At 48.7% G+C, this 57,671-nt stretch carries 54 protein-coding genes and 1 tRNA gene (1 of these 55 running past the window's edge); 11 read left to right on the top strand and 44 right to left on the bottom strand.

What is annotated here, in order from left to right; translation table 11 throughout:
- From fliI to BZG75_RS07100, 14 genes are all read right to left on the bottom strand, one after another.
- A protein-coding gene (gene fliI, locus BZG75_RS07170) for a flagellar protein export ATPase FliI (protein ID WP_077576580.1) crosses the window boundary here: on the bottom strand, positions 1–855 show its 5' portion. The gene continues 465 nt to the left of window position 1, outside the view; 855 of the gene's 1,320 nt are visible here — the first part of the coding sequence; its start codon is at positions 853–855; its stop codon lies beyond the left edge, outside the window.
- On the bottom strand, positions 852–1,832 hold the full coding sequence (locus BZG75_RS07165; protein WP_077576579.1) for a flagellar assembly protein FliH: 981 nt from the start codon (positions 1,830–1,832) through the stop codon (positions 852–854). The genes fliI and BZG75_RS07165 overlap by 4 nt, the downstream gene beginning before the upstream one ends.
- Before the next feature lie 29 nt (positions 1,833–1,861).
- Positions 1,862–2,914, bottom strand: coding sequence for a flagellar motor switch protein FliG (fliG, locus tag BZG75_RS07160; RefSeq protein WP_021023058.1), 1,053 nt, complete (start codon positions 2,912–2,914; stop codon positions 1,862–1,864).
- Entirely contained in the window at positions 2,904–4,679 is a 1,776-nt protein-coding gene (fliF, locus tag BZG75_RS07155; protein WP_077460305.1) for a flagellar basal-body MS-ring/collar protein FliF, read from the bottom strand. The genes fliG and fliF overlap by 11 nt, the downstream gene beginning before the upstream one ends.
- Positions 4,680–4,694: 15 nt before the next feature.
- The gene (fliE, locus tag BZG75_RS07150) at positions 4,695–5,006 is read right to left on the bottom strand and encodes a flagellar hook-basal body complex protein FliE (RefSeq protein WP_021023056.1); all 312 of its coding nucleotides are present in this window, start codon (positions 5,004–5,006) and stop codon (positions 4,695–4,697) included.
- Between the two features lie 110 nt (positions 5,007–5,116).
- Complete coding sequence (locus tag BZG75_RS07145) at positions 5,117–6,529, bottom strand: sigma-54-dependent transcriptional regulator (RefSeq protein ID WP_077576578.1); 1,413 nt, start codon at positions 6,527–6,529, stop codon at positions 5,117–5,119.
- Positions 6,526–7,575 (bottom strand): sensor histidine kinase, encoded by a 1,050-nt coding sequence (locus BZG75_RS07140; RefSeq protein ID WP_021023054.1) that lies wholly within the window; start codon positions 7,573–7,575, stop codon positions 6,526–6,528. The genes BZG75_RS07145 and BZG75_RS07140 overlap by 4 nt, the downstream gene beginning before the upstream one ends.
- A gap of 138 nt (positions 7,576–7,713) precedes the next feature.
- On the bottom strand, positions 7,714–9,198 hold the full coding sequence (locus BZG75_RS07135) for a sigma-54 dependent transcriptional regulator (RefSeq protein ID WP_077460303.1): 1,485 nt from the start codon (positions 9,196–9,198) through the stop codon (positions 7,714–7,716).
- A 163-nt stretch (positions 9,199–9,361) separates the two neighbouring features.
- A complete protein-coding gene (fliS, locus tag BZG75_RS07130; protein ID WP_021023052.1) occupies positions 9,362–9,766 on the bottom strand; it encodes a flagellar export chaperone FliS in 405 nt (134 codons plus the stop codon).
- Positions 9,767–9,778: 12 nt separating this feature from the next.
- A complete protein-coding gene (locus BZG75_RS07125) occupies positions 9,779–10,081 on the bottom strand; it encodes a hypothetical protein (protein ID WP_021023051.1) in 303 nt (100 codons plus the stop codon).
- 2 nt (positions 10,082–10,083) lie between these two features.
- Positions 10,084–11,442, bottom strand: coding sequence for a flagellar filament capping protein FliD (fliD, locus tag BZG75_RS07120; RefSeq protein WP_077576577.1), 1,359 nt, complete (start codon positions 11,440–11,442; stop codon positions 10,084–10,086).
- 18 nt (positions 11,443–11,460) lie between these two features.
- A complete protein-coding gene (locus tag BZG75_RS07115) occupies positions 11,461–11,889 on the bottom strand; it encodes a flagellar protein FlaG (protein WP_021023049.1) in 429 nt (142 codons plus the stop codon).
- A gap of 55 nt (positions 11,890–11,944) precedes the next feature.
- On the bottom strand, positions 11,945–13,069 hold the full coding sequence (locus tag BZG75_RS07110) for a flagellin (protein ID WP_077460301.1): 1,125 nt from the start codon (positions 13,067–13,069) through the stop codon (positions 11,945–11,947).
- 263 nt (positions 13,070–13,332) lie between these two features.
- On the bottom strand, positions 13,333–14,475 hold the full coding sequence (locus BZG75_RS07100; protein ID WP_077460300.1) for a flagellin: 1,143 nt from the start codon (positions 14,473–14,475) through the stop codon (positions 13,333–13,335).
- A 470-nt stretch (positions 14,476–14,945) separates the two neighbouring features.
- Between BZG75_RS07100 and BZG75_RS07095 the strand changes: the two genes are divergently transcribed.
- A complete protein-coding gene (locus BZG75_RS07095) occupies positions 14,946–17,048 on the top strand; it encodes a tetratricopeptide repeat protein (protein ID WP_077576576.1) in 2,103 nt (700 codons plus the stop codon).
- Between the two features lie 102 nt (positions 17,049–17,150).
- Here BZG75_RS07095 and flgL read toward each other — a convergent pair whose 3' ends face one another.
- From flgL to BZG75_RS07030, 13 genes are all read right to left on the bottom strand, one after another.
- The gene (gene flgL, locus BZG75_RS07090; RefSeq protein WP_021023043.1) at positions 17,151–18,344 is read right to left on the bottom strand and encodes a flagellar hook-associated protein FlgL; all 1,194 of its coding nucleotides are present in this window, start codon (positions 18,342–18,344) and stop codon (positions 17,151–17,153) included.
- Positions 18,345–18,356: 12 nt separating this feature from the next.
- Entirely contained in the window at positions 18,357–20,234 is a 1,878-nt protein-coding gene (gene flgK, locus BZG75_RS07085; RefSeq protein ID WP_077576575.1) for a flagellar hook-associated protein FlgK, read from the bottom strand.
- Positions 20,235–20,404: 170 nt separating this feature from the next.
- Positions 20,405–21,355, bottom strand: a complete 951-nt coding sequence (gene flgJ, locus BZG75_RS07080) for a flagellar assembly peptidoglycan hydrolase FlgJ (protein WP_077576574.1) — start codon at positions 21,353–21,355, stop codon at positions 20,405–20,407.
- A gap of 9 nt (positions 21,356–21,364) precedes the next feature.
- Positions 21,365–22,453 carry a flagellar basal body P-ring protein FlgI gene (locus BZG75_RS07075; protein WP_077576573.1) on the bottom strand — a complete coding sequence of 363 codons (1,089 nt, stop codon included), beginning with the start codon at positions 22,451–22,453 and terminating at the stop codon, positions 21,365–21,367.
- A 25-nt stretch (positions 22,454–22,478) separates the two neighbouring features.
- The gene (locus tag BZG75_RS07070) at positions 22,479–23,276 is read right to left on the bottom strand and encodes a flagellar basal body L-ring protein FlgH (protein ID WP_443216187.1); all 798 of its coding nucleotides are present in this window, start codon (positions 23,274–23,276) and stop codon (positions 22,479–22,481) included.
- A 24-nt stretch (positions 23,277–23,300) separates the two neighbouring features.
- Positions 23,301–24,089 carry a flagellar basal-body rod protein FlgG gene (flgG, locus tag BZG75_RS07065; protein ID WP_021023038.1) on the bottom strand — a complete coding sequence of 263 codons (789 nt, stop codon included), beginning with the start codon at positions 24,087–24,089 and terminating at the stop codon, positions 23,301–23,303.
- Between the two features lie 22 nt (positions 24,090–24,111).
- Positions 24,112–24,861, bottom strand: coding sequence for a flagellar basal-body rod protein FlgF (flgF, locus tag BZG75_RS07060; RefSeq protein WP_077576572.1), 750 nt, complete (start codon positions 24,859–24,861; stop codon positions 24,112–24,114).
- 170 nt (positions 24,862–25,031) lie between these two features.
- Entirely contained in the window at positions 25,032–26,345 is a 1,314-nt protein-coding gene (gene flgE, locus BZG75_RS07055) for a flagellar hook protein FlgE (RefSeq protein WP_077576571.1), read from the bottom strand.
- Between the two features lie 24 nt (positions 26,346–26,369).
- On the bottom strand, positions 26,370–27,113 hold the full coding sequence (gene flgD / locus BZG75_RS07050) for a flagellar hook assembly protein FlgD (protein ID WP_077460294.1): 744 nt from the start codon (positions 27,111–27,113) through the stop codon (positions 26,370–26,372).
- Positions 27,114–27,127: 14 nt separating this feature from the next.
- Entirely contained in the window at positions 27,128–27,541 is a 414-nt protein-coding gene (gene flgC, locus BZG75_RS07045) for a flagellar basal body rod protein FlgC (RefSeq protein ID WP_021023034.1), read from the bottom strand.
- 3 nt (positions 27,542–27,544) lie between these two features.
- The gene (gene flgB, locus BZG75_RS07040; RefSeq protein ID WP_021023033.1) at positions 27,545–27,940 is read right to left on the bottom strand and encodes a flagellar basal body rod protein FlgB; all 396 of its coding nucleotides are present in this window, start codon (positions 27,938–27,940) and stop codon (positions 27,545–27,547) included.
- Between the two features lie 186 nt (positions 27,941–28,126).
- Complete coding sequence (locus tag BZG75_RS07035; protein ID WP_077460293.1) at positions 28,127–28,954, bottom strand: CheR family methyltransferase; 828 nt, start codon at positions 28,952–28,954, stop codon at positions 28,127–28,129.
- Positions 28,955–28,980: 26 nt separating this feature from the next.
- Positions 28,981–29,904, bottom strand: a complete 924-nt coding sequence (locus BZG75_RS07030; protein ID WP_077460292.1) for a chemotaxis protein CheV — start codon at positions 29,902–29,904, stop codon at positions 28,981–28,983.
- A gap of 123 nt (positions 29,905–30,027) precedes the next feature.
- Here BZG75_RS07030 and flgA point away from each other — a divergent pair, with 123 nt between their 5' ends.
- The 3 genes from flgA to BZG75_RS07015 all read left to right on the top strand — a co-directional run bounded on the left by flgA (position 30,028) and on the right by BZG75_RS07015 (position 31,582).
- Entirely contained in the window at positions 30,028–30,720 is a 693-nt protein-coding gene (flgA, locus tag BZG75_RS07025) for a flagellar basal body P-ring formation chaperone FlgA (RefSeq protein ID WP_077460291.1), read from the top strand.
- Positions 30,721–30,808: 88 nt separating this feature from the next.
- On the top strand, positions 30,809–31,132 hold the full coding sequence (flgM, locus tag BZG75_RS07020; protein WP_021023029.1) for a flagellar biosynthesis anti-sigma factor FlgM: 324 nt from the start codon (positions 30,809–30,811) through the stop codon (positions 31,130–31,132).
- 15 nt (positions 31,133–31,147) lie between these two features.
- On the top strand, positions 31,148–31,582 hold the full coding sequence (locus BZG75_RS07015; RefSeq protein ID WP_077576570.1) for a flagella synthesis protein FlgN: 435 nt from the start codon (positions 31,148–31,150) through the stop codon (positions 31,580–31,582).
- A gap of 210 nt (positions 31,583–31,792) precedes the next feature.
- Here BZG75_RS07015 and BZG75_RS07010 read toward each other — a convergent pair whose 3' ends face one another.
- The gene (locus BZG75_RS07010) at positions 31,793–32,227 is read right to left on the bottom strand and encodes an LPP20 family lipoprotein (RefSeq protein ID WP_021023027.1); all 435 of its coding nucleotides are present in this window, start codon (positions 32,225–32,227) and stop codon (positions 31,793–31,795) included.
- Positions 32,228–32,252: 25 nt separating this feature from the next.
- Positions 32,253–32,888 carry a FlgO family outer membrane protein gene (locus BZG75_RS07005; RefSeq protein ID WP_077460288.1) on the bottom strand — a complete coding sequence of 212 codons (636 nt, stop codon included), beginning with the start codon at positions 32,886–32,888 and terminating at the stop codon, positions 32,253–32,255.
- A gap of 211 nt (positions 32,889–33,099) precedes the next feature.
- On the opposite strand from BZG75_RS07005, the gene BZG75_RS07000 reads away from it, so the two are divergent.
- The gene (locus BZG75_RS07000) at positions 33,100–34,233 is read left to right on the top strand and encodes a flagella assembly protein FlgT (RefSeq protein WP_077576569.1); all 1,134 of its coding nucleotides are present in this window, start codon (positions 33,100–33,102) and stop codon (positions 34,231–34,233) included.
- A 50-nt stretch (positions 34,234–34,283) separates the two neighbouring features.
- Positions 34,284–34,359, top strand: a tRNA-Arg gene (locus BZG75_RS06995).
- A 34-nt stretch (positions 34,360–34,393) separates the two neighbouring features.
- On the opposite strand, the gene BZG75_RS06990 is transcribed toward BZG75_RS06995, so the two are convergent.
- From BZG75_RS06990 to glyA, 9 genes are all read right to left on the bottom strand, one after another.
- Complete coding sequence (locus BZG75_RS06990; RefSeq protein WP_077576568.1) at positions 34,394–34,888, bottom strand: phosphatidylglycerophosphatase A; 495 nt, start codon at positions 34,886–34,888, stop codon at positions 34,394–34,396.
- On the bottom strand, positions 34,875–35,864 hold the full coding sequence (gene thiL, locus BZG75_RS06985) for a thiamine-phosphate kinase (RefSeq protein ID WP_021023023.1): 990 nt from the start codon (positions 35,862–35,864) through the stop codon (positions 34,875–34,877). The genes BZG75_RS06990 and thiL overlap by 14 nt, the downstream gene beginning before the upstream one ends.
- 62 nt (positions 35,865–35,926) lie before the next feature.
- Entirely contained in the window at positions 35,927–36,391 is a 465-nt protein-coding gene (gene nusB / locus BZG75_RS06980; protein WP_021023022.1) for a transcription antitermination factor NusB, read from the bottom strand.
- On the bottom strand, positions 36,391–36,861 hold the full coding sequence (gene ribH, locus BZG75_RS06975) for a 6,7-dimethyl-8-ribityllumazine synthase (RefSeq protein WP_021023021.1): 471 nt from the start codon (positions 36,859–36,861) through the stop codon (positions 36,391–36,393). The genes nusB and ribH overlap by 1 nt, the downstream gene beginning before the upstream one ends.
- Before the next feature lie 122 nt (positions 36,862–36,983).
- Entirely contained in the window at positions 36,984–38,093 is a 1,110-nt protein-coding gene (gene ribBA, locus BZG75_RS06970; RefSeq protein WP_077460285.1) for a bifunctional 3,4-dihydroxy-2-butanone-4-phosphate synthase/GTP cyclohydrolase II, read from the bottom strand.
- Between the two features lie 10 nt (positions 38,094–38,103).
- A complete protein-coding gene (locus tag BZG75_RS06965) occupies positions 38,104–38,766 on the bottom strand; it encodes a riboflavin synthase (RefSeq protein ID WP_077576567.1) in 663 nt (220 codons plus the stop codon).
- 4 nt (positions 38,767–38,770) lie between these two features.
- Positions 38,771–39,901 carry a bifunctional diaminohydroxyphosphoribosylaminopyrimidine deaminase/5-amino-6-(5-phosphoribosylamino)uracil reductase RibD gene (ribD, locus tag BZG75_RS06960; RefSeq protein WP_077576566.1) on the bottom strand — a complete coding sequence of 377 codons (1,131 nt, stop codon included), beginning with the start codon at positions 39,899–39,901 and terminating at the stop codon, positions 38,771–38,773.
- Positions 39,898–40,347, bottom strand: coding sequence for a transcriptional regulator NrdR (gene nrdR, locus BZG75_RS06955; RefSeq protein WP_021023017.1), 450 nt, complete (start codon positions 40,345–40,347; stop codon positions 39,898–39,900). Before nrdR ends, ribD begins: the two co-directional genes overlap by 4 nt.
- 172 nt (positions 40,348–40,519) lie before the next feature.
- Positions 40,520–41,770: a serine hydroxymethyltransferase gene (gene glyA / locus BZG75_RS06950; protein WP_077460282.1), complete on the bottom strand. Its 1,251-nt coding sequence runs from the start codon at positions 41,768–41,770 to the stop codon at positions 40,520–40,522.
- A 552-nt stretch (positions 41,771–42,322) separates the two neighbouring features.
- Here glyA and BZG75_RS06945 point away from each other — a divergent pair.
- Positions 42,323–42,940, top strand: coding sequence for a YitT family protein (locus tag BZG75_RS06945; RefSeq protein WP_077576565.1), 618 nt, complete (start codon positions 42,323–42,325; stop codon positions 42,938–42,940).
- A gap of 123 nt (positions 42,941–43,063) precedes the next feature.
- On the opposite strand, the gene glnB is transcribed toward BZG75_RS06945, so the two are convergent.
- Positions 43,064–43,402: a nitrogen regulatory protein P-II gene (gene glnB / locus BZG75_RS06940; protein ID WP_021023014.1), complete on the bottom strand. Its 339-nt coding sequence runs from the start codon at positions 43,400–43,402 to the stop codon at positions 43,064–43,066.
- Positions 43,403–43,549: 147 nt separating this feature from the next.
- Positions 43,550–47,440 (bottom strand): phosphoribosylformylglycinamidine synthase, encoded by a 3,891-nt coding sequence (purL, locus tag BZG75_RS06935; RefSeq protein ID WP_077576564.1) that lies wholly within the window; start codon positions 47,438–47,440, stop codon positions 43,550–43,552.
- 339 nt (positions 47,441–47,779) lie between these two features.
- Between purL and mltF the strand changes: the two genes are divergently transcribed.
- Complete coding sequence (gene mltF, locus BZG75_RS06930; protein WP_077576563.1) at positions 47,780–49,288, top strand: membrane-bound lytic murein transglycosylase MltF; 1,509 nt, start codon at positions 47,780–47,782, stop codon at positions 49,286–49,288.
- Between the two features lie 7 nt (positions 49,289–49,295).
- Complete coding sequence (locus BZG75_RS15395; protein ID WP_021023011.1) at positions 49,296–49,457, top strand: hypothetical protein; 162 nt, start codon at positions 49,296–49,298, stop codon at positions 49,455–49,457.
- Here the strand turns inward: BZG75_RS15395 and tadA are convergent.
- Positions 49,454–49,999, bottom strand: coding sequence for a tRNA adenosine(34) deaminase TadA (tadA, locus tag BZG75_RS06925; protein WP_077576562.1), 546 nt, complete (start codon positions 49,997–49,999; stop codon positions 49,454–49,456). The genes BZG75_RS15395 and tadA overlap by 4 nt on opposite strands.
- A 118-nt stretch (positions 50,000–50,117) precedes the next feature.
- Positions 50,118–51,632 (bottom strand): AbgT family transporter, encoded by a 1,515-nt coding sequence (locus BZG75_RS06920; RefSeq protein ID WP_242413587.1) that lies wholly within the window; start codon positions 51,630–51,632, stop codon positions 50,118–50,120.
- A gap of 406 nt (positions 51,633–52,038) precedes the next feature.
- On the opposite strand from BZG75_RS06920, the gene BZG75_RS06915 reads away from it, so the two are divergent.
- The gene (locus BZG75_RS06915; RefSeq protein WP_077576560.1) at positions 52,039–52,317 is read left to right on the top strand and encodes a type II toxin-antitoxin system RelE/ParE family toxin; all 279 of its coding nucleotides are present in this window, start codon (positions 52,039–52,041) and stop codon (positions 52,315–52,317) included.
- Positions 52,318–52,335: 18 nt separating this feature from the next.
- The gene (locus tag BZG75_RS06910) at positions 52,336–52,614 is read left to right on the top strand and encodes a HigA family addiction module antitoxin (RefSeq protein ID WP_242413586.1); all 279 of its coding nucleotides are present in this window, start codon (positions 52,336–52,338) and stop codon (positions 52,612–52,614) included.
- 65 nt (positions 52,615–52,679) lie between these two features.
- Here the strand turns inward: BZG75_RS06910 and BZG75_RS06905 are convergent, their stop codons facing one another.
- Positions 52,680–52,865, bottom strand: coding sequence for a hypothetical protein (locus BZG75_RS06905; protein WP_077576558.1), 186 nt, complete (start codon positions 52,863–52,865; stop codon positions 52,680–52,682).
- A 626-nt stretch (positions 52,866–53,491) separates the two neighbouring features.
- Positions 53,492–57,619: an AVAST type 2 anti-phage system protein Avs2 gene (gene avs2 / locus BZG75_RS06900; RefSeq protein WP_206779524.1), complete on the bottom strand. Its 4,128-nt coding sequence runs from the start codon at positions 57,617–57,619 to the stop codon at positions 53,492–53,494.
- Positions 57,620–57,671 lie beyond the last annotated feature (52 nt).

Here is a 57,671-nt window from a genome sequence, read left to right as displayed (position 1 = left end):
TACCGAGGGTGGGTAGCCTTTGGTCGCGGGAGGTTCACCCACGGATAATGCGATCTCACGTTGTGCCTGAGCAAAACGTGTTAATGAGTCCATCAGCAAAAGCACATCCAACCCAAGATCGCGAAAATACTCAGCGATCGTTAGTGCCGTTTGGCAGCCTTTTAAGCGCACAAGCGGCGATGAATCAGCAGGGGCGGCGATAACGACGGCACGGGCCCGGCCCTCCTCCCCTAAGATATCATCGATAAATTCTTTTACTTCTCGGCCACGTTCGCCAATCAGCCCCACAACCACAACTTGTGCCGTGGTGCCACGTGTCATCATCCCAAGCGTTACGGATTTACCCACACCAGAGCCGGCAAACAACCCAATTCGCTGCCCTTTACCGACAGTAAGCAGACCGTTAATCGCTTTAATCCCCACATCGAGGGGTTCTCTAATTGGCTGTCTCGCTAATGGGTTGATGGGAGTACCTTCTAAACTGGCCTGCTTATCAGTGTAGATATCCCCTTTGCCATCCAGTGGGTTTCCCATACCGTCGATAACACGGCCAAGCAGCTCCATGCCTACGGAAAGTTGGCTACGTTCAGATAAAGGCGTCACGCGTGCACCCGGGAGTACCCCAGAGACTTGTTCATTTGGCATCAAGTACAACAACTCTCCGGCAAACCCCACCACTTCCGCTTCGATGGTTCCATTTAAGGTCTCGACCGCACAAACAGAACCGATGGGCGCCCGGCAGCCGATCGCTTCGAGCGTTAAGCCGACCATTCGTACCAATTTTCCGGATGCCACGGGTTTTGGCGCAAGGTTATCTAATTGACACAGCTTTAAGCGCTCAGCCAGCTGACTCATGACGACACGCCGTCATCATCGCTGGATGAGGAGGATGAAGCATGAGGTTTTGCTTGCGCTTGCGCTTGTGCCGCTGCGTCTGACGACGGTTGCGCCGACGACTTGAGCGTATCGGCTTCAGTATTGGACGTATTAACACTGGGATCGTCAGCGCCAGACGTGGAAGACTGGGATGGCACTGATTGCCGTGACTGGTTTTTCCCTTGAAACTCGCGGAGCAACGCGTCCACCCGTTCACTGTATTGATAATCAACCACAGAATCTTTCGATTTCACATGTACATCACCACGCGCTAACGCGGGCTCTGATTGTAACGTCCAATCCCGTGAGGCTAACATGGCGTCGTCGTAGGCTTCGGTGACCACGGCATAATCATCAGGATGTAACGCGGCTATGACGGGATGATCCGCCACGGGGAGTGCAGCTATCGATGCGCGTAATGTCTGTAAAATGACCTGCGGATTGGTTTCTAACTCCACGCCGGTCAGCGACTTAGTCAATGCTTGGACCATTACCAAAAGTTGCTGTTCGACGTCTATATCAAGCTTCTCCAATGGATGACTGAGCTGATTAAGAATGGTGTCAAGATGCTGACAGCGCGTCTCAATTAATGCTTTTCCCTCTTCAACACCCTGCTCATACCCTGCCTTTTTGCCTTCTTCGAACCCTTTTTCGTGCCCTTCTTCTAGGCCACCCTCTAGCCCTTCTTGATGCCCGAGTTGTTTGCCTTCTTCATAGCCTTCGTCATAACCTTGTTGCCGAATCGCTTCTAGGGCATCGGCCGTTAATGGCTCTGGGGCCGGCTCACTTTCTTCAACGTCAGTATCCGCTTCTGGCTCCCAGCTCGGATCATAATTGAGCGCAGTATCTTTGGGCAGATTATCTCGATCGCCATAAGGCGGCAGTGTCCAACGATCGATCGTTTCGGCGTCAGCTTCATTGGCACGAATATAGCCACGGCGTTTATCTAAACTCATCGACAACCTCTACGCGAAAGAAAAGCAACTTATACAAACTCATCACCGCCGCCACCAGTGAGCATCAGCTCACCGGCATCGGCAAGGCGACGCGCAACGGAAAGGATTTCTTTTTGTGCCCCTTCAACATCGGAGACACGAATTGGCCCCATGGCTTCAATATCATCTTGCAGCATTTCGGCCGCACGTTTAGACATGTTGCGATAGATTTTCTCGCGTAAATTATCTTCCGCTCCCTTAAGTGCTTTTTGCAGCACTTCTTGCGGCACATCGCGCAATAGGGTCTGTATACCGCGGTCATCCACATCAATTAAGTTGTCAAAGACAAACATCAAGTCTTGGATTTGTGATGCCATCTCTTCGTCCTGATCACGAATGGAGTCCATTAAGACACCTTCTACACTGTTGTCCATGTAGTTCATGATTTCGGCAGCCGCTTTTAAGCCACCAATTTTGGCGGCTTGAGCACCCGCTTGGCCAGCAAACTGCTTCTCCATGATTTCGTTTAGTTCGTGTAATGCCGCTGGCTGGACTTCTTCTAAGTTGGCGATCCGCATCATCAGATCGAGCCGGTCACGCTCAACAAACTGGGAGAGAATTTCTGCTGAATGTTCAGGATCTAAGTATGACAGCACGATAGTTTGAATCTGCGGGTGCTCGTTGATGATGATGCTGGCGACTTGACGCGGATCCATCCATTTGAGTGAGTCTAAGCCTTTGGAGCCACTGCCAAGCAAGATTTGGTCAACCAAGTTATTAGCTTTGTCTTCACCCAGCGCCGCCACCAGTGCGTTACGCACAAAGTCTTCGCTTCCCATCCCAATCGATGTGTATTTTTGGATTTCTTCCAAAAACGCACGATGCACCGCCGCGACCTTGTCCGAGTTAAGATCGGTCATTGATGTCATCGCCGAACCGACTCGCTGCACTTGTTTAGGTTCGAGGTGTCGAATGATGCTTGCTGCATCTTGCTCACTTAAACTTAACAGTAAGATGGCGGCTTTCTCAATCCCACTTAAAGAGCTGATATCGAAACTTGAGCCGGCTTGCTCTTCACCCGTGTTTGCGACTTCATTTGCCATCTTCGGTCACCCAGTTTTTTACCGCTTGTGCGGCCAAGTCTGGCTCATTGGCGACCAGCGCTCGGACCGCTTTTAGCAAGTCTTCGTCTTTATGTAAGTTTGGCAGCTCAACATCTGACGCTGACATGGCAAAATTACTCGAGCCATCGAGCTCTGAACCAATCAAGCCAACGTCATCGCCATCTGGGGTAATGGGTAGGCCATCCGGACCCAAGATTTCGCCATTAGGCCCGACAGTATTGCCATCTTCGTCGATATTGGGGTACAACAGCTTTTTCATCGCTGGGCGGACCAACACCACAATAATCACGATAATGACTAAAGCAGCCGCCAACCAGCGTACCCAATCATTAAAGTTTGGATGATCCCAGATAGCAACATCTTGTTCGGCAGCTTGCTCAGGTTCGACAAATGGTACGGCGATCACTTCAAGCACATCACCGCGCTGCTCACTAAATCCTACCCCGCCCATTAATAAGCGGCGGATTTTTGCCAGTTCATCATCCGTTAAAGGCTCTTTAACCACATCACCGGTGTCCGGATCGACACTTTGCTTAAAATTCACCGCCACTGAAACAGTTTGGCGGTCGATCACGCCTGATTGCGCGCGCCGATGACGAATTGTCGTATCTAATTCAAAATTACGCGTCGCTTCTCGACTGACCGAACCATTTCCGCCTGCGCCATTTTTTAAATCTCGCACATCCTCTGGAATAGAGGCGTCCGCTGGTGGTTGATTGCTTAATGCCCCAGGGATACCAGCCACACGGTCGGAGCCGTTATAATCTTCACGTGTGTATTCACTGCGCGTCGCTGGCGTATTGGGGTTATATTGCCGTTGCGTTTCTTCCAACGAGCTAAAATCCAGGGCAACATCGACTTGAGAGGTATAATTCCCTAAGCCCAAAACAGGGATGAGAATGGAATCAATTTTTTCCCGTAACTGGCGCTCTTGTTTACGTTCTAATTCGTACTCTTTTCGCCGCGCCGCCGACGCTGGATCTTCACTGCCTGAGTTGAGCAAACGTCCGTGCTGATCGGTGACGGTTACGCGCGTAGGTTTCAGAGAAGGCACTGCGGAGGCCACCATATCAACAATCGAGTCGACTTCTTCCTGGCCTAGGGTATTACGCCCGCCAAGGGTCAAAAAGACCGTTGCGGATGCTTCTTGGTTGTGACGCACAAAAACACTCTGTTTGGGCAGCGCCAACAGTACTCTCGCGTTTCGCACTTGACGCACTTCTTCGATCGCTGCCGCCAGTTGACGTTCACGACTCAGTTTTAAGCGTTCTGTTTCAAGCTTTTGCGATACACCAAAGCCCATATCATTGAGCAAAATATCGTCGCCCTCTGCCGTGGCTGTATTTAAGCCCGCTCGGGTGAGCCCAAGACGAATGGACGAGTAATCGCTAGAGGGAACGCGGATGGTGTTTCCATCGAGTTGATAATCGACTTTGCTTTGATCTAGGTGATCGAGAACCGGAATAAGCTCTTCCGTTTCGTACGTACCCAGTGGCCGCATCTCTGGCTCTTGTACCCAGAAAAAAAGCATCATGATCAGGGCCACGCAGATCGCGACCGCGAGCACCAAGATCAGTTGACGCACCATGTCGAGATCGCCAAATATCGAATTTGACGACGCCGATTGTTCGAGTGCATCCGGATCTTGCGCGCTTTGCTCCGCGTCTAGCGTTGCATCGGTCGATGGTAATGCTGCTGCACCATCTGACACCGCGAGATCGGTATTTTGATTCTCTTCAGCCACTGATTAATTCCTACATTAAACAGGCATGTTCATTAATTCTTTATACGCTTCAACCAGTTTGTTGCGCGTTTGCACTGTTGCGTCAAAGGCCACACTGGATTTGTTCCGAGCGATCATGACATCCGATAAGCTCACATTACGATCGCCTTCATCAAACCGGGTGGCGAGTTCACCGGATGTTTTTTGCAGTCCATTGACATGATTAATGGCACTGGAGAGCATATCGCCAAACTCTTGGCTAACTTGCTGTCCCGTGGCAGGCTGAGACACATTTTTCGCGGCTACCGCCATGGCTTGCATTTCTTGCGTCAGGGCATTGGCTTTCATCGTCGATCCTTCCTGTGTCAATTTTTTGTCAAATGAGTCAGATTTCTATCAGATATCTGTGTGTTTGCAACTTTGAGACCACTTTAGCAAAAAGCCGCAACACCGCGCGATTATTGGGGAATATCGATGCCAGCATCACGCATTTTGGCTAATTTGTAGCGTAAGGTTCTCGGGCTAATCCCAAGGCGTTCTGCAACATCTTTGCGGCGTCCTTCACAAGCGCGGATCGTTTCTAAAATAATAGAAAATTCCTGATCGCGTAACTCATTGCCCAATCCTACGCCATTGGGGGGCTGCTCAACATGCTCAGTGGCCGTTGGAGGAGAAGCCGGCGCTTGTTCTTGGTGGTTAAAGCGCGTATTCATTACTTGATTTTGTAAGCTAGACGCATCTTGCCAATCTTGCCCCTCCAGTAGAATATCAGAGGCTTGAATGTGCGACTGCGTGGCCAAGATTAATGCGCGTTGCATAACGTTATCGAGCTCTCTGACATTACCAGGCCACGGGTACGCGAGCAGTTTCTGTTCGGCATCTGGATGCAAACTTGGGCAAGGTAAGCCTTGTTTTTGGCAGTGGCGTGACAGTAAATAATGCGCCAGTGGAATAATATCGCCGAGCCGATCACTGAGCGCCGGCCAAGTGATGGGAAAGACATTCAAGCGATAGTAAAGATCTTCTCGAAAGTGGCCTTGCGCTACGTATTCTTTTAAGTCGCGGTTACTGGTGGCAAGCACCCGCAAATCAAGCTGGATACTTTTTCGTCCACCTAAACGCTCAACCTCACGCTCTTGCAACACGCGTAGTAATTTCGCTTGCAACCCAAGCTCCATCTCACTGATTTCATCCAGTAAAATGGTTCCGCCTTGTGCCTGTTCAAACTTGCCCGGGCAAGCCTGAACCGCGCCAGTAAAGGCCCCTTTTTCGTAGCCAAATAACGTGGCTTCTAACATGTTTTCTGGAATCGCGGCACAGTTAATGGCGACAAAAGCGGCATTGGCACGTGCTGAATGATTGTGAATATAGCGCGCCATGACTTCTTTTCCTGAGCCTGAAGGCCCTAAGATCATCACATTCGCATCGGTATTTGCTACTTTGTCTGCCAACGCCAGTAAGGCGACGCTTTTTGGATCTTCAGCAATCGCATCGGAGTCATCGGTTTTGACAGGGGCATAGCGGCTCACCATATTTAACAGCACTTCGGGGGCAAACGGTTTAGCCATGTAATCGATCGCGCCCTCTTTCATCGCCGCCACGGCATCTTCGATGTTGGCATAGGCCGTCATCAGCAAAACCGGTAAATTCGGCATGTGTGTTTTAATCGAGCGCAAAAGTGCAAGGCCATCCATTCCTGCCATTTGCACGTCAGAGACGACAATATCAATGGCCTCTGATTTCAGGGTCACTAAGGCTTGCTCGGCACTGTCCGCTTCTCGCCAGTGATACCCTGCCAGCGCCAGTGTATCGACAAGCGCTTCGCGCAACCCTTCATCATCTTCCACGATTAGCACGGTTGTTTGGCTCATTGTGTTTCTCCTACGCTCTCACCATGATCTGCCACCGCCCCTTTGGCAAGCGGCAAACACAATGTAAAACAGGCCCCTTTTTCAGGCTCAGATTGTAAGGTGAGCTTGCCATCATGGGCATGACACACCATTTGCACAACGGCGAGGCCAAGACCTGTCCCCTGTTGTCGCGTGGTAAAAAAAGGCTCAAGGACTTTGGCATGTAACTCCGGCGCGATGCCTGGCCCGTTATCCGCCACCGAAAGTAAAAGGTTATCGCCCTGCAGCCGTGAATCGACAACGACTTGGCAGCCTTTGCCCGCCACCTGGACAGCATTAATCACAAGATTACTTAAGGCACTGGCTAACGCATTGGGGTTGCCCAACACCTTTACACTTTCGTCGTCACTGTTAATTGCAAAATCAACATCATGTCCTTGAACGACCGCATCCACCATGGGCTCAAATTCATTAAATAGCTGTTCGACACTGAATACCTTGACCACGTTATTGTCGCCGCCTTTGGCAAATAGCAACATGTCATTGACTTGCTTTTCCAGATCATGCAAACGGTCTAACAACTTGAATTGAAAACGCTGCCTGGTCGCATTATTCAGGTTTGGGGCACCTAGGTTGGACGCATACAAAATGGCACTCGATAGTGGCGTACGCACCTGATGCGCTAATGATGCCACCATTTTACCTAACGATGATAAGCGTTGTAGATCACTGACACGCGATTGCAATAAACGGGTTTCGGTCATATCGGTAATTAAAATGAGCTGCCCCGAATCGGACGCTGAGATGGCCAGCTTTACTCGCCGACCATCTTTTAGTGATACCTCGTGCCCATCATCGTCACGTGGGGAAAAAGCCCGTTGTATCACCTCAAACCAACGCTGCTGAGTCAATGGCTCACCCAGTAGTCGATGCGCCTCTGGATTGGCTTCAGCAACACGCCCATTGGCGTCCAGCAAGATAACCCCCGCAGGCATAACATCCAGAACTTGCTTATATCGAGTAACTTGTTGATCCACTGATCCAAGTGGCGACGATTGGGTTTCCATTTAAGCAATACACATTTCAATCAAGGTTTTACTCATTTAAGCAGGGATTATGCCATAAAAATAGTCAATAATATCAGCTTGTTGAAGACAAAAAAGCGAAGTCATTTTTTTGACTCCGCTTTTTGACACATTACCGATTTATATTAACTCTTCTTTGTTGAGTCCGTACTTACGCATTTTTTCCACCAAGGTGGTTCGCCGCATACTCAACATGTCCGCGGCTCTGGCGACGACGCCTGACTGCGCCTCAAGTGCCTGCTTGATCAGATCAACTTCTACCTCGGCCAGGGTCTCTTTAAGATTGACGCCCTCGGGAGGCAAACTAGTAAAACCTGGACTGTCAGAAAAGCCTGGCATCTCATCGTCAAACGCGGGAATATCTGGCTCACAAAACATCGCAGTGAGTGCCTCTCGCTCTGCCATTTCGGTGTCTTCTACCGAATACGCTTCTGGCTGAAATTCAGGAATATCACTGTAGCGATATTTCGCGGGAAGGTGATTTACATCCACCATTTGCCCCGGATATAAAATCACCAAGCGTTCGATAAGGTTGGCCAATTCACGCACGTTCCCCGGCCACTGATGTTCCATTAGCGAATTAATCGCTCGCGGTGAAATATGAATTCGGCCATTTCCTTCACCATCTAGACGAGACATCAGTTCGTGGATAAGCAAGGGAATATCGTCAATACGATCTCGCAATGCAGGCATCTCAATCGGGAATACGTTGAGTCGGTAATAGAGATCTTCGCGAAATTCGCCTTCTTGGATCATCGTTTCCAGTGTGCGGTGAGTGGCAGCAACCACTCTGACATTGGCGCGAATACTTTTATTTCCTCCCACTCGCTCAAACGTACGCTCTTGAAGGACGCGTAACAACTTCACTTGCATTGGCATCGGCATATCGCCGATTTCATCCAAAAAGAGCGTTCCACCCTCCGCAAGTTCAAAACGTCCTTTGCGCGCTGAAATTGCGCCGGTAAATGCCCCTTTTTCATGGCCAAAGAGTTCACTTTCGAGGAGCTCTCCGGGAATCGCACCACAGTTCACCGGCACAAAAGGACCGGTCGCGCGTGAGGATGAATGATGAATATGGCGTGCAACCACTTCTTTACCGGTGCCAGACTCACCTAAAATCAACACACTTGCCTCGGTTGAAGCAACCTGATCAATTAAATGACGAACCTGTTCAATCACATCGCTCTTGCCAACCATATTATGAAAGGCGGTATTGTCACCTGCGAGTTGTGGAATACTAAACGCTTGTTTTCCAGCAAACTCACGGCAATGGTGTAAGGCGTCAAACAATTGTGGGTAATTTAACGGTAAGCCCAGTTCGCCGACATAATTAGGCAACCCGGAAAGTTCACGATCATGACGTCGAATCGCAATCACTGGAACATGGTGATAGGTCGCAAGTTGGTCAAGCACTTTCTCTAACAGCGATGTCGAGCGGACGTGACCAAGAAAACATGCGCCCCAGTTTTGCTCCCAGAGTGCATCACTGACATCTGTGGTCGAGTGAAGCGCGTAACGCTCGCCGATAAAATCGAGTATCACGCCGAGATCGTGACGAAACTGGTCATCGTCATCGATAACAAGGATCTTTGCTAAATCTTGCATGTGTGAGATACGTCTGCCCTGATAACTTATTATTATTGTGCCGCTCGTAAGCAACAACAATCTCAATTTTAATCAAGACATTGTAATAGAGAACGCGCATAAGGCAACCGGAGACACAGTAAACCTGTGACTCCAGTGCCATGTCCGTCGTTTGGTAGGCGGTTTAACTGGTCGCTTGGGTCATATTATGGTATTCAGAGGGAATCTGGTCCCAAGCTGATTTTATCTCTCGCAATAGCTCAATCACATCGTCAATGGGTTCTGGCGTATTGTCTAAGTTGGCGGCACTGACTTGTCGAATCATAAAGTCATAAATGGCATCCAAATTATCCGCGATATCACCGCCCTCATCCATAGATAAACAAGCCCGTAGATTGATAATAATATCCAATGCCTTACCTAGGCGCTCACCTTTGACGGATAAATCGCCTTGTGCCATCGCCGCCTTGCCTTGAATTAAACGCTCAATAGCCCCGGCCATCAGCATCTGGATAACCTTATGAGGCGACGCGGCGCTTAACTGACTGTCAACCGAGACCTTCTTATAGGCCTGTAGTGAGCCTCTCATAGTCTTCCTCACCTATTGAAATTTCTTATACAGCTGCACAGACTGCTTCCCCTTGCGCTGCTGTAACAAGCGCTTGGCAGATTCTGCTTTGTGCTCTTCGAGCGTATCAATGAGCGTTTTTGTTCTTGCCAACGCCTCGGACCATTGTGGATGACTCGGCGCCTGTGTTGACGCTGCAATCTTATCGAGCAGCGTTTTTCTATCATGCAATTGTTGAGCCAGCTTTTCTGGATCAATGTCACTTAAGGTTAAGTGCTGAGCAATGTCTGCATCCATTACCTCTAACGTGACGAGCCAATCCGCAATCTCTGTCATGGCTAACCTGGCATGATGTTTTGCATTGCTTGCAATTGAGAACGCATTTGACTCGTTGCTTCTTCCATCGCAGAAAAGCGCTGCATGGTTCGTGACTCTAAGCTTTCCATGCGTCTATCTAACTCACGCTGATCATCACGTAATCTCAGCTTTTGCTCTGAAAGCGTGCTTTCACGGTTACTGATCGCCCCACCCGCGCCGGTGAACCCATTGATCACCTGCTCTAATTGACGCGCAAAGCCATCATTGCCACCGAAAAAACCTTCTAAAGCGTTAAAGTTTTGACGCAGCTGGCGGTCTAACACTTTATTGTCGATTTCTAAACGGCCATCCATGGTGGTCGTCACCCCAAGTTCACTCAATGTTTTCATCCCTTCAGGCGCTTTCTCTATCGGGGATGAAAATAAGTTACGTAACCGACTGGTCGCCGTACGTATCACAGTTTCACCCGCCAACGGACCGCCTTGTTGCGTTTCGGGATCATATTGGCTAACGGCTTGAGAGACACGGAAGAACGCATTGTAGTTATCAACAAAAGACGTAATCGTTGATCGTACCGATTCTCGGTCATGCTCTACCGCCAGTGAAAGTGGCTTATCACTGGTTTGGTCAACTTCTAACGAGACACCCTCGATAGCATTATCAAATGTATTGGTTGTACTGGACACCGAGGCGATACCATCAATCAGTATCTTGGCATCTTGTGCTGCCTGCATTTGCGTCATGCCATTATTAGCTTGTCCAGCTTGAAAGCCTAACTGGTGGAGTGCACTGCCTATCTGAGCATCAACATTCACTTCGATCCGATTCGTTTCCCCGGTTTTATTACCGTTTAGCACCATACGTGTGCCACTATCGTCTTGGATAAGCGACGCCTGGATCCCGGGGTTTTTAGGATCGTTGTTAATCGCCCGCACAACGTCAGCCAAGCTGTCTTTGCCTTGCGGCACATCGATCACACTGGTGCGATTACCCATGGTGATCGTAAGTTTACCCGTACCCAACGAGGCATCAGGATCGACGCCTGGCGAGACAAGCTTATGAGCCCCCGCAAGTTGCTGTACATAAACCTGATAACGTCCAGGGATGGCGTCCGGTGTTGCCGTAGCACCGAGCGCGTCGGGGTTGCTCACCGATGTGGTTCTCGCCGAAAAACCTTCGTTACGACGAAAATCATACATCTGGGTTTTAAGTGTCGCGAGAGAATCTTTTAAGCGACCAAACGCACTAATGTCGGTTTCAACGTCATTAGTGCGTTTGATAATCCGCTCTTGCTTGGGTGCACGTTCAGCATCCACGATTTTAGTGACCATGGCATTAATATCCATGCCACCGCCCATGCCTGCTGCTTTTACACTCATAACGACTCTCTCACCTCGTTACACCTTCTCTGTGACCAGCCCTCGCGCGTGTTGCGACAATTGCTTAGCAAGCTCTAACATTTCTTTTTCTGGAATTTGACGGATGATATCGCCACTGTTCATTTCATACACGGTGACAATGCTACGTCCTGTGTCTTCATCCAGTCGGAATGCGAGCCCTTTGTTAAAGTCAGACATAAACTCATCTAGCCGGGCGACCAGCTTTTCAAGCTGTTGTCGTTGTAGCTGACGGTTTTCTTCAATGCGCTGCGACTGTTCAACACGCCGTTGCTGCATTGATTCTCGCGCTTCTCGGCGTTCAGCTTGCTGATGCTGATTCACCGGATCAGACTGCGTTTTTCCAACTCTTACATCTTTTGCAATCTTTGTGCCATCAGAGGGTTTTGAGTGCAGCAGGGATGAATTGGAAACGGATGAAATGTCCATTGCTATTCACCTCCAAAAACGTAGCGGCGGCGATTAGGCCGCCGCTCGTGAATGGTTAACCGAGCAAGCTCAGTGCCGCTTGTGGCGCCTGCTTGGCTTGCGCCAAAATCGAGGTACCAGACTGCTGCAGAATTTGCGATTTGGTCAAGTTCGTTGTTTCTTTCGCGAAATCAACATCACGGATTCGGCTGTTCGAGGCCGATACGTTTTCATTGACGTTATCCAAGTTCGCAATTGTATGGCTCAAACGGTTTTGCTTCGCACCCAATTCAGCACGGTGAGAGTCGATAAATTGCATCGCATTATCGATCATACCGACCGCTTTTTGTGCGCCACCCATAGACGAAACATCCACATCTTTGATGGTTTCATCCACTTTGGTTCCCATGGAGAGCGACGTAGCCAGCGCCCCTGAGAAGGTTGCATCCGAACCTGCCCCAGTGACAATTTGCAGCTCACCGTCTTCCGTCACCGATGCACTGAGTTTATCGTCAGCCTGACCATTAATGTAGGTCGCGATTTCTTCAATGTCATCACCGCCTTTCGCCGTTACATTGATCGACGTTGAGGTGCCATCCGCATTGGTGATATTGATTGCCATGGTTGCACCGGCAGTAGCTGTCCACCCTGCTGACTTACCATTCGCAGCCGTAAAGCTAGCGCCACCCATTTCACTGTGGTCAGCGCGGATGTTTTTGAACTCCATCATCACCGCTTCACCAGCATCAGCACCCACTTGGAACGAACGCGTACCAAATGTGCCGTTGAGGAGCTTGGCACCACCGAACGAGGTGGTTTCTGCGATACGGTTTAGCTCGTCTTTCAGCGCGACCACTTCTTCTTGAATTGCGCTACGTTCAGAGTCACCGTTAGCACCGTTAGCGGATTGCAGTGACAAGTCACGCATACGTTGCAAGATGTTGCTTGACTCTTCCATCGCCCCTTCAGCGGTTTGCGCCATTGAGATACCGTCATTGGCATTTCGAACAGCCACACCCAAGCCACTGCTTTGTGCCATCAAGCGGTTAGAAATCTGAAGACCTGCCGCATCATCTTTGGCACTGTTGATACGAGAGCCGGATGACAAACGCTCCATTGAGTTGTTCAGCGCATCGGTCGAATTATTCAAAAATCGCTGAGCTGTCATCGCAGGGACGTTAGTGTTAACAGTAATAGCCATAACTATTCTCCTTAGGTTCTAGGTCCGGCTTCGCCCAGCTGACCAGGGAAAACCAGTGTAAAATTGTTCACAACCCATGTAGCGGCGCACGTTGAGAAAGCTTTAGCTTTTTTGTTGTGCGTGTCGGTATTAATACCGATGCCGTATGGCGCTATGAAGGTTAACGCCCAAAGGAGAGATATCTTTAGTGGGATTTTGATAAAAATTGGCATAAAAAAAGCGGCAACCGCTTGCCGCTTTTTTTTACCTGTAAAAACGAGAGGTTATTGCAGAAGGTTCAATGCTGCTTGTGGCATCTGTTTGGCCTGAGCCAGCATCGAGGTACCCGCCTGCTGTAGGATTTGACCTTTGGTCATTGCCGTCGTTTCACGCGCAAAGTCTGTGTCTCGAATACGACTGTTTGAAGCCGACACATTTTCCTGGATATTCGACAAGTTGCTAATGGTGTGGCTGAGTCGATTTTGCTTCGCACCCAAATCCGCCCGCTGACTGTCGATATAACGCATCGCCGCATCGACAACGCCAACGGCCATTTGAGCACCACCGACATCGGACACATCGAGGTCTGCCGCTGTCACTAAGTCACCATTACCCGAAACCATTCCCAGAGAGGCGGCGAGTCCACCACTAAAATTGACCGCGCCTGCGACTTTATTCTCTTCAATAAAGATTTGCAGCTGTCCTTCTTCGTCAACGGAGGCGGTGAGCATTTCATCTGACTGACCGTTGATATAGCTTGCCAGCTCTTCCACATCATCGCCTGCTTTCGCGCCGATACTTAAGCTGACGTTTTCACCCTCTTTCGTGGTAAATTGCAGCTGTAATGTCGAGGCTGCACCATCCACTTCCCAGCCAGCTGATTTGGGTTGACTGCCGACAAATTCTACGCCACCCATGCGGAAATCATCTGCACGAATGCTCGAGAGTCCCATAATGATCGCTTCACCGGCATCCGCACCAATTTGGAACGAGGCTTCACCAAACGAACCATTCAGTAATCGACGTCCACCAAAGGCTGTCGTTTCTGCAATTCGGTTCAGCTCATCTTTCAGTGCCTCGACCTCTTCTTGGATAGCCACACGTTCAGATTTACCATTAGCACCGTTAGCAGATTGCAAGGAAAGGTCCCGCATACGCTGCAAAATATTGGTAGACTCTTGCATAGCCCCTTCGGCAGTCTGGGCAATCGAGATACCATCATTGGCGTTCCGCATTGCCACATCAAGCCCTCGAGTTTGGGCCACTAATCGGTTAGATATCTGCAAACCCGCCGCGTCGTCTTTAGCACTGTTGATTCGGCTACCTGACGACAGACGTTCCATTGAATTGTTCAACTCATCGGTCGCTTTATTCAGGTAACGCTGCGCAGTCATCGCAGACACGTTGGTGTTAACTGTTACACCCATTTTGCTCTCCTTTGACTTTCGCTTGCTTTGCGAAACAGCCTACCCGCGACGTGTTGCACTGTGTAATGGCGGTGCTGCGGGAACAGCTTGTTAATCAGTTTTAGTCTCAGCCCGTTCAAAAACTGGCCGCTTGGTTGATTAAATACAATATATATGCCAACTTTTTAAAATCTATCTAAATCAGTATATTACTAGATTTTTGTTGTATAATAGAGCGCAATAATGACAGCGGAATCTGCCGATTTTCTGTACCAGCGGCAATATAGCGGCAACGCCTCGCCTTCGGTTGCCGGCATGACCGGTCTATCGCTTGTCGATGTACGCTTGCAAATAAGCGGCCAACTCCGGTAACGACTGAGCTAGAAGGCATATTTTTTGCAAATATTTTTTGCAGATAGATAACACTCATCATCCCACCAGCGTCTTGACACTAAGTCGAGGCAATCATAAATAACAGGACGAAGTCACTGATGACGCAAGAAAACGACGGTCAAACGAATATGACGCTGGATGACGCGTTCCAGCTCGGTATTCGCCTCTATCAAGACGGCAATAAAGTCGATGCACGGCAAGTTTTTGAACAGATACTGAGCCATGCGCCAGATACCGTTCCCGTGCGGCAGGTTCTCGCCGTATTAGATGCGGAACAAGGGCAATATCGCCAAGCGATGACACATCTTGAACATGCCCTTACGCTCGCGCCTGATGATCGTTCTCTGTTGTTCGACAAAGCGCAACTGCTCACCCAGCAAGGCCACAACAAAGCGGCCTTAGACATTGTCGACGCTTTGTTTGCCGCCGCTCCCACCAACCAAGATATCCTTAGTTTACGTGAACAGTTAACCGCAAAACTTGGCTTGCAAGGTGAGAGCCGTCGTACACATGCTTTGCGTGATGAATTGCATCAAATTAAAAATCAAGGTCTGGCTGAGGAAATCAACAAAACCATGGCGTTGGCCGCTAATTTGATGAAGGATGGCCACACGGCACAAAGCGAACAACTTTATCAAACGATACTAACGCTTGAGCCCGACTACCCTCCTGCATTGATGGCGTTGGCTCAGCATGCGCTTGATGAACAAGAATACGGTAAGGCCCAGCAGCTCTTATTACGCGGTAATGACAAGGCGCAATCTCATCAAGTGTGGCAACTGCTTTTGGTAAGAGCAGAGTCAGGGCTCGGTGCGTATACAAGCGCTCGCCAACGCTGCTTGCAAGCCCATAAGCAAACTCAAGATCCAGCCTTTTTGCACCAACTGTTGGTGGTGTATCTCAAGGAAGCCAATTGGTTGGAAGCGAGTAAACTGGCCAAGCAATGTTTGCGTGATGACCCCGAGCGCGGAGAATTACACTATGCCTATGCCCGTGCTACCTTCGAGCGACTCAAGCAACATCATCAGTTTACGCAAGATAAATTGACCGATTGCTACCAGATCCACGAAAAGGCTCTCGTTCATGTCAGCGATAAACAAGCGAATACCTTAAATGCACAATTAGGCGAGCTCGACTGGTATATGGGAAATATCGATCAAGCCCAACATCGCCTAGAAACGTTATTAGCGGCGCAACCCGATGATCATGCGCTGCGGTTTAACCTGGCGTTTGTCTATCGCACGCAAATGGCATGGGAGAAATTCTATCAAGCCAATGAGGCGGGGATTGAGTGCGGCCGTCGACTCAAATACCACGGTGATTTACCCCGTTGGGATTTGTCGCGACCACAAACCGATGCCGTACTCATTATGCCTGAGCAAGGTGTCGGGGATGAACTCGCCTATTTTCATAACGTGGCAATGGTGGTTGAGCGTGCTCGAAAAGTGTACGTTGGCTGCGATCCGCGTCTAGAGCCCTTACTGAGTCAAGCATTTCCAAGTACAGAAATTGTGCCGATTTCTCGCAAAGATGGAAAAGATATTTTCGTCCCTGAGCATGTTCTCGCTGACATTGATAGTTGGGTGGCCGGTGGATCACTGGCAGGGTTGTGCTATCACCACTTTGACCGTCATCTTTATCAGCAAACCTATATTGTTCCTGATGTCGCACCCCATGCGCCTTGGATAGCACCGTTAGCTAAATTGCATCAGAAAGGGCCTGTGTTTGGGCTATGCTGGCGCAGTGGTCTTGCGGCTGCCACCCGTAACATTCACTACTTGGTGGCTGAAGAATTAGCAGGCTGGATAAAAGCCGTTCGCCAGCTTTGTCCTAGCGCCCAGTTTGTCAATTTACAATATGGTGAGTGTGAAAAAGAGCTGAGTAAAATCAAAAAACAAACGGGCGTTGAGATCGTGTCACTGCCCGGATTGGATCTTAAAAATGATTTTATGGGGACCGCGCATGCGATCAAACAGCTCTCGGGGGTATTTACTGCGGGGACAGCGGTGCATCGGCTGACGGTTGCCGTCGGCACACCTTGCTATGTGTTTTTTGCCGGCCATAAAGAGAGCGATATACAAACGCCAGAGTCGATGCCAGGCTACGCAGAGTATGCGTTTAGTTATCCGCCAATGATCAAAGACAAACAGCCACTGCTTGATGCGATAGCACGCCGTATGGTTGACGATCTCGGTCGGTAAAAAGGGAGAGTCACCCTCTACCAATAAAAACGGGGCCGCTGAGACGGCCCCGTTTTTATTCACCCCTGGTACCTTGCGGTAACCTAAGGCTTCAACCTTGGGTTAAATATAATTAAACAACGAAAGATCTTTAGTCTTCGCAAAGGCCTGCTGGGACGCTTGCAGTGCCAGCATATCTTCGTTCATATCAATGGCGGCTTGGGTATAATCTAAATCTTCCATGGTGCCCAAAGAGCGATTCAACACTAATTTAAAATCTTTATGCATGCTTTCTTGTCGATCGAGCGTGGTCAACCGCGTTCCCACTTCTGAGCGTGCTTTGTTCAAGTGTTTAAAGGCGGCTGAAAACTGCTCAGTGACTTGATGGAGCTCTGCCGTTGCCGAGGCATCATCGATATCCGCATACGATAAAGCCGCACCATTTTTAAACGCATCGAAGATATTGAAGCTATCTTGTCTTTCTAAGTTGATAGTATCACCCGGCCCCATCTCACCTTCAAAGGTCATTTTGAGCGTGTTCCACTCAATGCCGGTTTGCGGATCGTAAAGGCCAGCACTGACTTCGGTGCCATCTTGCATCAGTGAGTACGTGGTATCACCACTAGCATTGACATCAAACGACACCGAATAGTTGGCCGTATCAGCATCATTGCTATTTTCCGCGTTTGCCAGCAACAGCAGAGATCCATCTTCAAGATCGTATTCCGGTTGATAATCGCCAAAAGGGTTATCAATTTCCATAAACATCTTATCGCCGGGATCGGAGGTCGGCACTTCTACTGCAGGCGCGACTTGTGCCGTACGAAAGTAACTGTCGCCGGCATAACGGACATTGCCTTGGGTATCACGATAAAAAGGCTGGGTACTGGTTTGGGTGCCGGAGAACAAGAAGTTGCCTGACTCGTCTTTGGTGTTCACCAAGTCCATAAAGTTATCAAACATTCCTTGCAGATCTTGGCGGTGCGCAGTGCGGTCTTCCACCGATAACGAACCATTAATCATCGCCATCACTTTACGCTTGGCGCCATCCATGATTTGCTCTGATTCATCAATAGCGATCTCTTCACGTGTTTGACGATTTCTCGCCAAGGTGATCGAATCAATAAACTGATCAATCTGCTCATCTTGCTGGCGAAAGTTCTGAATATAGATTGATGAGACGGGATCATCGCCGGATGTGATCACACGTTTTCCGGTCGCCATTTGCTCCTGATTATCTTGCACCTTTACATTTTGGCGCATAATGTCGTTGGAGACAGATTGGTAATTATGAAAACTAGCAATACGACTAATCATACTGATCGACCCTTATCGCGTTGCATTGAGCAGAGAATCAAAGGTTTCATTGGCCGCAGTCATGATGCGTGACGCCGCCATATAAGCGCGTTGAAACTTCATCATATTCGCCGCCTCTTCATCAAGGTTAACCCCAGACACTTGAGCGACACGTCCTTCTGCCGCATCATGTTCAACCATACTCACATCCTGCAAACGCTCATACGACGCTTTTTGCACCCCTAAATCGGTACTCAGCCCTTCATAGACGTCAAGCACGGTGGAGCGGCCATTATCCATCAACTTTTGCGTTTGCAACTCTTGCATGCGAATTAAGTTACTGTTGTCGCCATCCGCCGGGATCAAGCTTACGGCCAAGACATCGTCAGGCACCGCTTTATCATTAAGATCAATCACGGTCCCATTCACGTCTATCGGCCCACCAGGTGGATAAGCTTGAGGCGCAACCAAGATTTGTCCTTTGGTGTCTGTCACCGCAAATTGGCTGCCATCCGGTGAGATTCGAACTTGAAATTCTTTTTGTCCGCCACTTTGCAGTACACGAACGTCGCCCTCACCTTTACTCACCGAGCTACCACTAATATAGCTTTGTGCGGCAATATCAGCAGGATCTTCCATCGCCACCCGCATTTGCCCTGCCGCTGACCGTGCCGGGCGAATTAATACTCGCTCATTGGCCGCCAATCCTGCATCAATTTGAACACGCATTCCGTCCACATTGAAGCTGGGAGGCGTACCACTAGGGGTAACGGCGGATTGTTTGCCGTCTGGGGCGGTCAGCGTATATTGTGTGCCATCGAACTTAAGTTGATAGTCACCCGGTTTAAGCTTTTGCAAATCATCGATATAAACTTTAAGGTCCGCGGTGGAGTCACCGTTTTGAACCACGCGAGAACGGGCGATGCGATCACTGTTAAAATCGGTAAAGATATTTTTGCCCACTTCACCATTAAGATCGAAGCCTTGTCCCTGCAAATCATTCAACGCCTGAGAAAACCCAATCGACATTCGGCCTAACTCGTCACGCGCTTGGCTGAGTGTGTCATCACGGTACTCAAATAATGCACCAAGTTTACCGCGAATATCGCTATTCGAAATGGCTTTCACACTCTTACCTTCAACGAGGGCTAAACGACGCTCTTGATGATCCGGCTCACCCGGCAAGGTAGTTAACTCACTGCTATTCATCCCGGATACCAGCATATGGCCACTGCCAATGATGACATTAAAAAGACCATCTTCGCGTGCATTCACGCTTACCTGGGTGTACTCAGACAGCTCTCGGATCAATTTGTCATGACGGTCCAATAGGTCATTGGCTTCGGCGGGGGTTTTAAGTATTGCCTTATGCACATCCACCAGCTCTTGGCCGATGTCGTTCATTCGCTTTACCGTGGCATCAATTTGTGACGAGGTATCAATTGATTGCTGCTGTAACACGCCATAAACGTCATTCATGCCGGCAGCGACCATTCGCGCTTTTTCGAGCACGACTTTTCGCGCTCCCATATCACTGGGGCTATCAGTTAACCCTTTAACCGCGCCGTAGAATTCATTCATGTTTTCAGGAATTTTTTTGGCTGAATGCGCCATCATATCGTCGAGTCGACCGAGTTGATCGTTGCGCGCGGCGGCGTGAGACAAGTTCGAGGTCGCCACATTCAGTTCATTAACCGCGAACTTATCATAGTTACGGCGTACCGCAGCAGCATGAACACCGGTACCGTAATTGTTGCCACCCCAAAATTGCGGATCATTGGTTTGTTGCTCAACGGATTGACGGCTATACCCTTCCGTATTCACGTTAGAGATATTGTGACCTGTTGTATTCAGCTGTCGCTGCGCAGTCAGTACGCCTTGCGATCCAAGGGAAAGCAGGTCCAAGCCCATTGTGCCTCCAAGTAACCCGGCAATTAAAACGAGATAATCAAAGTAAAGCAAAAATCAGGCCAGAGAAGGCAGAGGGGTTTTAAAGCGATGTAAAACAAGATATTAACTGATTTAAAGGCATAAAAAATCAAGTTAAAATAATAAACGGCAAGCCTTTGCCTGCCGCTCAATTATTCCATCATGCCACGGACTTGATCGAGCACACGGATAACTTTGTCGGCATACTCAGGATCAGTGGCATAGCCCGCTTGGTGGAGTTCGCGAATAAACTGTTCAGGTTGCGCAGATTGAGACAGGGCTTGCTCGTAACGGGGGTTTTCTCGTAAAAACGAAACAAAATCATCAAAACTATCTTGATAGGATGGATAGGCGCGGAAACTCGCCGTTTCTTTCACCGGGATCCCATCATACACTTCGAGTGTTTGCGTCGCGACTTTATCTCCGCTCCAGCGTGGATCCGCTTTAATATTGAACAAGTTATGGCTGTTATCACGGGCATTGGCGATCACTTTTTTACCCCAGCCGGTTTCCAAGGCAGCTTGTGCTAAAATGATTGCTGGATCGGTGCCAAGTGCCCGCGCCGCGCGTCGTGCATGAGGCGCTAATCTATCAACAAATGCGGCAGGCGAATCAAAGCCTTCATTACGTTGTCCCGCCTCACTTCCCGCTGCCGGTGGGGCAATCGACTGGCTATCCAGCGCGGCAATCGCTTTTTCTGCCGCCTCTCGACTTCGATTTTGATCCAAAGGCAAAGATTGCGCCGATGTGCGCGCCGCATCTTCCAAGTCAGGTTCACTATCGCCCAGAGCCTGGCCCAGTTGTTCCACAATCATATCAGCCAGCCCCAGCGATCCCTCTCGGCTGAGTTCACTCGCCATTTGTTCGTCTGCCATTTTCTCATAAAACTTAGAGGTGCGATCATCGATAAGATCAGACTCGAACGCTTCATTGGCATCACGCATTGATTTAAACAGCATCTGGGTGAACAAGGCTTCAAATTGCTCAGCCGCAGAGCGTAATGCCTCACTCTGATCGCCATCTCCCCCCTTGGTCGCTTGGCGACGCAACGAATCAAGTTGACTGATATCGTGAACAAACTGGCTATCAACTGGAGATTTCATTGCGGTCCCTTATATCACTATCAACTGGCCATCGATGGCCCCGGCTTGTTTGAGCGCCTGCAAAATGGCCATCAAGTCTGAGGGAGCGGCCCCCACGCCATTGACCGCGCGAACCAAGTCGTCCAATGTTACACCCGGTTTAAAATGGAACATGCGGCCTTCTTCTTCTGTCACATTAATCTCGGTATCCGGTGTGACTACCGCTTCCCCACCACCGAGTGGGTTGGGCTGATCGACATTAAAGTCTTCTTGAATCGAGACGGTCATGCCGCCATGCGTAATTGCAGCTGGACGAAGGCGCACATTTTGTCCCACCACAATGGTGCCCGTACGAGAATTGACGATGATTTTAGCCGCACCATCTCCAGGTTGAAATTCAATATTTTCTAAGGTAGATAAAAACGCGACCCGCTGGCTCACATCACGCGGCGCTCTGACACGCACCGACGTAGCATCCATCGCAGACGCTGTTGATGGTCCTAGAAAGCGGTTAATCGCATCCGCCATACGTTGAGCGGTGGTAAAGTCGGATTGAAAAAGATTAAAGGTAAGGTGATCACCTCGACCAAATGGATTCGGCACTTCGCGCTCGACCGAGGCACCGTTCGTGATTCGCCCCACAGTAGGGGTATTCCCCACCAGTTGTGAGCCATCGGCCCCCGTGGCACTAAACCCACCGACAATTAAGTTGCCTTGTGCGGTGGCATAGACGTTGCCATCCAGCCCTTTCAGAAAGGTTTGGAGCAAGGTTCCCCCTCTTAAACTTTCCGCCGAGCCAATCGATGACACAGTCACGTCAAGTTTTTGACCCTGTTTGGCAAACGCAGGGAGGTCTGCAGTCACTGCGACTGCAGCGATATTGTCCGATTGAGGGGTTGTATCAGTAGGAAGTTCGATACCAAAGTTATTTAGCATCGACTTAAAACTTTGGTCAGTAAAATCAGTGCTTTCACCTGTCCCCGGCAAACCGACCACTAAACCATAGCCCGTCAACGTGTTACTCCTGACCCCCGCAACCTCGGCAACGTCTTTTATTCGAGCCGCAAGGCTTGGTGTGGCGACAACCAACAAGACTATCGATAACAACCACTTTTTCACGTCAACTCTCCGTCACAATATAGGGCTACAAGGTGACATTAAAGAATCGTGCCAACCAGCCTTGTTCTTGGGTATCTTGTCGCTCGCCGGTACCGGAATATTGAATTCTGGCATTGGATATACGGGTTGAAGCAATGGTGTTATCCGGACCAATATCGGCGGGTCGAATGGTACCGCTCAAGCGAATGTATTCATCGCCTGAGTTCAGCGTTAACCATTTTTCGCCGCGCACCATTAAGTTGCCATTGGCCAACACATTAATCACTTGTACCGAAATAGAGCCTTGCAGACTATTACTTTGATCTGCCGATGAAGAACCCGTTGATGAATTATCATTGCTCACTTCATACGACAAGGTGCGCTCGCCAATGGTGATTTCTTCCCCTCCTAAAGACAGAGGATCCATGCTCAAGTCGTTTGACTTGGCCAAATCGGAGCTCGCACTTTTTTGAGCCTGAGTGTTTTCCTCAAGCATGACCGTCACGATATCCCCAAGTCCACTGGGTTTTGAGCCATTATATAAATCACGCTGTTGGCTGGTATTAAACAGAGATCCTGTCGCCGTTGCATAGTGCTCCGGAGGCTGTTGCGGGCGAATCGGAGACCAAGACGGATCGTCAGCTTTGGGATCTTCACGTTGACGTAACAAACCAATCAAGCCCTCACCTTCCGGTGTTGTATCGCCTTCAACCGCATCTGTGGTCGAGGTGGCTTGGTCAAGATCACTGCCTGTATCTTGCTGCCCCGGCAATGAACAACCGCCCATCCCTAGGAGCGTGGCAAAGAAAAGGCCCGATATTAATCCACGTTGCACCGTCATCATTGCCCCCTTATACCTTCACCATGCTTATAACTGTTGATTTACGTAACTGAGCATCTGGTCAACGGATGAGATAACTTTAGAGTTCATCTCATAAACACGTTGGGCTTCGATCATATTGACCAGTTCTTCGGTCACATTGACGTTTGAAGTTTCGAGCATCGATTGTTTTACTTCGCCAAACCCATTCAGGCCTGGTACGCCTTCTTGCGGATCACCACTGGCGCCTGTGGGTAGGTAGATATTCTGACCAACCGGTTCCAAACCACCTGGGTTAATAAAATCCACCGTCGTGATTTGACCCAAGACTTGGTTTTCTTGCTGACCGCGCAAACGGACAGAGACTTCGCCATCCGTGCCGACGGTCACCTGTACAGCATCATCCGGTATCGTGATTTCAGGCTCCAGTGTATAGCCCGACCCTGAGGTAACGATAGTCCCCTCATCGTTGAGGGTGAACTGACCATTGCGTTGGTAACCCATGTTGCCGTCGGGGAGCAACACTTGGAAAAAGCCATCGCCTTCGATCATCATGTCGAGCGCATTGTCTGTGGTTTGCACATTACCATTGGTATGGACACGCTGAGTGGCCACCACCTTTGAGCCTGCCCCCAACATCAAACCACTCGGCAGCTCTGTGTTCTGAGATGATTGGCCGCCCGGTTGATTAATGTTTTGATAAAAAAGATCTTCAAATACCGCGCGTGACTTTTTAAAACCGACCGTCGATGCGTTGGCTAGGTTATTCGAAATCGTCGAAATATTAGTTTGCTGCGCATCAAGTCCGGTTTTGCTGACCCATAATGCTGGATGCATAATTACTTCCTCTTAATAAACCTTAGCCAAGCCGCAATAACGATGAAGACGACTCGTCCATTTTTTCTGTGGTTTTCATTAACTTCACTTGCATTTCAAAGTGACGTTGCAAATCAATCAGCCCCGTCATTTCACCCACTGCGTTAACGTTACTGCCCTCTAAAGCTCCCGTTTGTAACGTCACACCTGCATCCGCTGGAAATACGGTGCCAGGTTCTTTGGGCTTAAATACCCCATTTTTATCTTTGAAAAGGTCTTGGTTATCTGGGCGAACGAGTTTAATTCTATCCACCACTTCCATCGCATCAGGTGGCGCTCCTTGGGGGAGTACAGAAACACCACCGTCTTTGCCCACTTCAATTTTTGCTGCTGGGAGGGGAATAAATATCGGGCCCCCACTCTCTCCAAGAATAAGGTTACCATTAGTATTTTGAAGTAGGCCGGTTTGATCCACTTTCAAGTGACCGGCACGGGTGTAGCCTTCTTGGCCTTGGCTGTCTAATACCGACATCCAGCCTTCACCTTGAACGGCCACATCAAGATTACGGCCGGTTGTGATGGTGGAGCCTTGCTCGAAGCTATAACCAGGTCGCTCAGTCATATTAAAAACTCGGCTTGGTAATCCTTCACCGTAAGCTTGCATAGAGCGAGACTGCTCAAGATCAGCTCGAAATCCCGTGGTACTGACATTGGCTAGGTTGTTGGCGCGCAACTGCATTGCCTGCATATCTTGCTTAGCGCCACTCATGGCGAGGTATAACGCGCGATCCATATTGGTTGCCTCCACAATCGTTCTGTAGGTAACAAAGCAAGGAGCGTGCCATTAATTAAATGCATGTTTTTCAGAAAGATAGAAAGAGATCATTAAGAAAGGGGGGAGATAAAAGAGTAAACGAAGGCGAGGACTTGCCGCCTGATAGGCAGGCGGCAATAAAAGCGGTCTTAACGGATTTGCAAGATATTCTGTTGCATCTGGTTACTCACTTCCAGCGCTCGCGAGTTCGCTTGGAAATTACGTTGCGCGGTGATCAAATCGACCAGCTCTTGAGTCATATCGATATTAGATTGCTCAATGGTCCCGCTTTTCACTTGACCAAATGCGCCTTGCATCGCCTCACCAAAAATGGGATCGCCCGAGTCTTGGGTGATATCCCACTGAGTATTACCTACCTGTGCTAAGCCTTGCTGGTTGGCAACACGCACCATGCCAACCCGGCCTAATGCGATGTTTTCACCATTACTGTAGGTCGCCATAATGGTCCCTTTCGGATCAATATCGACCTTGGTCAAATAGCCTGTCGTCGCCCCATCATCAGAAAATTTGCGCATCTCAAACGGCGCGGCATACTGAGTCGGGTTATCAAAGTTGAGCGTGAGCTGCTGATCACCGTTGGCACCGTTCATCTCTAATCCAGCGCCTGTTGGGCCCAAGGCATCGGTCACGATCGGATTACCGCCATTAATATTGTTCACTGAACCATCTGAGTTAAAGTCGATGGTGTGACCAACCTGTCCAGTGGCATTGGTTGAATTGCCACCTTGGATATTCACCGGCTTTTCACCTTCAGGATCCGTCATGGTGTAATACACAGACCAGCTATTGGGATTGGCCGGATCGTTACCTTTCACATAATACGTCGACAACTTATACGGCTGACCAAGCGAATCATAAACCGTTGCAGAGGTTTGCTTGTTGTAGGTTTCAGGGTCTTCAAAATTAAACTGGGTCGGATCTTTTGGTGCACCGCCGGCTGGTAAGTTCAAACCAATATCAACATTTTGTGACGCACGAGGCTGACCAAACTGATCCGGTACATTAAGAGACTGAGGCTCATAAGAAGAGACCTGCTGGGTATCAGGATCGACGTTGTAACCAAGCAAGTACTGACCTTCGGAATTGATAATGTCGTTATTTTTATCAAGGTGGAAAGCACCGTTGCGGGTTAAATGGTAATCATTGTTTTGCAGCTTGTCATTTGACACACCGAAGAAACCATTGCCGCTAATCCGCAAATCGAGCGGATTATTGGTATAAATACTCGAGCCTTCGTGGAATTGCTGCGCCACGGTCGATGTTTGAACACCTGTGCCGTTGGTAGTCTTCGAGTTTGAGAAGATCGACGTCGAATACACATCACCAAACTCTGCGCGAGATTCCTTAAAGCCATAGGTATTGGCATTAGAAATGTTGTTACTGGTGGTGTTCATGTCTTTCTGGGCCGCACCAAGGCCACTTAACGCAATATTAAAACCCATTGCTTTTCACTCCTAATAAATCGGTCAGCCTTTCGTCACATTACCGACGTCGGCATTACCGACCTCTAGCACTTCAGCCAGTTTCATCGGTGAGGAAAAGCCAGCAATATTTAACATCACATTGCCACCACCATTCCCCAGCAAAACACTGTTCACATTGGCATAGGTGGACACATCAAATTCTTGTGTCTGTCCATCAACCATGCCACTCACCTTGAGCTTGTAAGTGCCCTCCGGCATAGGATTGCCGTTGTCATCCATCCCATCCCATTCGACGCGATGATCACCTGGTGGTTTGGCACCCATACTGAACGTTCTCAATAGTTGTCCTTGTTCGTTCTCAATTCGAACACTGACATTATCTAGCGCTTGAGGCAGCTTCACCATGCCCGCGACACCGCCCGTTTCACCTTTCACACCGGTGGAGCCGGGAACTAGCACGTCACGCCCTACTAACGATGACGCTTGTAATGCCTGGTTGGACGTAATCGACTCATTGAACGTATCAAACTGCTTGTTCATTTTGCCGATGCCCTCTACCGTGGCAAACGACGCCATCTGCGAGATCATCTTGTCGTTATCGACAGGTTTGGACGGATCCTGCTGTGACAGCTGCTTGGTGAGCAATTTGAGAAAGTCTTCCTGTTCGAGTGCTTGCTTACCCGTGGTCGAGTCTTGCTTCTCTTGCAGTTTTTTCTCTTGCTGCGCCTTTAGCTGGTCAATGTAGGACAGTCCGTTACTTGAACCTGTACCGTCAATTCCGGCCATCTTCGCCTCCTACATTACTGACCCATCTGAAGCGTACGCATCAGCATTTGTTTACTCGCATCGGCCACCTGAACATTGGTTTGGTAAGATCGCGACGCAGAAATCATGTTCGCCATCTCTTCCATCACATTCACGTTCGGTTTAAAAATATACCCCTCGTCATTCGACATCGGATGGTTGGGGTTATATTCCGCGCGTAATGGTTTCTGGCTCTCGACAATACCATCAATGTTGACCGGCACACTTTCGCCCTGCTGCTTAAAGCGATTAAGCTCCGCAGAGAAAATCGGATGCCGTGCTCGGTATGTCTCTTCAGCAGAGCTACTCACCGAATTGGCATTGGCCAGGTTGCTTGATGTGGTGTTCAATCGTACTGATTCGGCGCTCATGGCCGATCCCGACACGTTAAAAATATTAAACAAACTCATCGATTATTTCCCATTCAATGCCTTCTTCATATTCTTGAACTTAGAGCCAAGAAAATCGAGTGAGGCCTGGTATTCCAGTGCGTTCTGCATGAACAAATTCTTTTCTAGCTGCGCATCAACCGTATTACCATCGCCCGTATCCGGCTGTGATGGGACACGGTACTTTTTCTCTCCGGTCACCCGGCTAGAGGCAGCGATGTGCCGCTCATTTGTGCGACTTAGGCCAATACTTGCCTCGGAGCTTGCCGCCTTGAGCGCGCGTTGAAAGTCAATATCTTGCGCTTTGTAGCCTGGCGTGTTGGCATTAGCGATATTGCTAGACAAGGTCTCTGCCCGCTTTCCTCTTACGCCAACGGTGTGCTGGTGCACACCCAATGCATTGTCAAATGTAATCGCCATGGACAACCTCCGAATTCTTACTGAATAGAATAAAGCAAACAAAGTGCCAAGTTTCGATTTAGCACTGTTTTTTAAAGTGAACACTAGGTAGGACGCGGGTTCGAAGCACTCATACTTCGACATAATGCAGCGAGGAGGCAGGTGTTAAACAAAAAAGCGGCAAACACTGTGCCGCTTTTTAAAATACTATTTTAACTTGTAGATGATGCCTGGATTACAACGGATCATCTCAAACTTATCGGTTAAACCAGTGAGTGACTCCGACGCCCCGAGAATAAGATACCCACCGGGGTTGAGCGCCCCTGCCATTTGATTAAGCACCTTGGCTTTCATATCCGGAGAAAAGTAAATCAAGACATTACGACAGAAAATAATGTCGAACTTGCCCAGCAAACTGTAGCTTTCCATCAGGTTTTGCGGACGGAAAGTCACCATTCGCTTGATATTGTCTTTGATCCGCATTTTGCCGTCACCCACATCTTCAAAAAAAGTGCGGCGACGCTCTGGAGATAAACCGCGGCCCAACGCTAAGTTGTCGTAGATGCCCTGCCGACACGCCTCTAACATCGACGTGGAAATATCTGTCGCGGTAATACTGACACTGCTCAGCATCCCAGGTTTTCGCTGCTGTGTTTCTGCGACCGTCATGGCAATCGAATAAGGCTCTTGCCCCGATGAACTGGCTGACGACCAAATTTTGATTGGTTTACGTGCTTTCGCCAGCTCTGGAAGTAAACGATGTGCCAAGACTTCATACGGATAGGTATCACGAAACCATAACGTCTCGTTGGTCGTCATCGCATCAATGGCCGCGACAGCTAATTCACGATTTCGTCCAGTGATGACCGACTTGACCAGCTCCGACAGTGACGCCAAGCCAAATTTATTCACAAGTGGGCTCAGGCGGCTACGCACCAGATACTGTTTACTGTCTCCGAGTACGATCCCACACTTGGACTCGAGATGCCTACAGAAGTCTCGATATTCTTGATCACTGATTGCTACATTTGTCATTAATTCACTCAATCGCTCTGGTTACGTTACGACTTAACCGCTTCAAGGACGGTAGATCCCAGCTCATCTGGATCGAACTTAGCGATAAACGAGTTGGCTCCGACGCGCTGAACCATCGCCTCGTTAAAAACCCCACTTAGTGATGAGTGCAATACTACATGAAGATCTTTAAGACTCGAATCTTTTCTAATCTCAGTTGTGAGCGTGTACCCATCCATTTCAGGCATTTCGATATCGGATATCACCAAGGCTAACTGGCTATAGATACTCCCCTCTGCAGCCATTTCTTTCAGCTTATCGAGCGCTTCTTTGCCATCTTGCACGAGGATAACGTCATAGCCGACACTTTCTACAGCACGTTTCACTTGTCGACGCGCGACACTGGAATCATCCGCTACCAAAACTTGACTAGGCGCGCTTTCCTCTCGCTCTTCACGTTTTGACAAGACTTCTTCACTGATTTCCTCATTCACTGGGGCGATTTCGTTGAGGATTTTTTCGACATCAAGCACTTCAACCAGCTCATTATCGATTTCAGTGACGGCTGTCAGATAATGCGAGCGGCCCGTTCCCTGTGGCGGGGGCAGTATTTTTTCCCAATTCATATTAACAATGCGCTCAACAGAACCCACCAAAAATCCTTGCATGGATCGGTTGAACTCTGAAATGATCACAAATCGATTTTCAGGATCGGGAATAGCTGGCCCACCCGTTGCAAGGCTCATATCAATGACAGAGATCGTTTGACCTCGAATATGGGCCACGCCTTTGACAAGAGGATGCAAATTCGCCATCGCCGTCAATCGCGGACACTGCAAGACCTCTTTGACTTTAAAGACATTAATGCCAAAGCGTTGGTTTCTCATCAGGCGGAAAGTCAACAACTCTAAGCGGTTCTGCCCCACCAACTGCGTACGTTGGTTGACCGAATCAAGAACACCACCTGTCATAAGATAAACTCCATATTGCCCCATTTTTTTTGTAGAGTAGCATGGTAATCATAGTGGGTAATCACATGACTCTCGAGAAAGAAGGGAAATTTCTTCTTTGTCCGCTACCGATGGTTTGGAACTATGTCCAAGATATTACGCTTATTTAGCGTCACTTTGCTCGCAAGCTTTAGCCTAAGTATAGCCGCTGCAACAGTAAGTCAAATTGAAGCGGTACAAGATGCAGCAGAAAAACATGTTGCAGACATTATTTCTGTGCCCAAAAACGGCAAAATCGATATTACAGCAGGTAATCTGGATTCTCGCATGCGTCTAACAGACTGCCCTGTTCCTTTGGATACCGATGTGCCTGGACGACAGCAGCTTAATACGTCGGTTACTGTGATGGTGTCTTGTGATCAAGACAACTGGCAAGTGTACATTCCGGTTAAGATTGAGCTGATGACACCCTCGGTCGTGGCGAAGCGGCCTCTTAATCGTGGCATGACTATTGCTTCAAATGATCTTGCCATTCAAATGGTAAATAGTCGGTTTCAACGCGGTAGAACCTATACTCAGCCCGCCCGCTTGATTGGTTCCAAAGTCAAACGGACGGTGGGCATGGGCGAACCGATCAGCAGTAGTGATGTCTGTGCGGTGTGTCGAAATGATGACGTTTTAATCACTGCACAAGGAAACGGACTCAATATTGTTGCAAAAGGCACGGCATTAAGTGATGGAGCGCTAGGTGAGCAAATAAAAGTCAAGAACAACAAATCTAAACGTCTCGTCGATGCTACAATCTCAGCGGTCGGCGAAGTAACGGTTAATTTCTGACTTTTTACGTCTCAATGCTAAAGTAACTGCAAAATGTGCCGATATGCTGAGCGACGGACTCAAAAGCGACTGACAGTAAGGCAATGTTATGGCGAGTATTGATCAACTACGTGGTAACCAGCAAGCGCTGACCACCACACGAAACACCAGTAACCAGACCAAAACACAAGAGACACAAGGCGGCGCGGTCCGTGAACAGCAGGGAGTGAAATCTCAAGACGATGCTGTTTCATTAAGCCAACAAAGCCAGAAGATCGACAAAATGAATCAAGAAATGGCCGCCGAGCCCCACTTTGATAGTGCGAAGGTTGAGCAAATCAAGCAAGCGATTGCTAACGGTTCGTATAGAGTGGATGCTGACAAGCTGGCTGCCAACATGATGCGCTTTGAGAATGATCTAAACGAAAGCTAAGCTGACGGAGTGGTTATGAGTCCTACTGCGCCTTTAATGACGCTTGTCGAGCAACAGCGTGAGTGTGTTCAAGCGCTGCAAACGCTCCTTAAACAAGAAGCCAGTATCATCGCGAGCCGTGTATCGGATGATATCGAAACCATCGCGAAAGAAAAACAAGCGTTAATCAATGAAATCCAGCGAAATGATGCGCAAATCAGTCGTCACTCTGAACGTGATTCACTCCATCATGACGAAACCATGCGTGAACACATCAGCGCGATCCAAACGTGTTTGTCCACCTGTAAACAACAAAACGAAACCAACGGCGTTGCATTGCAACGAGCCAGCTTAAGCATTCATCGTCTGCGCAACTTGTTCCAAGAAAGCGGTGGCAAATCAGAGCTGACTTACAACCAGGACGGCAATGCATCAGGGAGAAAAACACTCGGCACTAACATCAAAGCCTAAAAAGCGCTGTCCACCTTCCCCTCACCCCCTCTCTAAGCCTGCGCGTCAAATATTTGCCATCTATTAAAGATTCAACCGTCTCAACGCGAAAAACAGATTAAGCAACGGTCGTTTTTAATCACAATCAATCAGCCAACTAAAAAAGCGAGCACTTGGCCCGCCTTATTGTCGTGGTTCACGCACATATTATTGAAAAATCAGACAACGCCATTAGAAGATAATAGAGTTGTTGGTTGGTACCTGCTGTGACTCACCATAGCGTTTCATTTTTTGCATTGTATCTAGGTTCAGTTCGAGCTCTGTGACGTAACTATCACCAACTTTGTAACTCGCCACCACTTCGGCGCCGCGAATAATGCCATCGACGGCGCCTTGTGTGCTGTCACGACCTAAACTCTGATCGTTAACGCTCGCACGGCTGCTTATCCGCAATCCATAAACTTGCTCGCTCAACTCTTTGTAGGCGTCCACTTTAGACGCGCGCATCGCCCGTGTTTCTTTGTCTTCTTGGGTCGCACCTTGTTGGGCGCTGATCGAGGCCATGCCAACCGCCGAAATAATGCTTTCTTCTTTCATTCTGGTAAGAGGCTGACATGCAGAGAGCATCAATAATGCGGCGAAAAGTAATCCATGTCTTTTAAACATTTATCTACCTTACTCTTTTCCTGTGCTAAGGCTTTAGTACGACGGTTTCACGTTTCATGCGGTTTTGATCGTCGCGAATGATCACACCATCACGTTTACGCACCTTGTACAAGCTATCGATATCACGGCCAATCCGGTCCGCGGGTAAAAACCCTTGCGCTGAGGCGACAACCACACGCGACTCCATACCGATGACACGCGCATTGACGAGCACCCCACCGCCTTGACGCAGCATGGTGCCTGTTAATACATAGTCGATTTGCTGCTCAGGATCGAGCTCCTTCCAATCACGGCTGATGGTGAAATCACCTTCTTCTGTGACCCGAATAGCGCCCGTTGACTTAAAGTCTACCACCGTAAAACCACGTCTTTGCATCTGGTAAATCAACCCTTCGGTGACAGTGTTTCCTAACCAGTTTGTTTCGCCCATATTTTGCAGATCGACAAACGAAGTCACGGCCAGCGGTGTGCGTGCCGTCAAATAAGCGTTGGTCGCTAAAAGTTCATCCGCCATGCTATTTAAAAAATAGTCGAGTGTGTGGCGTGGCCGCTGCTTAAGAAAAAACTCACTGCCTGAATACGGCTCTTTACCGTTATAAATAGGCGTATAAGCACAGCCCGTTACCAATAGCGCTACTATCGCCACTATCCACTTTTTCATCGTATCATGCTCCGCGCTCAGTCATCGATGTGAGACAAGTGTGTTATCTAGTGTATCGGTCAATGTCGTCAAACCTTTACCCTAGATTGCTCATTCTCATTTAGGAACACAACTTGCATCAGCGTCTTTGCGTCATCTTATTGGTAGGCCGTTACCCTACGCGTTAATGAAGTTAAAGCAATTTCCGTACCCACTAAGTGAGATCTTGACTATGAAAACCCTTTTGGCGCGGCTAACACTGGTTGTTAGCTTTGTTGTCACTCCGTTCACGCACGCTGCCTGGTATGAGGTATCCGCCAGTTCCCCGATACTCGAAAGCCAGCAAGCGGCGCGCGTGCGCGCACTCGAAGCGGCAACTTTTGACGCCATTCGCTTTGCGGGTGCCGATGTGGGGAGCCTTCAGCAGCTCAAACGTTTTTATACACAAGTAAAACCTGACTATCTATTTAGCGGTAACGCGGTGCGCGAGGTACAAGTGCTGGAGGAAGGCACGCAAGGTGGCAATTATGTGGTTAACCTGCGGCTAGATATCTACCCCTCGGCAAACGCTTGCCACAAAACCCAGTATAAAAAAGGCATAGTGTTAACCCGTTTCCCCATTATGTCGCCACAGCAGGCAGCGTTAGGTGGGATCTATCAATTCGGTGATGACTTTTCAGTTCTGTTGAGCCGTGAAGTTAAACAGCATGCACAAAGTTTTGTGGGACGCGGGATCGCCAATGTTGATGTATCACCCAATATGCCAAACGCGATTACCATGCTGGCGGAAGATAAAGACGCGCAGTTTGTTGTGACAGGTGCGATCACCGACTTATCTGCCACCACGGATGATAGTGGCTTCGGCAAAGCTAAAAATAATCGACAATTAGCGGTCAATGTACAAGCGATGGACAGTGAGAGCGGGGAAGTGATCTTCCAACGCCGCTATCGTGATATCGCGCAATGGCCGTTTGAGCGACACAGCCAAGTCGATACGCAAACGGCACGCTTTTGGCAGTCTCCTTATGGGCAAATGGCACGCCGAATGAGTCGAAATATATTGTTAGATTTAGAGTCGTCACTGTCCTGTCGCGCCAGTAAGCCAGAAATCGTTGCACTCAAAGACAATATTGCTCAAATCAATGTCGGGCGTATCAATGGAGTTAAACAAGGTGATCAATTGAACCTATGGCATGTCGCTTCTTTCACTGATGATTTAGGGATTGTACGCACCCAGCGCCGCAAAAGCGGTATCACCCTGACCGTGGCTCGCGTGTATGAGAGTAGTGCAGAAGCTGTGATTCAGCCTCAAACCTTAACCGGCAGCATTCAAATTGGCGATATAGTGACCAAAGGGCTTAACTAAATGAAAACAGGCGCTTAAATCGCGCCTGTTTTTACGTATAATGGCCGCACGCTCTCATAGCTCAACAGGATAGAGCAGTCGCCTCCTAAGCGATCGATCGGGGTTCGAGTCCCTGTGGGAGCGCCATCCTTAATGCATGATTAATGCTGAATGAGTCATGCTAAAAAAGCGTAGGCATGTAGGTCGTTAAGAGCCACAAGCTTAGCATCGCCATCACTCCGGCGAGAATATCATCCACCATGATGCCGATACCACCATGAACATGTTTATCTAACCAGCTGATTGGCCAAGGCTTTGCCATATCGAAAAGGCGGAATAAAATAAAGCCAGCCAATACCGTTTTCCAATCTGTTGTGGGGACAAGCGCCATCGTCAACCAGAAGCCGATAAACTCATCCCAAACAATCGCACCATGATCATGGACTTGCATGTCTTTAGACGCACGCCCACAGATCGCAATCCCTGCGATGCCGCCAACAATAATGGCGATCCAAAGCCCAACAACCCCACCAAAAGTGACCAGCGCCCAATAAAACGGAATCGCAACTAACGTACCGACTGTGCCGGGCATTATCGGCGATAAGCCACCGCCAAACCCGAGCGCCAATAAGTGGATAGGATTAGACAACGATAAACGGTGTTTAGGATCCGTCACAATTTGACTCCTTAAAATGATCCCAACCTGTCAGCGTCCAATCAAGTGGCTGACCTTGTGAAACTAACTCAAGCGCACGGTGGCCATTAATTTGGCCAATACGCTGCACCTTAGTGCCACTGTGTTTTAATGCTGTATCAAGTGTGCCACGATGCATTTCTGGGACAGTAAAGCAAAGTTCATATTCCTCGCCACTCGTCAGGGCCATTTTTTGTGCGGCTGTTTCGCTATCAACCTCTGCGAGTAAACGTTCAGAAATCGGTAGCCGTGTGACCTCAATTTGCGCCCCGACATCACTGGCTTGGAGAATATGGGTTAAATCTGCATACAAACCATCAGAGATATCGATAGCAGCCGAAGCAATGCCCCGCAGTGCCTGCCCGGCAGCTACGCGCGGTTGAGCGCGATAATGATGGTTAATCAAGCGATTAGCACGCGCCTCATCAACGATGGGTTTGCCAAGCACATAAGCAAGCCCTGCCTGGCTTTCACCTAGCGATCCCGTTACATAGATCCAGTCGCCAGGTTTGGCGCCTGAACGCGTCAGTGCCTGCCCTTTAGGCACATGGCCATGCAACGTCATGGTAATGCTTCTTGGACCTCGCGTGGTATCGCCCCCGATTAACTGAACCTGAAAGTGTTCAGCCAAAGCAGAAAATCCCTGACAAAAACCGGCCACCCAGGCTTCATCAGAATCGGGCAAGGTTAGAGCGAGCGAGCACCAAGCTGGCATCGCACCCATTGCGGCAAGATCACTTAAGTTAGAGGCTAAGGCTTTGTGAGCAACGTCGGATGCCTTGGCGGAAGGAAGAAAATGCGTGCCCTCGACTAACGTATCTGTGGTGACCACGAGTTGGCAGCCGTCTGGCACCTCAGTGATCGCACAATCATCGCCAATGCCTAGGGCGACATCTCGACGGTTAACCGGTTGACGTGCGAAATAATCGCGAATCAAATCAAATTCGTTGCGCGTCATAAAAACTATTTATCGGATTAGATCAATAAAAAGGCCAGCATGGCTGGCCTAGTAAGGAGGGATTAACGTAACCGAGGATACGCTTTATCCAAGACACCATTAACGAATTTATGGCTGTCTTCCGCACCAAAGCGTTTAGCCAACTCAATGGCTTCATTGATGACCACTTTATAAGGGACATCATCGCATTTGATCAGCTCATACATCGCAAGGCGCAATAAGGCGTGCTCCATGTCGTCAAGATCCTGTAATGGACGAGACAAATACGGACGCATCTTACTATCAAGTTCTTGATGGCTGAGCGCAACACCACTGAACAGCGTACGAAAATACGCAACATCTGTTTCAGGATCGCGAAGAAGTGGCTCTGTTTTCTGGTGCTCATCTTCTTCTTCGTATTTATCTGCGGCCAAAAACTGCGCTTCAATATCAGCGACATTCCCTTTTGCGATTTGCCATGTGTAAATGGCTTGCAATGCAAATTGGCGAGCATTACGCCGTGCGGCTGGTTTCACTTTAACCCCCATTAGGATTCAATCTGGGACAGAACATTCACCATTTCAAGCGCGCTCAGTGCAGCCTCTGCCCCTTTATTACCAGCCTTGGTACCTGCGCGTTCGATCGCTTGCTCAATGGTGTCTACCGTCAGCACACCAAAAGCAACTGGGGTTTCATACTCCAGAGCTACTTGTGCCAACCCTTTGTTACATTCTCCGGCAACATAGTCAAAATGCGGTGTGCCGCCGCGGATCACTGAGCCTAGCGCGACAATCGCATCATAACGACCGCTTTTCGCCAACTTTTGGGTCACCACAGGCAACTCGTAAGCACCGGGACAACGGACCACGGTAATATTATCGTCGTTGACTTGGCCTTGGCGCTTCAGTGCGTCAACCGCACCATCTAGCAAACTCTCATTAATAAAGCTATTAAAGCGAGAGATAACAATAGCAACCTGCGCATTGGGCGCGGCAAATGCACCTTCGATTACGTTCATGAGCCTTCCTGTGACTTGCTTTCCGGAATGAGAAACCGCGCGATTCTAGCATACTTTTTACCATTGACACCATGCTCAGTGTCTTGGGAAAAGCGCCCGAGCCTCGTCGCTTCTCTCAGTATTTATTCGGTCACGTATTCAACCACGTTCAGGCCAAAGCCTGACAGGGCGTGATAACGCTTTGTCGATGAAGAGAGCAAACGCATTTGTTTCACGCCCAGATCGGCTAATATTTGTGATCCAATTCCGACTCGGCGTGACGTGCCCTGCCATTTGGCACCTGCTGGTTTCTCACCTTTATCTTGCGCTTCAAACGCTTTGACTTTACTGATAATGGAATCGGGCGTCTCTTCTTTCCCCAAAATAACCAACACGCCGCCTTCTTCACTGATGCGCTTCATCGCACGAGTCAGCCCCCAGCTGCGCTCAGCAGTACGATCGGAGCGAAGTAAATCGGTAAACGTATCTTGCAGATGAACCCTTACCAATGTCGGATCGGTGCTAATCTCGCCTTTACGCATCGCGTAATGAATTTGGTTATCAATGGTATCCCGGTAGGTCACCAGATCAAACTCACCAAATTCGGTCGGCAGAGTACAGGCAGCAACACGCTCGATGGTCGTTTCGTTTAAATTACGATACTCAATCAGATCGGCAATGGTGCCAAGTTTAATACCATGCTTGTCACAAAACACTTCTAAGTCAGGACGACGCGCCATGGTGCCGTCTTCATTTAAGATCTCAACAATCACCGAGGAAGGGTTAAAACCGCCTAGGCGCGCCAGATCACAGCCCGCTTCTGTATGACCTGCGCGAGTCAGTACACCGCCCTCTTGCGCCATGAGCGGAAAAACATGCCCAGGCTGTACTAAGTCGGCGGCTTTGGCATCTGACGCCACCGCCGCTTGCACGGTGCGCGCGCGGTCGGCCGCCGAAATGCCAGTGGTCACGCCTTCGGCCGCTTCAATCGAGACAGTAAAGGCGGTGGAAAACTGCGCATTGTTATCTGACACCATCAAGGGCAATCCAAGTTGCAGACAGCGCTGTTGAGTCAGCGTTAAACAAATCAAACCACGCCCGTGGGTCGCCATAAAATTGATCGCTTCTGGCGTAATGGCTTCTGCTGCAATGATCAAGTCGCCTTCATTTTCGCGATCTTCGTCATCCATCAATACCACCATCTTACCTTGGCGGATATCATCAATGATTTCTTGGGCGCTACTAATTGCCATCTTGGATTCCTTATTTCAAAAAACCGGAACGGGCGAGCGTTTCAAGACTCACGCCCGTTGATTGTGTCGGTTCAGCCGCTTTGTCTCCGAGCATCACTCGCTCAAGGTAACGGGCGATGACATCGACTTCAATGTTCACCTTACGCCCCGGAGCAAAGTGCTGAATTGTCGTTTGTTCAGCCGTATGCGGTACGATAGTGAGCTTAAACGCACTGCCATTGACGTCGTTCACCGTCAGGCTAATCCCATCCACCGTAATCGATCCTTTCAACGCCACATACTTGGCAAGTTCAGGCGGTAATGCAATCCAGTACTCCCATGCACGTCCCGTTTGACTCACTGACGTCACTTCCCCTAGGCCATCCACATGCCCAGAGACCATGTGTCCGCCAAAACGCGTAGTCGGCAACATCGCCTTTTCCAGGTTGACGTTATCACCAACAGACAAGATCCCGAGTGATGAACGCGCCAGCGTTTCTGACGACACATCGGCGCTATAACCGGTTGCGGTCAATGCAACCACGGTTAAACACACCCCATTGGTGGCGATGCTGTCGCCCAGTTTGACATCCGAGAGGTCGAGGGCACCACTCTCTATGGTGAGGGTCATGTCTTGGCCACGGCGAGTCAGCTTTTGAATTCGGCCCACCGCTTCGATAATTCCAGTAAACATCGTATTAATACTCTTGCGTGATGACCGCATGCTCCGAGAGCGTTGCGATTAGGCGAACATCGTCACCGATAGGCGTCACTTGATTAAAATGAAAACGCGGTACGTCATCCATACGTTGCAACCCGTCTAAAGCAATCAGCGGGCGGCTATCTGCCCCCAGCAATACCGGCGCTTGATAAACAATCAGCTCATCCACTAACGACTCAGTTAATAACTGATTCGCCAGCCTCGCGCCTGCTTCTACCCAAACCTTATCGATATCATGTTGTGCCAATGCGTGAAGGATAGCGCTGAGCGAAGCGTCGGGCATGACCCATTCGTGGACGTTATCCGGCCATATCTGACTACTTGGCATATCGACAATTCGGATCACCTCGCCCTCAAGCTGATAGACGGTCGCTTCAGGTGACGTTTTATTATGTTTATCCAAGATCACGCGCGTCGGCTGGCGCAGTACTGATTGCGGGTAATGGTCGAGGATCTCAGTTGCAAGCTGGCTACGACGTATATTTAGGCTGGGGTTATCGGCTAATACCGTGGCGCTGGTCGATAAAATAGCGCTCGCTTGGGCGCGAAATATCTGCACATCGGCGCGCGCTGGTTCACCCGTGATCCATTTACTTTGACCATTTGCCAAGGCGGTGCGCCCATCAAGACTGCCCGCCAGTTTGAGCTGAACATAGGGCATCTGGGTTTGCATACGTTTAATAAAACCAGGATTCAGCGCTTTGGCCTGCTCAGCCATCACACCGACCACGACCTCAACACCGGCTTGTTGTAACCGCGCGAGACCGCGCCCTGCCACTTTAGGATTAGGGTCTTGCATCGCACAAACAACACGCGTGACCTTGGCGGCAACCAGCGCGTCACAACACGGCGGCGTGCGACCATAGTGAGAGCAAGGCTCTAAAGTGACATAAGCCGTCGCGCCCACCGCGCGCTCCCCCGCTGCTTTTAAGGCGTGAACTTCGGCGTGTGGACCACCTGGAGCAATGTGAAACCCCTCACCCACAATGTCATCACCGTGAGCAATCACACAGCCGACATTGGGGTTAGGGGTGGTGGTAAAGCGACCTTGGGCCGCAAGCGCTAATGCGCGCGCCATCATCGTTTGATCTTGGTGGCTAGTTGTCATTTTTGTAACCGTGCAATCTCTTCACCAAATTCGCGAATATCTTCAAAGCTATGGTAAACAGAGGCAAAACGGATATAAGCCACCTTATCAAGCTCCTTCAGTGCTTCCATGACCAAGTTGCCAACCATGGCTGATCCTATTTCTCGCTCACCCGTCGCTCGCAAACGCGACTTAATGCTATTTATCGACTTTTCGATATCATCCGTACTGACAGGACGCTTCTCCAACGCACGTTGAATACCGCCCCGCAATTTATCTTCGTCAAAGGGCTCTCGATTACCGTTGGTTTTGATCACCCGTGGCATGACTAATTCCGCTGTTTCAAACGTCGTATATCGCTCAGCGCACGCCAAACATTGGCGACGACGGCGAACTTGATGGCCATCAGCCACGAGTCGAGAATCGATCACTTTGGTGTCGGTAGCACCACAGAATGGACAGTGCATGCGCGTCGTCTCCTCAATATTGTCCTGCTAGTGTAACCGATTTGCGAGGATGAAAAAGCCTCTCTAAGGAGACGGAGTACGGGTTTTGTGTCTCAACTAGACTTCGTTCTCAGATAAATATAAAAAAGGCGCCCATAGGCGCCCATCTTTTTAGATAATCTGTATTGCTTTATTAAGCATATACCGGCAAACGACGGCAGATGGCTTGGACCTTCTCTTTGGTCTCTGCAATCACTTGCTCATTGTTGATGTTATCAAGCACATCACACATCCAATGCGCGAGTTGTTCGGCGTCTTGCTCGGTAAAGCCACGACGTGTAATCGCTGGCGTCCCCACACGAATACCGGAGGTGACAAACGGACTACGTGGATCGTTCGGTACACTGTTTTTGTTTACTGTGATGTTAGCGGCACCTAACGCGGCATCGGCTTCTTTCCCAGTAATGTCTTTATCAATTAAATCAACCAACAACAAGTGGTTGTCAGTGGAATCCGATACGATTTTATAACCGCGAGCTTGAAACCCTTTCACCATCGCACGTGCGTTATCAATCACGCGCGCTTGATAGGCTTTGAACTCTGGCTCCATCGCCTCTTTAAACGCGACGGCTTTACCCGCAATCACGTGCATCAATGGGCCGCCTTGGCCGCCAGGGAACACCGCAGAGTTGAGCTTTTTATAAATATCTTCACCGGCATTTGATAAGATCAAACCACCACGCGGACCTGCAAGGGTTTTGTGCGTCGTCGTCGTGACCACATGTGCGTAAGGCAGTGGATCGGGATAAACACCAGCGGCAATTAAGCCAGCCACGTGTGCCATATCCACCAAGAACCAAGCTCCGACTTTATCTGCAATCTCACGCATGCGTTTCCAATCAACCACTTGTGAGTATGCAGAAAACCCGCCAATGATCATTTTTGGCTTATGCTCGAGTGCAAGCTGCTCCATTTGCTCGTAATCGATTTTACCGGCTTCATCGATACCGTAAGGGATCACATGATAATGCTTGCCGGAAAAGTTAACTGGCGAACCATGGGTTAAGTGACCACCATGCGCCAAGCTCATACCCAGTACCGTATCACCTGGGTTTAGTAGCGCCATGTAGACCGCGCTATTCGCCTGTGAGCCAGAGTGCGGCTGAACATTGGCATACTCACAGCCAAAGAGTTGACAGGCACGCTCAATCGCCAAGGCTTCGGCTTTATCCACGTATTCACAGCCGCCGTAATACCGTTTACCTGGGTAGCCTTCCGCGTATTTATTGGTCAGTTGAGAGCCTTGCGCTTCCATCACGCGCGGGCTGGTGTAGTTTTCTGACGCAATCAGCTCAATGTGTTCTTCTTGACGCGTACTTTCTTCTTCCATCGCCGCAAACAGCGCTGGGTCATAATCCGCGATATTCATGTCACGCTTTAGCATTGGTCTCTCCTGACTTAACATTGGCGGGCAATCACCCATAAAGCGAACGCTAGGATCCGATAGGCCACCTAGCAACAATTAGTCTCGGTGTGATGTTTTAGATCACGCCCTGGCTTAATCGCTTTCACCTTCGAATCAAAGCAATTAAGCCAAGGCAACATCAAACGTTTGACTCACTTACGCAAACGTTTTCGTTACCGCCATGACTGCGTTTGCTATTCTACAAAAATTCCCTTCAATCAGGTAGCCTGGGGGATGATTTTTTTATTCAAAACTCGGCTATTTTGGCTTGTATCGCGGCGCAGCAGCACGCTATCCACTGTAAACACTTTACAGCGGAGTATCATAATAGTGACAATCAAGACGCAGGTTATTTACGTTGTCGACTGTTTCCCAAGCCTCATTGGCGATAGAATGCGCGCCCGCACCCGCAGGCACTCGTCGCCAGTGCCCATTAACCTTTTTTAACCGCCAGCCTATTGGGTTTTGGCGGGGCTTTTGTTGCTAACACGTTTTTGTTTTTATCACGCTAATTAAGTAGGGAGAAGCCGTGTGAGCCAGTATCAACACAGCTTTAAAGAAGACATTATTGCTATCGCCTCGGGCGCGTTTTTAGTCGCCCAGGGGGTATTTTTCTTGCAACAGGCCGGACTCTTAACCGGGGGTACCACCGGCCTGGCGTTATTAGTCAGCCAATTTACCGACCTATCGTTCGGTACTTTGTATTTTCTTTGCAATTGCCCGTTTTATGTAATGGCTTGGTTCCGTATGAGTCCGCGATTTGCATTACGCAGTTTACTTGCCGGTGGCGCCGTATCGGTGATGGCTGATCATATTGCCTACTTTTTCCAAATCACTTGGCTGGCCCCCGCCTACTGTGCAGTGATTGGTGGACTATTGATGGGCGTCGGTATGTTGATGATTTTCCGCCATAATGCCAGCTTAGGCGGTTTTAACGTACTGGTGCTCTATTGTCAGGACAAGTTTGGGATCTCGGCAGGAAAGCTACAAATGGGCATCGACTGCACCATTCTCGCGTTATCTTTCTTCCTTATCGATCTGAACCTGCTGATGTGGTCTGTGGCCGGTGCGATTGTACTCAATTTAGTGTTAGCGATGAACCACAAACCGGGACGCTATCAAGCGCATCCGGCCAATCCTGGCGCGTAGACAGTATCTACACCGAGCATACGCTATCTACACCGTGAATACAGTATCTACACCGTAAATACAATAAAGCCAAGCATTACGCTTGGCTTTTTATTGCTTACCGTATTGGTCTAACCCGTGAAATTAAATCGCTTCTTCGTCTTCTTCGCCGGTACGGATACGCACCACACGCTCAACGTCAAAGACAAAGATTTTACCATCACCAATTTTACCGGTTTGCGCGGTCTCAATAATGGTATCGACACATTGCTCAGCAACATCGTTAGACACCACTACCTCCAATTTCACCTTGGGCAGAAAGTCCACCATGTATTCGGCGCCACGATATAGTTCAGTGTGGCCTTTTTGACGACCAAAACCCTTTACCTCTGAGACAGTCATCCCTGTAATCCCGACGTCTGCCAGCGCTTCGCGTACGTCATCGAGTTTGAATGGCTTGATGATGGCTTCAATTTTTTTCATTCCGTTATCCTTCTCGTTGGCCGCAGCCGGTCCTGATGGATCAGTTGTTTAGTTGAAATTGTATCGCAGCCGGATAAAAAATCATCCATCGATTCTCGCATATCACCAAAAAGCCGCCAAAGTGTGGCGGCTTTATTGGTACGGTGCTTACCCTAGAGTAACCCGCGCGTTGCGGAACATCCGCATCCACGCACTGTCTTCGCCCCAATCATCGGGGTGCCAAGAGTTGGCGACAGTACGGAATACCCGCTCAGGGTGCGGCATCATAATGGTCACACGGCCCGACTCGGTAGTCAGCGCGGTAATGCCATTTGGTGAGCCATTCGGGTTGGCAGGATACGCTTGTGTTGGCTGGCCGTGATTATCGGTGTAACGCAGCGCTATCGTGCCTGACGCCTCAATCGCCGCCAAGTGCTCAGCATCGCGCACTTCTACCCGTCCTTCACCATGCGATACCGCAATGGGCATCCGTGACCCTGCCATCCCGGCAAAAAAGGCGGATGGGCTTGATTGCACTTCCACCATGCTAAAGCGGGCTTCAAAGCGCTCGGACTCATTGCGAACAAATCGTGGCCAGTGTGCAGCCCCTGGGATCAGTTCATGCAGGTTCGATAGCATCTGGCAGCCATTACACACCCCAAGTGCTAGCGTGTCTTCACGGCCAAAGAAGGCACTAAATTGGTCGCGCGCACGGCTATTAAACAGAATGGATTTCGCCCAACCTTCACCAGCGCCTAACACGTCACCGTAAGAGAAACCGCCACAGGCCACCAGCCCTTGGAAACCGTCCAAACTAACGCGTCCTGAGAGAATGTCACTCATATGAACGTCCACGGCGTTAAATCCAGCGCGATCGAAGGCGGCGGCCATTTCCACATGCGAGTTCACGCCTTGCTCACGCAAAATAGCCATGGTCGGTTGTTGACCGGTCGCGATATATGGCGCAGCAACATCTTCGTGCACATCAAAGCTCAGACTAGCGTGTAAACCGGGATCGGCCGCCTGCTTGGCGTCAAACTCTTGACGAGCGCAGTCCGGATTATCGCGACGCGCTTGCATTTGATAGGTGGTTTCAGCCCAAATCTGACGCAGGTGCTGGCGACTGGCTTGATAGATAGGCGCCTCACCGTGACGCACGATAATCTCATCGCTATCACTTAGGCCGCCAATCAGGTGACTGCATGCGGTTAATTGATGTTCATCCAACACCGCATTAACACGCTCGAGATCTTGCGTCGCCACTTGGATCACCGCGCCCAGCTCTTCGTTAAACAACACCGACAAGGCATCGTCGCCTAAACGGGCGATGTCCACGTCAATACCGGTGTGACCGGCAAAGGCCATTTCAGCCAAGGTAACGAATAGTCCGCCATCGGCTCGGTCGTGATACGCCAGCAGTTTTTGCTCTGCCACCAAGGTTTGCATCGCATTGAAAAAGCCTTTTAGGCGGGCGCTGCTGGTGACATCGGCAGGCTTATCGCCCAATTGATGATACACCTGAGCCAACGCGGTTGCGCCCAGACGCTGCACGCCTTCACCAAGATCAATCGCAATCAGGTGGCTGTCACCTTTATCGCTACGCAATTGTGGGGTCACGGTACGACGCACATCTTCCACGCGGCCAAAGGCGGTGATGATCAGCGACATCGGTGCCGTCACCGTTTTGTTTTCACCGTCTTGCTGCCACTGGGTTTTCATCGACATCGAATCTTTACCCACCGGAATGGTCAGTGATAGCTCAGGACACAGCTCCTCACCCACCGCTTTAACCGCTTCGTACAAGCCAGCATCTTCGCCCGGGTGACCCGCCGCGGACATCCAGTTGGCAGACAGTTTAATGTTGGTCAGACTGCCAATATCGGCACAGGCGATATTGGTCAACGCTTCACCCACTGCCATACGGGCAGAAGCAGCAAAGTCGAGCAAGGCAGCTGGGGTACGCTCACCCATCGCCATCGCCTCGCCGTGATAACTGTCATAGCTGGCCGCCGTGACCGCACAGTTAGCGACGGGTACCTGCCAAGGGCCGACCATTTGGTCACGCGCAACCAATCCGGTCACCGAGCGGTCGCCGATGGTGATCAAGAAGGTTTTCTCCGCCACTGCTGGCAAGCGTAAAACACGCTCGCAGGCTTGTGCCAGTTCAATGCCTTGGGTGTTTAGCGCGGTACCTGTCACTTGTTGGCGTGTAACGTCACGGTGCATTTTGGGCGCTTTACCCAGCAGAATATCCATCGGCATATCGATAGGGCTATTACCGAAGTGGCTGTCTTCAAGCGACAGGTGACGCGCGTCGGTGGCATCACCAATGACTGCGTACGGGGCGCGTTCACGCTCGCACAAGGCTTCGAAAAGCGCCAGGTTTTCGGGTTTGACCGCCAAGACGTAACGCTCTTGTGACTCGTTACACCAAATGGCGAGCGGGCTCATTCCCGGCTCATCATTCGGAATATCACGTAAGTTAAAACACCCGCCGCGGCCGCCATCATCAACCAGTTCTGGCATCGCATTTGAAAGGCCACCCGCGCCCACATCGTGGATAAAGGCAATTGGGTTGTCTTCGCCAAGCTGCCAGCAGCGATCGATCACCTCTTGGCAACGGCGTTCCATTTCTGGATTCTCACGTTGTACCGAAGCAAAGTCCAAGTCTTCCGCCGACTGGCCGGATGCCATCGACGATGCTGCTCCGCCACCAAGGCCGATGTTCATCGCCGGGCCACCTAACACAATCAGTTTGGCCCCCACGTCAATCTCACTTTTTTGCACATGGCCGTCGCGGATGTTGCCCATTCCGCCTGCGAGCATGATCGGCTTGTGATAGCCGCGCACTTCCTCACCGGCATGCGAGGTCACTGATTGCTCATAGGTACGGAAGTAGCCCAGCAAGTTAGGACGGCCAAATTCGTTATTAAACGCCGCGCCGCCTAGCGGGCCTTCCAGCATAATTTCGAGCGCAGTGGCAATGCGCTCAGGCTTGCCATAGTCTCGCTCCCACGGCTGAATAAAGCCCGGGATTTTCAGATTAGAGACGGAAAAACCGACCAACCCTGCTTTGGGTTTACCGCCGACACCGGTCGCACCCTCGTCACGAATCTCACCGCCAGAGCCGGTCGCGGCCCCTGGCCACGGTGAAATCGCGGTGGGGTGGTTGTGGGTTTCCACCTTCATCAAAATATGGGCCGGTTCATGGTGATACTGATAGCTGTGGCTCTCAGGCGTCGGGAAAAAGCGCCCAACGTTTGAGCCCGTCATTACGGCTGCGTTGTCTTTATACGCCGACAGCACGTTATCTGGGGTTTGCTCATAGGTGTTTTTGATCATCTTAAACAGCGATTTGGGCTGCTTTTCACCATCAATGGTCCAATCGGCGTTAAAGATTTTGTGGCGACAATGCTCTGAGTTGGCTTGCGCAAACATCATCAGTTCGATGTCGTTGGGGTTACGCCCCAGCTGGGTAAAGTTCTCAACCAAATAGTCAATTTCGTCTTCTGCCAGAGCCAATCCTAAGGCTTGGTTCGCCTCAGTTAAAGCGGCTCGACCACCCAAGAGAATGTCCACGCTGTGCATCGGCGCAGGTTCCGCTTGCTCGAACAGCACCGCGGCGGCCTCAAGCTCGCTAAATACCGTTTCCATCATCCGATCGTGCAACAATCCGATTAAGGTTGCGTGTTGCTCATCAGTTAATGGCGCAGAGAGTTGAATATAGTACGCGGTACCACGCTCTAAGCGTTTCACCGCGTCCAAGCCACAGTTATGGGTAATATCGGTTGCTTTGGATGACCACGGCGACAAGGTGCCGGGACGAGGCGTAACGAGAAACAGCGTCCCTTCAGGTGCGTGCGGCGGTAAAGTGGGTCCGTAAGTCAGCAGCTTTTCGAGCTTCTCGCGACTCGCGCTATCCAAAGGGTGATGCAAATCAGCAAAATGAATAAACTCAGCATACAGTGCCGTGACCGGTAACTGATGCGCTTGGCAGCTGGCCAGTAGTTTATTGACACGAAACTCAGACAGTGCGGGGGAACCACGCAATATATCCATGTGCGTACGTCTCTCGTTAGCGGTAAATGAAAGGGTATACCCAAATTGACGCATCCTGGCACGATAACTTGGGTATCACCACGCTCTTAACCGCAGTGGTTTGAACACGCAAAAATGCGTTTTCGCTGGCCTTTTAAGCAGACGGCGGCCATTATAGGGCAAAATCCTTAGCGACAACACACCTGACGCAACCGTTTGCGCAAAAAATTTTCCCTCTATCCGTATCCAACCTATTCACGTAGAATGTGGCGTCTATCGATCATCGCTAGCACTACCACGCTAGCCAGCAACTGCGAGCGACAGCCTTTGATACAGCGTGACTTTTCTCTGAAATCATGGATGACTAGCCTTGTCGTGCTGGTAGTTAGCCTGGTATTAACGGGGTGTGATTGGCACTTCGACGATCGCACCGTACTGGAAAAAATCCGCGACCGCGGCGTGCTAAGAGTCGGAACGCTCAATAACGAACTTTCTTATTACATTGGTCCTGATGGCCCAACCGGGCTGGATTACGAACTTGCATCACGTTTTGCTGACAAGCTTGGCGTAAAGCTGGAAATGGTGCCGACCTATACGTTATCCGGCCTCTTTCCTGCATTAGAACGCGGTGATGTCGATTTAATTGCTGCAGGACTCACCATTACCGACCAACGCTTGGCCCAATTTCGCCCCGGCCCCGCCTACTATTTTGTCAGCCAACAAGTGGTGTATAAAAAGGGACATTGGCGCCCTCGCGATGTTGGCGATTTTAACCGCGAGAACGCGGTAATGGCGGTAGTGGAAGGTTCTAGCCACGACCTCACTCTGCAAGCGCTAAAACAAGACCACCCCGATCTCAGCTGGAAAGTGGTGCAAGACGCCGACGATGATGAGCTGCTTAAACAAGTCGCAGACGGTGAGATTGACTTTACCATTGCCGATTCCGTCGATATTGCCTTGATGCAACGCACCCACCCAGATATTGCCGTCGCCATGGCCCTCAGTGAGGACGAGCCTGTCGCCTGGTTTATGAAAAAACAAGGCGACAGCAGCGCCTATGCCCTGATGGTGAATTTTTTTGGTGAGCTGAACCAAACCGGTGAATTGGCAATTTTAGAAGAAAAGTATTTTGGCCACGTGAATCAATTTGATTACGTTGATACCCGCGCATTTTTGCGCGCCATAGAAAGCAAACTACCCAAGTGGGAGCCCCTTTTCAAAAAGCATGCGAACGATTTTGATTGGCGCCTGCTTGCCGCCTTGTCGTATCAAGAATCACACTGGAACCCACGCGCCATATCTCCCACAGGGGTACGTGGGATGATGATGCTGACGTTACCGACCGCTAAATCCGTCGGCGTGCGCAACCGTCTGGATCCAGAACAAAGCATCAAAGGCGGCTCACTCTACCTGCAGCGTATGCTCGACCGGATTCCCGACAGTGTTAACCCACACGAGCGGATTTGGTTTGCTTTCGCCTCTTATAACATTGGCTTTGGTCATATGATGGATGCGCGGCGACTCACTGAAGCGCAAGGCGCCAATCCTAACTCGTGGAGTGATGTGAAACAGCGCCTTCCCTTGCTCGCTAAGCGCCAATATTACACGCAAACACGATACGGCTATGCACGTGGCTATGAAGCGCTAAGCTATGTTGAGAATATTCGCCGTTATTATCAGAGTATTCTAGGCTATGAAAAAGCACATATAGAGTCGCTGGACAGTCAGCAAGTCGAATCGCTCGGTGGGCTGCAAACCATCATTGCGCCCGAGCCATCCCCCGAGCAAGTTGCTGAACCAGCGCCGGATACTACGCCAGAAGGCTCTGAACAAAACCCAATATCGCAATCAGAAAAGCAACCGCAATGAGGATCCTATGGTGCCAAAAAAACGGCTGGTGAAACAAAGCTTTCGTAAAAACAATATTTCATCGGCTAACCGTCGCAAGCGCATGCGCCAAAATATGCACAAGAAAGTACTATGGCGCCAACGCGCGTTTGCGATTCGTGAGTTTGCCGCGTTTGATGAGGCGTTTTAAAACGCTTGGTCTGAATCAGACGACACAATAGAGGCCTCACCACGGGCTGCTTTTTTTGCAGCCTTTTTTTCAGCACGACGACGGCGGAAAAACGCTTGCAGTTGCGCTCGGCACTCAGCCTCTAATACCCCACCCTCGCTTTGCACATGGTGATTGACCTCTTCATAACTGAGTAGGTTCATCACCGAGCCAGCCGCGCCGGTTTTGGGATCCGGCGCGCCAAAATACACCTTTCTGACACGGCCATGCACCATCGCAGCCGCACACATCGGGCACGGTTCGAGTGTCACATAAAGATCCGCGTCTAATAGGCGATAATTACCCAGCACTTGGCCGGCTTGGCGTAAGGCCATCACTTCGGCATGGGCAGTGGCATCATGCTGGGTAATGGTTCGGTTCCACCCCGTGCCCACAACTTCACCTTGATACACCACCACGGCGCCGACAGGCACTTCACCTTCTTGCTCAGCATTGTCGGCCAGTGTGATCGCCTGGCGCATATAAACGTCGTGAATCGTATCCGACGTTTGTGGCTCGTTCATTCCAACCTCGATTTATTGGCTATGTCATTCATCGCTAGTATACGACACAAATAAGCCGGCTCGAAGGCCGGCTTGTGTCTGCAACGTCATGATAGACGATACGCGCTCTATGTGACCGTTATTGCACCAGGTACTGATAGCTTGCTTGAATACCCAGTGGCAATCCGAATGCCCAGTACGCTAGCAAGAACAAGGTCCAGCCCACCAGCATGGTCAATGAATAAGGGATCATCATTGACGCTACCGTGCCAATGCCTGTTGCTTTTACATAGCGCTGGCAATACACCACAACAAGTGGGAAGAACACCATTAATGGCGAGATAATGTTCGACACGGAATCCCCGACACGATAAGCCGCTTGTGACAATTCAGGGGAAATACCGACAACCATCAGCATTGGCACCAAAATCGGTCCAATCAGACCCCATTTCGCTGACGCAGAACCGATTAACAGGTTCACGAGTGCGGTGAGCAAAATCATCCCCACAATCGTCATCTCACCTGGCAGGTTCATTGACTGCAATAGCTCCGCGCCATTCAGCGCTAACAAGGTACCAATATTTGATTGGGTGAATGCCGCCAAGAACTGGGCACAGAAAAACGCCATCACCATGTAGGCGCCCATGGTCGCCATGGTGTCAGACATGGATTTAATCACATCTTGGCTGGTTTTAAAGGTGCCTGCGGTTTTGCCATACACAATGCCTGGAATAATAAACAGCACAAAAATGAGCGGCACGATCGATTGCATAATCGGTGCATCAAAGGCGGTAAGCTCGCCCGCCGGTGACCGAAGCGGCGAGGTTTCCGGCCATGAGGCCGCCACCAGCGCGGCAATCCCGGCCAGCATCGCCAATCCGGCACGGTTAAAGGCTTTACCTTCAATGGTGGTGAATGAGCCCAGATCAGGCGCCTCTTCGGCATCCTCATCAATCGGTGTGCGATTTAAGCGTGGCTCGACAATTTTCTCAGTCACAAACCAGCCCAGCGCCACGATTAAAATCGACGACAGGCCCGTAAAGTAGATGTTAGCGAGGGGATTAACTTGGTAGCTGTCATCCAACACGTGTGCGGCCGACTCGGTAAAGCCTGCCAGCAAAGGATCAATGCCAGACGGAATAAAGTTCGCGGAGAAGCCTCCCGACACCCCAGCAAAAGCGGCGGCAATCCCCGCTAGCGGATGACGCCCCGCCGCGTGGAAGATAATCCCGCCGAGTGGGATCACCAGTACATAGCCTGCATCCGCCGCCGTGTGTGACACGATCGCCACCAAAATCAGCATGGGTGTGAGTGCTTGCTTCGGCGTCACACTCAGCATTTTCTTCAAACCGGTGGTGATAAAGCCTGACTGATCAGCCACACCTACACCAAGCATCGCCACCAAAACAATCCCCAGCGGCGCAAATCCAGTAAAGGTGTCAACCATATTGGCTAAAAAGTGAGCTAGCGCATCGCCGGTGAGCAGGTTTTTGACTTGGACGGTGTCCCCGGTCAAAGGGTGAACAGAGTTAAATTCTATCTGAGAAAGGATGGCGGAAAGTACCCAAACGGTAATCAACCCCCAAAAAAACAACAAGGCGGGATCTGGGATCCGGTTACCCGCACGCTCTATCATATTTAAAAACCGATCCATGCCGCGCGGTCGGCCTGTATCGGTTGCTGGGTTAATGTGTTGACTCACTGGGAACTCCATTATTTTCGATGTTGTGTTTTGGCTTACCTGATCCAGCAGGCTTTAATGACATTGAAATGACAAACCTTCGCCAGTAAAGCAAAAATCAGCATAGTTAGCCATAAGTAAGCCAGTTAACCCAATGTTAAATTGTTTTGTAATTAGAAAAGCAGCACAAAAAACTGATGCTTACAGAGTGCGTTGAAACATTTAGAAACAAAAAAGTCATATTCAATACCAAGAAAAATACCATGTTCGGAATTTTTATAAATTTCGCATGAAAACACAGTGTCATCCTGCAGAGGTAGGAACCCATTATGACAGCGCTCAGTTGTAAACCGTAGCGTTACGAGATACACTAAAACCCATGATCACAGGATTTCAACATAAAGGGCTGGAAGCCTTTTACAGGACTGGGACGACCCGAGGCATTCAGGCGGCACATGCGGCCAAACTAAGTCGTATTCTGGCGTTACTGGACGTTGCCGCTGGGCCAGACGACCTCAACATTCCTTCGTTCAGATTACACCAGTTGAAAGGTGAGCTGAACGGATACTGGTCAATTCGGGTAAACGGCAACTGGCGTGTGACCTTTCGGTTCATTGGCGTGGATGTCGAATTGGTCAATTACGTCGATTGTCACTAGGGAGAATAAACCATGATGATGAACCCTCCGCACCCTGGCGAATTGCTGCGCGAAGACGTTATTGCTGAGCTGGGCCTGTCTGTGAAGGAAACAGCCGAGCGACTGGGCATGTCCCGCGTAGCTCTGTCTCGTGTACTGAACGGCCGAGCCGCGATCAGCCCTGACCTTGCGCTTCGTCTGGAAATGGCAGGAGTGAGCACGGCCCGAGCCTGGCTCGCCATGCAGGTGAACTATGATCTGGCCCAAGCTAGGAAGCACCCGCAACCACCGATCAAGGCGTTACAAATAGCCAAGTAGCTGGTTGATACCTTAACTCAGCGTGATAAAGAAACCGTCTCACTTGAGGCGGTTTTTAGTGTTCGCTAGTTAGGAATGCCACCTTTCTCGATACCATCATTGATACCATACACAGAATTTTTTTGATTTTTCGCGACTCGTCGACGTTTTAGTTCGGCTTTGGCCCAAGCTGAGGATTCTTGCATATCGCGACGAAGCGCTTGTATCTCTTCAACACTAAGCCGTCGTGGACCCGAGGTAATTCTATCCATCTTGTGCCTTCAACTTGTCGCAGTACATTTTAAAACGCATCAAAAAATGCGTTACCAGCAAGAAATATTGGGGATATTTTTAGATTGTTTTTCATACACATCTTGAAAGCCATCCACACTGCCCAAAGATTATACAACGAGGAATAACCTCGTTAAATAAAAGGATAAAATCATGGGTTTGAAACCAGGGCCAAAACCAATAGCCAAGTCGACCGGCAAGCCAGATCAACGTCGACGTGATAACAAAAAAACGCCAGGCAACACTCCGGGCTTAAAGCCAAGCAAATCCTCGACCAAGTAACGCTACCTCAATATCGAGTCAGTGTAAGTGGTACTGACTCTCGTTGCTAAAACCCAAAACACGCTTTTGCCCCGTTTATAGTTTAGCTACATTTTAAACTGATAAATCTAGCTACTAGCTTTCGATACATTACCTAATTCTATGGCGTTATCGACCTGTACTCACAAACAGCCGTATTCTCACCATAAACGGTGTTTATACAAAGTGCTTTATACTTGCATTGTTATGCACATCTACTGGGTGTAAGATCACGCAAATGGGCTTAAAGAACAGAGTTGGTAGCGCAGACAGATTTCTATTTACGCTACCGTTTCATGCAAAGAAACTATCGAGTTGAATATATCTTGCTCGTTCCGTTCAGTTCACCATTGTCCAAATAAAATGATCCACTAAATTCTATACGACCATAGCGGTGGTTTGAGTCTATGGAGCCACCGATAACACCTTTTTCACCTAAAAGTGTCCACACTATATCTAAGTTATTCTCATTCAACATTCTTAAAAATGGATCTTTCTTGATAAGTAAATATGTTTTAGAGTCAGTCAAAGCCTCAGTTGCGAAACAAACAATATCCCCCTCTTTATCCTCGTAACTGCCCTCGGTTTCACTACTGCTCAACCCCATTTTCTCAAAGATTAATGAACTAGGCTTAAGAAAGCTCAAAGTGTCAGCTTTGGATTTATCGAATTCTTCTCCCCATAAGTAATTGAGCGAAGTGACACTAACATCAGCTATCTTAGTCCCAGAATCTTGATCTCTTACCTCTGTCCAATCTGAACCGCTATAGTAGTCTGATTTAAAAGACTGAAATGCTTCAGACCAATAGAACTCTCTATCAAATAATTCGTACCTATCGCTTCCTTCTGGCATCCACCTGCCCATAAAATGCTGGTTTTCTGCCCAAGCTTTAAAAGTGTCAGATTCATCCGATTTGACTAAATACCCTCTGACTTGACACCAAACTTCCTTCCGAGAATTTCCCCAATCTTCATTACCGATAATTTTGGGTTCTTTCCATGATGGATAGCTTTCTAATACCAACCACTCAGTGCCATTGCTGTCATTTACCTCAATCAAGTCATACGGATTATTTATCGTAGACGGATTACTAATCCACTCTTCATTAGTGCAATCCCAATCAAATACTTCTTTATTAGCCCACCACATTTCTTTATGGCTTAGCCTTTTTGTTCCTGTATTCTTGAGTAAAATAGTAGGGTCTATATCTCTTATATATGGATCCCAAGGCCCTTGATAAGGACTTTCTTTACGTCCTTTTCCATATCCTTCAAAACGAATAAAGTTATCAGAAAGCAGTGCCATGAATTCATAGTAGGATATCCATTGATATTTTTTTCCGATCCGCTCTTGAAATGAATCTCTACGTCCTCGACCTGTACCTATTTGCTTATCAAAGTCTCCATGCTTTTCTGGAGTCCATCCAAGCTCTATAACACGCTTGAAAATAAGGCGCTCGGCAATTCTCAGGTCAAAGTGCTTGTCAGTTTCGAGAATATTATTATTGTGATCTAAATACGGTTCTATATCTCTTTCAAACTCGGTCAATAAGTCTTCCGACAATGATTTCTTGAACAAAACCTTGCTAGCAAATATTTCTTCCTCACTCTTTCGACCTACTACGTTCCCCAATTTAATAGTATTTTCCCCGAACGACATTTCTTCATCGTTATCATTGTAAAGAAGAGGGTTTGTGGAGTCATACAGTTTTTTCTGTTCATCAGTTAATTTAGTTTGGAAATTTTCAAAAACCTGCTTACGTTCAGTTGGGGTTTCACCAAATTTACATCCAGACCAATCTGATTGGTTACTATTCGTTCCAATTATATACCTAGAAAAATCGCCACCACCCATTATCGAATACCAAAGAGACCAGTATTTACTCTTATCATAAAGCAATTTTAACTCTGCTTCAGTTGGTATATTTTCTGGCCATTTACTTTTGTATGGAGGCTTAGTTTTTGATAGGTTGATACCTTTTGGTAACAATCCAAGATATGATACGAATTCGATAATCTCCCTGCCGTAGTCTCGTAATAGAATATTGGGATATACATATTCAGTATGAAACACTTTATCAAAAACTGTTTCAGCCAAATTGGCTAGCTCTTCGTGATTCTTTGTTCGTAATGTACAGCCTAGTGCTACTGCAAATACTCTTTCCCAAACATACGGGTCGTCTATCCCCTCGAATTTGTTTATTATCCTAATAAGTATAGGAACTCTATCTTCTAATAAATTGACTAAAGCTTTAGTAGAACAATCTCTCAGTTCCCTATTACTTGAAGTCAAGAACCAGCATAGAGTAGTTGCGACTAGTTCTATTGAATCGTCAGATATATAGCTTTTATCAGTGTCACTCCAAGCCCAGTCAATAAGTTGCCTGAATGTAGAATCTTCATCATGCTTGTACTTCAACTCTGTCGTCCAGAAAGCATCCCGATCAGGTAAAGGATGCTTTGATAGCCATTCATGTAAAAAAGTAGCATTCATGGGATGCCCCTCAACACCAGAAATGGAAATCAGCTTTTCCAAAAAATGGTCAAAAGTATTTCGATAACGGAGAACTTTCTCGTTTATAAAATCTCTTAGTTTTTCGAAGTCTATTGCGGTGACATATCTCCAAACCAAGCTATCAATAAAAGCATCCACTAAATTATGATTTTCGCTGAACTCGGGAAGTAGTTCGTAAAGCTCTTTTCCATACTTTTCTGGTAATTGAATAGAAAGAGCTTCAACAATTCCTTGGTTGCGATAAAAGTCATATTCATCGTTGAAGTAACTTTTAAGACGGCCTCCATTTTTAAACTCATTTTCAATTTGTTCAACACCATCTAGTAAGAACTTAACTGTTAAATGATCGTCAAATCTTTCAAAAGATATATAAACAACTTCTTCAATTGAGTTGTCTTCATTGCGAACAATGCCTTTAGTCAGCAATCCTTCATCTATCAATGCACTAAGAAAAGTTTTATCGCTGACATAGTCTTGAACGACAGATTGGACAACTGAGTGAGCATCTTTAAAAGAAATATTATTGCCATCATTAGCGAGTTTAACCTTGATTAGCTCATTAAGAGCATCATTAACTAATGGAAAGCTAGGGTCGTATTTGTATTTTTTTGGAGAAGCTAATGATGTGTTTACGCCTTCAACAAAAAAACTTAAGATTTTAGAGATTCCATTAAACCCTACAGGAACTTTAGTTAAACCACTTTTTTTAATTCCTTCACACAACAACTTAATAAATAGAGGGTTTTTAAACTCTGGATTTAAATTAGGCGATGACGGTCTTTCTATATTGTAGTGGTCATAAAATAAGTTGACGGCTTCCATCTCCACATTATTAAACCCTACGTGTTTATGAGTCTCGAAATTATTACGAGATACCTGTTCATTTGATATTGTAATGCCTTTATACGTTGTTCTGACTGACATTATTAAGCCAAGCCACTCAAAACCTTTTATTTCATCAACAAAACTATTAATATTGTCTGACCAAAACTTGTTACCATTTCCCTCATTGATGGCATCAATACATATCAGAAACCTTTTGCCCCTTTTTTGCCCATATAAGTTTAGCTTTTCAAGAAACTCTGTTGATGTGGTATTTAGTTGTAGTCTTTTAAGAATCTGTATCCAAGGGGACTCATCAGTGGCAAGTTGCTGCCCCAATAAAAATAGGGATGGATATCCTGCTGCAATTCTTGATTCAATGACATCTGCCAGTAAGTGAGACTTACCAATTCCTGCTTCGCCTTCAAGGAGCAGAAAAGGATTGTTAGATAATTTTACTGTTACAGACTTGAGGAATGCACATAAAGTTTCGCACTCATAATCAAACTCCCTTAACTCTCTCAAAATAAGAGAGTTCCTATCACTAAAGCTTGCTTCCTTACCATCCTTCTTTGACTCTTCTCTGAGTTTCCATAGAACCGATTCCGACTCGGAAATAGAATTTTGGCAATTGGAAATATATTCACAAAATTTATCAACTGGAACCTGGCTCAAGTTAGAAAAATCGATTTCTAGGTACAACGTTGTGATATCAGTTAAGGATTTAGCGATCAAGTTTAATTCTTCAGATATTTCATCACAATTTCGGAGCTTCTTCCCTTTAATTAGAAAACTATCGATATGCTTGTAAAATATATCAAAAAAGTTTTGAGTCCTTCCAAGCCCTTCAAATACCTTTGAAATTTCAAGCTTTACGTTTAGTTCAGACGTGTAACGCCCCCCCAAATCAGCTATAGCTTCTCTATTCTTCCTATTTAACCAGTCATCGTTCAAGTGAAAGGTTATCTTCTCATCTAGTGATTGCAACAACAGTTTAACCTGAACAATTTCATCACTGATATAGAATATCTTTTCTTTATAATTATCTTCAATGTGGAGTTTTTTTAAGGTTTTGCAGCTATTTATTTTTAGCGACAAAATTCCATAAAATTTTTCAAGTTGATCTTGAGTTGGAGGGACGACGTTGGGG

Source organism: Salinivibrio sp. AR640, assembly GCF_001995405.1.
Lineage (GTDB): Bacteria > Pseudomonadota > Gammaproteobacteria > Enterobacterales > Vibrionaceae > Salinivibrio > Salinivibrio costicola.
The sequence above is the reverse complement of the archived record's forward strand: the minus strand, read 5'-3'. Positions and strand labels throughout refer to the sequence as shown.

What these genes read in the sequence shown, in the direction of transcription:
- flgD (WP_077460294.1), bottom strand. Translation starts at nt 27,113, where the DNA reads ATGGCCGGAATTGACGGTACAGGTTCAAGTAACGGACTGTCCTACATT.
- BZG75_RS07000 (WP_077576569.1), top strand. Translation starts at nt 33,100, where the DNA reads ATGAAAACCCTTTTGGCGCGGCTAACACTGGTTGTTAGCTTTGTTGTC.
- fliG (WP_021023058.1), bottom strand. Translation starts at nt 2,914, where the DNA reads ATGGCAAATGAAGTCGCAAACACGGGTGAAGAGCAAGCCGGCTCAAGT.
- flgK (WP_077576575.1), bottom strand. Translation starts at nt 20,234, where the DNA reads ATGGGCTTGGACCTGCTTTCCCTTGGATCGCAAGGCGTACTGACTGCG.
- fliS (WP_021023052.1), bottom strand. Translation starts at nt 9,766, where the DNA reads ATGAGAGGCTCACTACAGGCCTATAAGAAGGTCTCGGTTGACAGTCAG.
- BZG75_RS07125 (WP_021023051.1), bottom strand. Translation starts at nt 10,081, where the DNA reads ATGACAGAGATTGCGGATTGGCTCGTCACGTTAGAGGTAATGGATGCA.
- BZG75_RS07035 (WP_077460293.1), bottom strand. Translation starts at nt 28,954, where the DNA reads ATGACAAATGTAGCAATCAGTGATCAAGAATATCGAGACTTCTGTAGG.
- thiL (WP_021023023.1), bottom strand. Translation starts at nt 35,864, where the DNA reads ATGACGCGCAACGAATTTGATTTGATTCGCGATTATTTCGCACGTCAA.
- ribBA (WP_077460285.1), bottom strand. Translation starts at nt 38,093, where the DNA reads ATGGCAATTAGTAGCGCCCAAGAAATCATTGATGATATCCGCCAAGGT.
- flgJ (WP_077576574.1), bottom strand. Translation starts at nt 21,355, where the DNA reads ATGAAATCTCCAGTTGATAGCCAGTTTGTTCACGATATCAGTCAACTT.
- mltF (WP_077576563.1), top strand. Translation starts at nt 47,780, where the DNA reads ATGACTAGCCTTGTCGTGCTGGTAGTTAGCCTGGTATTAACGGGGTGT.
- flgG (WP_021023038.1), bottom strand. Translation starts at nt 24,089, where the DNA reads ATGCATCCAGCATTATGGGTCAGCAAAACCGGACTTGATGCGCAGCAA.
- BZG75_RS07115 (WP_021023049.1), bottom strand. Translation starts at nt 11,889, where the DNA reads ATGGACATTTCATCCGTTTCCAATTCATCCCTGCTGCACTCAAAACCC.
- BZG75_RS07110 (WP_077460301.1), bottom strand. Translation starts at nt 13,069, where the DNA reads ATGGCTATTACTGTTAACACTAACGTCCCTGCGATGACAGCTCAGCGA.
- flgE (WP_077576571.1), bottom strand. Translation starts at nt 26,345, where the DNA reads ATGGGTTTTAATATTGCGTTAAGTGGCCTTGGTGCGGCCCAGAAAGAC.
- fliE (WP_021023056.1), bottom strand. Translation starts at nt 5,006, where the DNA reads ATGAAAGCCAATGCCCTGACGCAAGAAATGCAAGCCATGGCGGTAGCC.
- BZG75_RS06910 (WP_242413586.1), top strand. Translation starts at nt 52,336, where the DNA reads ATGAACCCTCCGCACCCTGGCGAATTGCTGCGCGAAGACGTTATTGCT.
- BZG75_RS07140 (WP_021023054.1), bottom strand. Translation starts at nt 7,575, where the DNA reads ATGGAAACCCAATCGTCGCCACTTGGATCAGTGGATCAACAAGTTACT.
- BZG75_RS07015 (WP_077576570.1), top strand. Translation starts at nt 31,148, where the DNA reads ATGAGTCCTACTGCGCCTTTAATGACGCTTGTCGAGCAACAGCGTGAG.
- purL (WP_077576564.1), bottom strand. Translation starts at nt 47,440, where the DNA reads ATGGATATATTGCGTGGTTCCCCCGCACTGTCTGAGTTTCGTGTCAAT.
- flgF (WP_077576572.1), bottom strand. Translation starts at nt 24,861, where the DNA reads ATGGATCGCGCGTTATACCTCGCCATGAGTGGCGCTAAGCAAGATATG.
- BZG75_RS07095 (WP_077576576.1), top strand. Translation starts at nt 14,946, where the DNA reads ATGACGCAAGAAAACGACGGTCAAACGAATATGACGCTGGATGACGCG.
- BZG75_RS07135 (WP_077460303.1), bottom strand. Translation starts at nt 9,198, where the DNA reads ATGCAAGATTTAGCAAAGATCCTTGTTATCGATGACGATGACCAGTTT.
- nusB (WP_021023022.1), bottom strand. Translation starts at nt 36,391, where the DNA reads ATGGGGGTTAAAGTGAAACCAGCCGCACGGCGTAATGCTCGCCAATTT.
- BZG75_RS06915 (WP_077576560.1), top strand. Translation starts at nt 52,039, where the DNA reads ATGATCACAGGATTTCAACATAAAGGGCTGGAAGCCTTTTACAGGACT.
- BZG75_RS07005 (WP_077460288.1), bottom strand. Translation starts at nt 32,888, where the DNA reads ATGAAAAAGTGGATAGTGGCGATAGTAGCGCTATTGGTAACGGGCTGT.
- flgB (WP_021023033.1), bottom strand. Translation starts at nt 27,940, where the DNA reads ATGGCGATTACATTTGACAATGCATTGGGTGTGCACCAGCACACCGTT.
- glnB (WP_021023014.1), bottom strand. Translation starts at nt 43,402, where the DNA reads ATGAAAAAAATTGAAGCCATCATCAAGCCATTCAAACTCGATGACGTA.
- flgM (WP_021023029.1), top strand. Translation starts at nt 30,809, where the DNA reads ATGGCGAGTATTGATCAACTACGTGGTAACCAGCAAGCGCTGACCACC.
- nrdR (WP_021023017.1), bottom strand. Translation starts at nt 40,347, where the DNA reads ATGCACTGTCCATTCTGTGGTGCTACCGACACCAAAGTGATCGATTCT.
- tadA (WP_077576562.1), bottom strand. Translation starts at nt 49,999, where the DNA reads ATGAACGAGCCACAAACGTCGGATACGATTCACGACGTTTATATGCGC.
- BZG75_RS06905 (WP_077576558.1), bottom strand. Translation starts at nt 52,865, where the DNA reads ATGGATAGAATTACCTCGGGTCCACGACGGCTTAGTGTTGAAGAGATA.
- BZG75_RS07070 (WP_443216187.1), bottom strand. Translation starts at nt 23,276, where the DNA reads ATGATGACGGTGCAACGTGGATTAATATCGGGCCTTTTCTTTGCCACG.
- flgL (WP_021023043.1), bottom strand. Translation starts at nt 18,344, where the DNA reads ATGATTAGTCGTATTGCTAGTTTTCATAATTACCAATCTGTCTCCAAC.
- BZG75_RS07165 (WP_077576579.1), bottom strand. Translation starts at nt 1,832, where the DNA reads ATGAGTTTAGATAAACGCCGTGGCTATATTCGTGCCAATGAAGCTGAC.
- BZG75_RS07010 (WP_021023027.1), bottom strand. Translation starts at nt 32,227, where the DNA reads ATGTTTAAAAGACATGGATTACTTTTCGCCGCATTATTGATGCTCTCT.
- BZG75_RS06965 (WP_077576567.1), bottom strand. Translation starts at nt 38,766, where the DNA reads ATGTTTACTGGAATTATCGAAGCGGTGGGCCGAATTCAAAAGCTGACT.
- ribH (WP_021023021.1), bottom strand. Translation starts at nt 36,861, where the DNA reads ATGAACGTAATCGAAGGTGCATTTGCCGCGCCCAATGCGCAGGTTGCT.
- BZG75_RS07145 (WP_077576578.1), bottom strand. Translation starts at nt 6,529, where the DNA reads ATGAGCCAAACAACCGTGCTAATCGTGGAAGATGATGAAGGGTTGCGC.
- BZG75_RS07100 (WP_077460300.1), bottom strand. Translation starts at nt 14,475, where the DNA reads ATGGGTGTAACAGTTAACACCAACGTGTCTGCGATGACTGCGCAGCGT.
- flgC (WP_021023034.1), bottom strand. Translation starts at nt 27,541, where the DNA reads ATGAGTTTGTTTAATATTTTTAACGTGTCGGGATCGGCCATGAGCGCC.
- BZG75_RS15395 (WP_021023011.1), top strand. Translation starts at nt 49,296, where the DNA reads ATGGTGCCAAAAAAACGGCTGGTGAAACAAAGCTTTCGTAAAAACAAT.
- glyA (WP_077460282.1), bottom strand. Translation starts at nt 41,770, where the DNA reads ATGCTAAAGCGTGACATGAATATCGCGGATTATGACCCAGCGCTGTTT.
- BZG75_RS06920 (WP_242413587.1), bottom strand. Translation starts at nt 51,632, where the DNA reads ATGGATCGGTTTTTAAATATGATAGAGCGTGCGGGTAACCGGATCCCA.
- ribD (WP_077576566.1), bottom strand. Translation starts at nt 39,901, where the DNA reads ATGACAACTAGCCACCAAGATCAAACGATGATGGCGCGCGCATTAGCG.
- fliD (WP_077576577.1), bottom strand. Translation starts at nt 11,442, where the DNA reads ATGAGTGTAAAAGCAGCAGGCATGGGCGGTGGCATGGATATTAATGCC.
- flgA (WP_077460291.1), top strand. Translation starts at nt 30,028, where the DNA reads ATGTCCAAGATATTACGCTTATTTAGCGTCACTTTGCTCGCAAGCTTT.
- BZG75_RS07030 (WP_077460292.1), bottom strand. Translation starts at nt 29,904, where the DNA reads ATGACAGGTGGTGTTCTTGATTCGGTCAACCAACGTACGCAGTTGGTG.